The following is a 56,770-nucleotide window of genomic DNA, read 5'->3' on the forward strand; positions in this document are numbered from 1 at the left end:
GTGGCTGCCAGGCTGTTCCAGGACGCCGGTGCGAAGATCATCGCGGTCCAGGATCACACAGGTACGCTGTATGCGCCGAAAGGACTGGATGCGCGTGCCTTGGCCGCGCACGTCGAGCAGCACCGCGGGGTGGCGGGTTTCGCCGAAGCAGCCGGCGCGGATGCCGGTATCGAAACGTTGCGCGAGCGTGAGGCGTTCTGGCAGATCGAGACCGATATCCTGATTCCGGCCGCCCTGGAAGGACAGATCACCGAGAAAAACGCGGGTCAGATCAAGACGCGCATTGTCGTCGAAGGTGCCAATGGCCCGACAACACCGCAAGCGGACGACATCCTTCGCGAGAATGGGGTACTCGTCGTGCCGGACGTGGTCGCCAACGCAGGCGGGGTAACTGTCAGCTACTTCGAATGGGTGCAGGATTTTTCGAGCTTCTTCTGGGACGAGGACGAAATCAATCAACGGCTGGACCGTATCATGCGGGAGGCCTTCTCCTCGGTCTGGCATGTAGCGCAGGACAAATCGGTGACAATCCGCACCGCGGCGTACATTGTTGCCTGTACGCGCATCCTGCAAGCACGCGAAATGCGGGGTCTTTATCCGTAATTTTCCGAAAGACCCCGGTGTCCGAACCATTGCGATACGTTATTTGGTGTTGCATCGGTGCTGCAGCCGCGTGTAGTTATCTCTGATATCGAAAGCCCGCGTGATGTGTTGAAACACATTGCACGGGCTTTTTCGCGGCATATTCTATGCGACGAGAATATGTGAACTCGTTGCGGGCACGGCACGTGTTGTTATATAAATGCAGTGCATTCGTCAGCTAGCAGCAAGGCGGAGCAAATATGAACAGGTGTTTGACGTTGCGGCGCATGTGTCTGTGCATCGCCCGCGCGCGCCGCACATCTGTCAACTGACAGCAGAATCGACACACCGCAAGGAGATCAGGGCAATGAAAATCACGAAAATCGCGCTCGCATTGTGCGTTTTGGGCGCCATTACCGGAAGCGCGAATGCGCAATCCAGTGCCACGCTGGATAAGATCAAGAAAGACGGGATCATTACGGTTGGGCACCGCGAGTCGTCGATTCCTTTCTCCTACTACGATGACAAGCAACAGGTTGTCGGCTACGCACAGGACTTCTCCAACGCGATTGTCGCGGAGGTGAAGAAGGAATTGAAGTTGCCGAACCTGCAGGTCAAGCTGATCCCGATCACGTCGCAAAATCGCATCTCGCTGCTGCAGAACGGCACGATCGATTTCGAGTGCGGTTCGACCACGAACAATCTGGAGCGGCAGAAGCAGGTCGCATTCTCGGATACATTCTTCGTGATTGGCACGCGTCTGCTGACGGCCAAGGATTCCGGCATCAAGGACTTTGATGACTTGAAGGGCAAGAACGTGGTCACCACGGCCGGTACGACGTCGGAAGCATTGCTGCGCAAGATGAACGCGGACCAGAACATGGGTATGCGCATTATCAGCGCTAAGGATCACGGTGACTCGTTCCTGACGCTGGAAACGGGCCGGGCCGTCGCGTTCATGATGGATGACGCGTTGTTGGCCGGTGAACGCGCGAAGGCGAAGAAGCCGGACAACTGGGTAATCGTCGGCAAGCCGCAATCGAACGAAGCGTATGGCTGCATGATTCGCAAGGACGATCCGGGTTTCAAGGCGCTGGCCGACAAGGTGATTTCGAAGGCTGAGACCGATGGCGACGCTCTGAAGTGGTATCACACCTGGTTCGAGCAACCGATTCCGCCAAAGGGCCTGAACCTGAACTTCATGTTGAGCGATGACATGAAAGCGTTGTTCAAGGCACCCAACGACAAAGCCTTCCAGTAAATTGTTTTTTTGCTGGCGTTGCACGCAGTTTACACTCGTGTAAAGTTCCGCTTGCGGTGACGGTTGGCAATTCGGAAAATTCGCACCTATTGCGACCATGGTTTAACAGGCTGGATCATGGACAATGGAAGGGCCCGCGCGCTGCGGGCCTTTTGTTATATAGAGCGCGTGTTTTGTCGTGCAAGTTGCGTACGGTTTGCGTAGGCAACCGGTTTTTTTCTTGTTCTGGAGTTCACCATGGCTTATCACTGGAACTGGGGCGTCCTGGCGAGCCCGGTTTCTACCGGCGAGCCCACCACCTATTTTGGGTGGATGCTGTCGGGATTGGCGGTTACCGTGGAGCTGTCGCTATCGGCGTGGGTGCTGGCGCTGATTTGCGGATCGTTCTTTGGCGTCATGCGCACAGTGCAGGGGCGATGGTTACCTGCAATCGGTACGGTTTACGTGGCGATTTTTCGTAACATCCCGCTGATCGTTCAATTCTTCATCTGGTATCTGGTGATTCCCGAGCTGTTGCCAAAGGCATGGGGCGATTGGTTCAAGCAACTGGACCCCACTATTCAGTTCTTCTCGTCCAGCATCATCTGTCTTGGCTTGTTTACCGGCGCGCGTGTTTGCGAGCAGGTCCGCTCCGGCGTGCAGGCCTTGCCGCGTGGTCAGCGCAATGCCGCGTATGCACTGGGTCTGACCCAGCCACAGGCGTATCGTCATGTGCTGCTGCCGGTGGCGTTCCGCTTGATCGTGCCGCCGCTGACGTCCGAATTCTTGAACATCTTCAAGAACTCGGCCGTCGCGTCCACGATCGGACTGCTTGAGCTGTCGGCGCAGGCGCGGCAGCTCGTGGATTACACGGCGCAACCGTATGAGTCGTTCATCGTCGTGACCGCCACGTATTTCCTTATCAATATGATCGTGATGGCCTTCATGCGCTGGGTCGAGAAACGGACGCGCCTGCCTGGCTACCTGGGAGGCAAGTAATGCATCACGAATTCGATTGGTCTTCCATTCCCGCGTCGCTCAACACGCTGTGGCATGGTGCGGTCGTGACGTTCGAGATCACGGTCTGCGCGATCGTCGTCGGCATCCTGTGGGGCACGGTGCTTGCGTTGATGCGCCTGTCGCCGGTAAAGCCCCTGGCCTGGTTCGCATCAATCTATGTCACGCTGTTCCGTTCCATCCCGTTGCTGATGGTGCTGTTGTGGTTCTTCCTGCTGGTGCCGCAACTGCTGCAGTCGGTGTTTGGTCTGTCGCCCTCGGTTGATATCCGTTTTGTGTCGGCGATGACGGCGTTCTCGCTGTTCGAGGCCGCTTATTATTCGGAAATTATCCGGGCGGGCGTGCAGAGCGTGGCGCGCGGTCAGGTGCAAGCTTCGTCGGCGCTCGGCCTGACCTATACGCAATCAATGCGGTATGTCGTGTTGCCGCAGGCGTTCCGGGCGATGGTGCCGTTGTTGCTGACGCAGGGGATCGTATTGTTCCAGGATACATCGCTTGTGTACGTGATCGGTCTGGCCGATTTCTTCCGTACCTCCACGAATATTGGTGACCGCGACGGTACGATGGTCGAAATGGTATTGTTTGCGGGCGCTTGCTACTTCGTGGTTTCAGTAATCGCGTCGACGCTCGTCAAACGGATGCAAAAAGGGGTAAGCAGATGATCGTAATGAAGGACGTGTCGAAGTGGTATGGCCAGTTTCAAGTGCTGACCGACTGTTCGACGGAAGTGAAGAAGGGCGAGGTTGTCGTTGTCTGCGGGCCGTCCGGCTCCGGTAAGTCAACGTTGATCAAGACCGTCAATGGTCTGGAGCCGATCCAGCAGGGCGAGATTCTGATCGACGGAGCATCGGTGACCGACAAAAAGACGAACCTGTCGAAGCTGCGTGCCCGTGTCGGCATGGTGTTCCAGCATTTCGAACTGTTCCCTCATCTGTCGATCACGCAGAACCTGACGCTGGCGCAGGTGAAAGTACTCGGTCGGGGCCGTGACGAAGCCACGCAGAAAGCGTTGAAGCTGCTCGATCGCGTGGGCCTGCGTACACATGCGGACAAGTTTCCGGGCCAGATGTCGGGCGGTCAACAGCAGCGCGTGGCGATCGCCCGAGCGCTATGCATGGACCCGATCGCGATGCTGTTCGATGAACCGACTTCAGCGCTCGATCCTGAAATGATCAATGAAGTGCTCGATGTGATGGTGGAGTTGGCGCAGGAAGGGATGACGATGATGTGCGTAACCCATGAAATGGGATTCGCTCGCAAGGTCGCCCATCGCGTGATCTTCATGGATCAGGGCTTGATTGTCGAGGACGACCGTAAGGAAGCGTTCTTCGATAGTCCGAAGTCGGATCGCGCAAAGGATTTCCTCGCGAAAATCCTCCACTAAGCATTAAGCAACCATACTGCGCGGCGTAAGGGCCGCGGGAGAGGAAGGGCCAGGTGCCCGCCCGTCCCGCGGCCCTTTATCATCAGGGGTCAAGCCGCGCAGCGCATTGATGGCGGAAGGCTGCGTCAGACGAGATCGCTGGGCGAATCGACGGGGCCACGGCTGCGTTAATAGCAGAAGCGCGAACACTGAGACGCGCCCACGAGCGCACCACCGACGACCGCGCCGGTCAGGAATGTCTGGAAATTCGTGGCACAGCCTTGTGTGCCCAGCGCAGCAACGGTGCCGATGATCAATACAATTTTACGCATGATGTTTCCTGCATCGTTGATTGCCCACGGCCGCGCGTGGCTACCGGGGCGTTACAGCAGCAGCGATACGATTCCACCAACGGTGATGGCCGCGCCTACCCATTTGCCCGCCGAGTACCAGGAATCAGTGTTCTCCTTGGCCTCTTCCGGGCTTTGCAGGCCCAAGGTGCCATAGGCGAGCGATTTCAATGCAGACCCATCCTTCGCGTCTGCCGCGGCATTCTCTGCTTTTTTCTCTTCGCTTGCGGCTGCGTCGTTTGCCGACTTCACGCCTACCGTTGACCCGGAGGCTTTGTCCACGGACTTTGCGGCATGCGCTTGTTCCGTTTCGTGGGCAGCTTTCGCGGCGGATGATAGCGACACCTTGCTGCTGGCCGCTGCCGACGTTTTGGAAGGCGTGTCCGAGGACCCGGCCGCTTTTGCGTCCGGGTCCTTGCGCTTGCTGCTGGCCACGCTGGCCGTACTGGCTGCGGGGGCGTTCGTCACATCCATAACTGCATCCTGTGCGATCACAATGAGCGGCATCGTCGGCATGCCTTGTAAGCCATAACGGCTTGCCATAGTCGGATCTTGAGGGAAAAGTGCGGTGATGGCGAAAAAAGGGGGGCGCACGATGGCATGGTGGCCCCGGTGTGGCGCCAGCGAGACAACCGGCACGGACTGCCGCATCGTGTTGCAAATAACCGCCACTGAACCATCGGTCATGCGTCAAGTCGGCGACGGAGATGGCCGCGCCTCGCCGCTAAGCGGTCGCGCGCATTGTCCATGCCAATTGGCGGGCGTGGATACGTTCAGCTTCCGGCGACGGCGCGATCATCCTGATCGTCGAGCGACAAGGCCGCGCGGAACGGCAGCATGGCGGGAAAGGTCATCGCCGCGCGGGGCAATGTCGCGGCTTCGGAGGGGTGGCGTTCACGCGGCCGTGCCGCAACTTCCAGCACCGCGGGGGGGACGGCAAGGCGGCGTGAGGTGATCCGCTCGCCGTCGCGGAACAGGAACAGATCGCCCGGCGAAAACGCGGTCCACACTTCGTTGTCGGTCAATGGCAATGTACCGATGACGGTTACACGGTCTTCCGGTGTAGTGTATTGCGCGAAATCGATCGACATGTCCTCGTCCACCAGATGGGCGGTCGAGAAGGGCCATTGGCGCGTGAGGTATTGCAGGTGCGTCGAGCAGTGCGCGAACATGGCCTGGCCGTTCGACATCAGGAAGTTGAATGAGCCATGCTGGCTGATACCCGCCGTGATCTCGGCAACCGCATCGAACACCTCATCCAACGGCGGCTGGTCGCCGGGAAAGCGCCGCCGCAATCCTTCGAGCATTTCGCAAAAGGCCAGCTCGCTGTCCGTGCCACCAACCGGTTGGTAAAATCCTGTCAACGAAGGCGCGTAGTCTTTCAGGTCACCGTTGTGCGCGAAGATCCAGTGGCGTCCCCACAATTCGCGCATGAAAGGGTGGCAGTTTTCAAGCATCGGCGCGCCCTGGGTGGCTTTACGGATATGCGCGATCGTGTTCTTCGACTTGATCGGATAGCGTTTTACCAATTCCGCGACAGGTGACTGACACGACGACTGGTGGTCGATGAACAGCCGACACGCTTTTTCCTCGAAGAAGGCAATGCCCCAGCCGTCCGCATGGTGGTCCGTGATACCGCCGCGCGCGGCAAATCCGGTGAACGAGAAGCGCACATCCGTGGGCGTCGCGCAATTCAGACCCAAGAGCTCACACATAAGGCTGGCGGCTCCTTCAGCCGCGGACAATCAAGTAAAAGCGGTCCATGGCGCATGGACCCAATCGGACGCCGTTGCGCTTGCCTGGGCTGACCGACGCGGTGAGACGTCGGTACAATAGGCGCGCTTTGTCTTGCCTCGGCGCCCGAACAAACGACGAGCCAAGCATAGCATTGCGACGATTGTCTTAAAAGTTCATAGAAAAGTAGTTGCGAGCAATCGCGGCAAAATGCGGCGGGGCGGCAACAGCGTCCCGGGACGAATCTTATCGCGCGATTGATCGCGCGGGTGGCGCCGGACGTTTGTCGTGCCCGGAACATCCGCATTTCGCCCGCGCCCGCCCGCCGTTCGCGATAAACGTATCATCCAGCAAACAAGCCGATTTTTCCGACCGACGCCGCCATGACTTCTGCCGCTCCCACCATGCCTTCCGCTTCCTCGTCGACCGCTGCCCCGGTGTTGACTTCCCTGACGATCGCCCGACCCGACGACTGGCACTTGCATGTCCGGGACGGCGTCATGCTGGCCGAGGTTCTGCCGCATACGGCACGCCAATTCGGTCGCGCGATCATCATGCCGAACCTGAAGCCTCCGGTCACCACCACGGCGCTGGCCCAGGCTTACCATGACCGGATCGTCGCCGCGCTGCCGACCGGCGCATCGTTCAAACCGCTGATGACGTTGTATTTGACCGACAACACGCCACCGAACGAAATTCGCCGCGCGCGCGATAGCGGCATCGTCCATGCGCTGAAGCTCTATCCGGCCGGTGCGACAACGAATTCGGACGCTGGCGTGACGGATCTGGCGAAATGCGCAAAGACATTGGATGCGATGCAGGAAGCCGGCTTGCCGCTGCTGGTGCATGGGGAGGTCACGCATGCGGATGTCGACTTGTTCGACCGCGAGCGGGTGTTCATCGATGAGGTGATGATCCCACTACGCAAGCGGCATCCTGCATTGAAGGTGGTGTTCGAGCATATCACTACCCAGGAAGCGGCGGAGTACGTGCGGGACGCCGACGCGTTGCCCGGCACGCTGGGCGCGACGATCACGCCACAGCACCTGTTGTTTAACCGTAACGCGATCTTCACCGGTGGCGTGCGGCCCCATTATTACTGCCTGCCGGTGTTGAAGCGCGAAACGCACCGTGTTGCGCTGGTCGCCGCCGCCACGTCCGGTAATCCGCGTTTCTTCCTTGGTACGGACAGTGCGCCGCACCAGCAGGACACAAAGGAAAATGCGTGTGGTTGCGCCGGATGTTTTACCGCCCCACACGCGATGGAACTGTATGCGGAAGCGTTCGAGGACGCCGGTGCATTGGACAAACTGGAGGCATTCGCCAGCTTTCACGGGCCTGATTTTTACGAACTGCCGCGCAATACGGATAAGGTGACGTTGCGTCGCGAATCGTGGACCTTGCCTGCCGTTTATGGCAAGGATCAGAGCGCTGTGGTGCCGTTGCGCGCCGGTGAAACGCTACGCTGGAAGCTGTTTTGATCGGAGCGCCTGTGTCGCGCGGCAGGGCGATGACAAAGGGGCGCATGCTACACTTCCGTTCGCAAAGTGTTCCAGGCAGCCGCCGCCTGCGTTGTCTCTCATCGTCACGCGTTGACGGGGAAAGGGGGCAGGGGGAGGAAAGTCCGGACTCCACAGGGCAGGGTGATGGCTAACGGCCATCCGTGGCGACACGCGGAACAGGGCAACAGAGAACAGACCGCCGATGGCCGTTGCATGCTCGCATGCAACGGATCAGGTAAGGGTGAAACGGTGCGGTAAGAGCGCACCGCGGCTGGGGCGACCCAGACGGCACGGTAACCTCCACCCGGAGCAATTCCAAATAGGCAGGCACGGCGCCGGTAACGGCGTCACGACGGGGCCCCCGTCGGTCTGCGGGTAGGGAGCTCGAGCGCATCAGCAATGGTGCGTCTAGATGAATGGCTGTCGCGCGCTTCGCGGCGCGAACAGAATCCGGCTTATCGGGACACTTTGCCCCCATTCCGCGCCCCACGCTTCCTGCCGGAGACGTGGGGCGTTTTTCTTGCCGCGCCGGCCCGCGGTCAGGGCGCGGCTGAATCGACGATGTCGAACGAATGCGTCAACGCCGCCGTGTGCGCCAGCATGACGGACGCCGAGCAATACTTGTCGTGCGACAGATTGATTGCGCGTTCCACTTTCGACGGATCGAGATGTCGTCCGCTGACGGTGAAGTGAAAATGGATTTTCGTGAAGACCTTCGGGTCTTCGCTGGCGCGCTCGGCGTCCAGTTTTACCGTGCAGCCTTGCACATCCTGACGGCTTTTCTTCAGGATCATGACGACATCGTAGGCGGTGCAGCCGCCCGTGCCCACCAGCAGCATCTCCATTGGCCGCGGTGACAGGTTTCGGCCGCCCCCTTCCGGTGCGCCATCCATCGTGACCAGGTGTCCGCTGCCGGTCTCCGCGGCGAACGCCATACCCTCGGGGCCCATCCAACTGATCTTGCATTCCATTATGGCTTCACTCCTCTTAGATGCGCATTCTACCTCCGGAGAAATCATAGCTTGTGTAAGCCCTTGTTTTGTTCTCTGAAACGACAAAAACAAGTGATTGTTATATCAAATAGATGCCAGGTTTAATAAACAGTCGTGCTGCAAATGGATGAAATCGCGATGAATCTTTTCACATCGCTGCACTGCTTGATTTTTCGCCATGCGAAAGTAGTTTTCATATTATGAAAAGATGTTTGTAACGTGATATTTGCGCGTCTATAGTGAATCTAGCGGGCAATTGCCCTGCGATGCGGGCTCCTCGGATGATAATGCGCCGGCGCCGCCGCAATGCTGATTTACGACGTGCTGTCATGGCGCGGCGTCTGCCGTGGGCGTCGGGTTCCCCTGTCTCCTCCATCCGCTGCCGACTTCGTCGCGTGGATGGATTCGCCCGGAGGGCTTTCTTCCGGGCATTTTTTTTATCTAATCGATGCAGGCAAGAGGGATGGGGTATTGCCGCGGTGATCGGTCCGAGGGGCCATGGTGACGTGTTGATCGCACGCTGTCAGGTCGATTGTCGGGTAAAAGCCGTCTCGCTACGCAAGAATTGCGTTATACTCGCAGGCTCTTCCGATAAAAGCTCGTCGGGGAGGACGGCCGCAAGGTCGGGCAGCATATGTGACATGTCGATGCCGACGCGGTATCGGCGCGGGGAAATCGATCAAAGGATTTCCGCCGTGCGGGGCAAGTTGGCGCGGCATGATGCATCGCCGCCCAGGCGCAGGGAAACGACGGCCAGACCTCTGGCCGATAAGAGTTCTACACACCTGGGACGGCGCCGTAAGAGCGCATTTTTTTATTTTGGATCAGTCATGAAGACATTTTCTGCTAAGGCCGAAACGGTCGTGCACGAATGGTACGTGATTGACGCGACGGATAAGGTTCTCGGCCGTGTCGCCAGCGAAGTGGCACGCCGCTTGCGCGGGAAGCACAAGCCTGAATTTACTCCTCACGTCGATACCGGCGATTTCATCATTATCGTCAACGCCAGCAAGTTGAAGGTAACCGGCAAGAAGACGACGGACAAGAAGTACTTCCGTCATACCGGCTACCCGGGCGGCATCTATGAAACGACGTTCGGCAAGATGCAGGACCGTTTCCCGGGCCGCGCGCTGGAGAAGGCCGTGAAGGGCATGCTCCCGAAGGGTCCCCTCGGTTACGCGATGATCAAGAAGCTCAAGGTCTACGCCGAGGGTACGCATCCGCATTCGGCGCAACAGCCGAAGGCGCTCGAGATCTAAGGAGCCTATACCGTGATCGGAAATTGGAATAACGGCACTGGTCGCCGCAAGAGCGCGGTTGCCCGTGTCTTCATCAAGTCGGGTTCGGGCAAGATCGTTGTCAACGACAAGCCCATCGAGCGGTACTTCTCGCGTGAGACGTCGCTGATGGTCGTGCGTCAACCGCTGGAACTGACGAACAACCTGTCGACGTTCGACATCAAGGTCAACGTCCATGGCGGTGGTGAAACGGGTCAAGCGGGCGCCGTGCGCCACGGCATCACCCGTGCGCTGATCGACTACGATGCGACGCAAAAGCCGGCTTTGTCGGCTGCGGGCTTCGTGACGCGTGATGCGCGTGAAGTCGAGCGGAAGAAAGTTGGTCTGCGCAAGGCACGTCGCGCGAAGCAGTTCTCGAAGCGTTAATTTGCATCGAGCGCGCGGGGAGGGCGGGAACGGTCTGCCGGATTTGCCCTCCACGCTAAGGAAAACGCCGTTGGATGCCTTTGGCACTTCCAGCGGCGTTTTTGTTTTTGACGTCCCGCTGTTGCTTTCCTGATGCCGCAAGTCCCTGTCGCTGGCAGGTGTACCCGCGCAATCCGCCGCGATGCGCCACTTCGGACTAAAATCGGGGTTATGCATAGGCCCTGCGCCACAGAACAAGCAGTATCCCCTGGAGAGATCAATGAATGCTGTGACAGACACGCCCGTCGCCACCCCCCCAACGTTCCTGGTGTTCACCGACTCGGCCGCCGGGAAGGTGAAAGAGCTGATCGAAGAGGAAGGCAACCCGGACTTGAAGTTAAGGGTGTTCGTGCAGGGTGGTGGCTGTTCCGGCTTTCAGTACGGATTCACGTTCGACGAGGAAGTGAACGAGGACGATACGGTAATGGACAAGAATGGCGTTCAGTTACTGATCGATTCGATGAGCTACCAGTACCTCGTGGGTGCGGAAATCGACTATAAGGACGACCTGAACGGTGCGCAGTTCGTGATCAAGAATCCGAATGCGACCACGACCTGCGGATGTGGATCGTCGTTCTCGGTATAACGATACAGCGTCGGCGGTAATCGGTAAGGCCCCGGCACCCTGTGCCGGGGCCTTTATTCTTTTGCGTCGTCAAACAAGCATGGGAGGGCACCCCGGTGTCCCTTAGCGCGGATACAGAGCACCCAGGACGCGTAGGCCCCGTGCGCCGGTCACCGCAGGCAGATTGCCCGGCAGGCGCTCGACAAAGCGCATTGCCAGCCAGGCAAACGCCAATGCTTCCACCTGCTGAGCGTCAATACCGAGCGTATCGGTGATCTGCAGCGACGGCGGTGCGCGCCCGTCGGCGTCGAACACGGCACGCAACGCGTTTTCCAGCTCCGCCATCAGTGTGGGATTGCAGGCACCGCCCCCACAGACGTAGACGGCATCGCACGCGGGAGCATATCGGCCGATGTCCCGTGCAATAGCGATAGCGGTGAATTGCGTCAGCGTGGCTTGCACGTCGGCAGCGGCGGGTGGGGCGGCTTGCAGACGCGCATGATTTGCCAACTTGGCATCCAGCCAGCCGATGTTGAACAGATCGCGCCCGGTGCTTTTCGGGGGCGGGTGATCCAGGAACGGTTCCTGGAGCAATACGCTCAGCAGCGCTACGTCCACGCGTCCGGCGCGCGCGAGTTGCCCATCCACGTCATAGGGCGTGCCGATGGTGCGCTCGGCCCAGGCATCCATCAGCGCGTTGCCGGGCCCGCAATCGAAACCACGCGCCGCGTGACGTCCATCGAGAATCGAGACGTTGCTGATTCCGCCGATGTTGCAGATGACACGCGTGCGCCCGTCCACACCAAAGACGTCCGCGTGGAAGGCCGGCACCAACGGCGCGCCCTGCCCGCCGGCGGCAACATCCCGGCTGCGGAAATCCGCCACCACGTCGATGCCGGTTCGCTCGGCCAGCCGTGCTGGATCATTGCTTTGTCGCGTGTACCCCCGTTCCGGCCGATGGCGGATCGTCTGTCCGTGCGCACCGATGGCCGTGACGTCGCGCGCGCTCAGGCCGGTGTCGCGTAGCAAGATGTCGCAACAGGACCCGTACACGTCTGCCAGGACCTGCGTGGCGAATGCCTCCCGCGCGATTTCGTCCTCGCCGGGTGATTGCAGGGCAAAGAACGCTTCGCGCAATGCCGCGTCGAACGGGACATGTGCATGGCTAAGGATGCGCGGACTGGACGGGGCGGACAAGGGCCCGAAGGTGGCGATCACGCCGTCGACACCATCCATGCTCGTGCCGGACATCAGGCCGATGAAGTGGCGGATAAGCGGCGCGGGTGGGCGTGTCGATGATACGGTGTCGGTTACGCTGGGCATGGCAGGGCGGAGGGCGAATCGATGGGGCGGAAACAAGCCGATAGCGCGTGGCATCGGTGGCGGAGGAAACGGCTCGCTACCATGAACGTCGCGTCGTCGAGCGGTATTCTACGCGCCTCGTCTCGCCTCGCCGATTCCTGACGTCCATGCCATCGCCTCGCCCTGCGTACACGTCTCGCTGCACGCTGAAGTGTCCGTCCGGCGTTCTGCACGCCTTTGTGGCGATCGGGCGGGCCGACCTGCTTGGGCGATGACGCTCCCCGCGCCGGCCCACTTGTCCTGCTCCCAATGCGTGAGTGTCCTGAGCAAGGCATGTAACGCGGCTTTCATTTTCAAGTCACTTTGCCATTCGACATCGTCCGATCCGACGACACGTTCCGCGTTCGGTGATGTGTGACCGATCGAGAGACGATTGCGGCTCATATGGGCGAAGAATCGCGGCGGGTTCGGTACAATACGCGTCATCTCGCATCGATCGACGGGCATCGCGTCCAGGGTCTGAAGGTGTCACCGCCCGTCGGGCTGCACCTGCATCGACCGACCACCAGGCCGCGATCACGTCGATATGCCGTTTTTCGCGCGACTGTTGCGCTTTTTCGATACTGCCTGGCTTCGCATGAATTCTGACGCTCATTCCACCGACACGCTGTCCCCTCCCGCGCTTCCTGACGCGTTGCCTCTCACCGATACCGTGCGCGACGCGCTGGCCGAGATCAAGCGCGGCTCGGACGAGTTGCTGGTCGAGGCCGAATTCGCGCAGAAACTTGCGCGCGCGGAAAAAAGCGGCACGCCGCTGCGCATCAAGCTCGGTCTTGATCCTACCGCACCGGACATCCATCTGGGCCATACGGTCGTGCTCAACAAGATGCGCAAGCTGCAGGACCTTGGCCACACGGTGATTTTCCTGATCGGCGGCTTCACGTCGCTGATCGGTGATCCGTCCGGCCGCAACAGCACACGCCCGCCGCTGACCCAGGAACAGATAGACTCGAATGCGCTCACGTATTTCGAGCAAGCTGCGATGGTCCTGGATCGCGAGAAAACCGAAATGCGCAACAACACCGAGTGGTTGCAACCGCTCGGTGCGGCCGGCATGATCAAGCTGGCGTCGCAATCGACGGTTGCGCGGATGCTGGAGCGCGAGGATTTCACGAAGCGCTTTCAAGGTGGCGTGGCCATTTCGATTCACGAATTCCTGTATCCGCTGTTGCAGGGCTATGATTCGGTCGCACTGAAGGCGGACCTTGAACTGGGCGGCACTGATCAGAAGTTCAACCTCCTGATGGGCCGCGAGCTGCAAAAGGCCTATGGGCAGGAACCGCAGTGCGTCTTGACGATGCCGTTGCTGGAAGGACTCGATGGCGTCGAGAAGATGTCGAAGTCCAAGCACAACTACATCGGCATTGGCGAAAAGCCGAACGACATGTTCGGCAAGCTGATGAGCATCTCGGACACGCTGATGTGGCGCTACTTCGAACTGCTGTCGTTCGAGTCGCTCGGGCGCATTGCCGCGTTCAAGGCGGAAACCGAGGCAGGGCGTAATCCACGTGATTTCAAGGTCCAGCTTGCGCAGGAGATCGTTACGCGTTTCCACAGCAAGCAGGCTGCGGAAGGCGCGTTGGAGGATTTCAATCACCGTGCCCGCGGCGGTGTGCCCGATGATATTCCGGACGTCGCCCTGGGTGGCGCACCGCTCGGTATCGCGGCACTGCTGAAGCAGGCGGGACTGGTGCCGTCGACGACCGAGGCGAACCGGAATATAGAGCAGGGCGGTGTCAAGGTGGATGGCGCCACCATCAGCGACCGCGCCCTGAAGCTTGATGCGGGCACCTACGTCGTGCAGGTCGGTAAGCGTCGTTTCGCACGTGTGACGTTGTCGGCCTGACGCGCGATGACGCTGCCGTCCGCCGATACCTTGATACCTGACCCGACCTCGTCCGCTTCGTCATCGACGATCCTGCTGCTGATACGGCACGGCGAAACGGCCTGGAATAAGGCCGGACGAATTCAGGGGCATACCGATATCCCCCTATCCGATGTCGGCCTGGCCCAGGCGCGCATGCTGGTGCGGCGTTGGTTGCCGCCCGCGACGAAAGCCGGCCCTGTCCGGCAGGACGATATGCTTGCCGCCGGCGCATTGGGGCGGGGCTCTGGCGACGTGGTGCTCGCGGGTGATCCCGCGTCGTCGGTGCCGCGCGACGCATCGCCCTGGGTCCGGCCGTTGACGGCCGTGGTCAGCAGTGATCTGTCACGCGCGGCACAGACGGCGGCGCCGCTGCTGCAGGCTTTGGCACCGGATACGCCTCTCAAGGCCATCACGCATATGGCAGGATTGCGTGAACGCGCATTCGGTGTATTCGAACAGCAGGACAAGCAGACGATCGAACGGCGTTGGCCCGTCGCTTATGGGCGCTGGATCACACATGATCCGGACTTCGCACCGGAAGGCGGTGAATCGCTGCGGGCGCTTTATCAGCGTGTGATCGGGACATTGGGCGAGCAGGCACGTCGCCATATCGGCGGAACGGTTGCTTGTGTCGCGCATGGCGGGGTCCTGGATTGCGCTTTCCGTTTCGCGCATGGCGTCCCGCTGGATGTGCCGCGCGCCTGCGTGTTACGCAATGCCAGTATCAATGTGTTGCGGTGGTATTCGGGGACTACGCCTGAACAGGACCGAGCCGAGGTGCTTGCATGGTGCGATGTCGCCCATCTCGCCGATATGGCTGCGGATGAGGCCCGTGACGATCGGGTGTGACCTACCCGCCATCACCTGTGGCAACGCGTGCCCGGGCGCGTTTCGACACACCATTGGTCAGCGCCCAACGCATGACCTTCGCCACGCCATGCACACTCGGACGCAAGACCATTCTACGTAGTGCGTCGCCCCGCTGAAGTCCGAACATTTCCTTCGCCCAAGGCGGCAAGAGATCCGGTCCCGCGTGCAGCAGCAAGCGGGCCGCGGGCCACGTCGCAAGGTTAGGTGCCGGCGCGTGCATCAGCACGTCCAGTACCTCGCGTGTACGTTCATCACACCGCAGCAAGGGTCGCATCCGGGTGATATAGCCATCGACCTCGGCGCGATTGCGCGGCACGCCGCGACCGCCCAGCATTTCGGTAACCAGCGCGGTTTCGGCGTAGTAACGATCCTGCTCCTCGCCGGTCAATGACGGGTTTACATAGACGGTGTATGCGTGCAGGAAGCAAGACATCTCGGCAACGTGTACCCACGTCAGCAGGTCCGGGTCGTCTGCGGCATAGGGGCGGCCATCCGGTGCGATGCCGGTGACGCGACGATGAATCGCCTTCACGCGCTCGATCATCGCCAGCGCATCGGCACGGCCGCCGAACGTGGTGGCCGCAATGAATGTCGCGGTACGTCCCAGGCGACCGTGTATGTCTTCGCGAAACGTCGAGTGATCCCAGACGCCCGCCAATGCCAGCGGGTGCAACATCTGCAGCAGCAAAGCCGCCACGCCGCCCACCAGCATCGATGTGAAATCGGCATGGACCTGCCAGCAGACCGTATCCGGACCATAGAGGCCTGGATCACCAGGCGGTTGCGTATAGTCGATCCGCAGGCGAGCGTCGGTGGTGACCTGATTGACCCCTTGCACGATACGCTGTCTAAGGAACTCGCTCGCCGACATCAGTCCTCCGTTGCCGGCGGCGTGGACGGTTCCAGCGGCAGCGTGCCCGAACTATCTGGCATGCCCACGCCGAAGTGCCGATAGGCGAGCAATGTCGCCATGCGGCCGCGCGGTGTGCGTTGTACATAGCCCTGCTGAATCAGGTAGGGCTCGATGACGTCTTCGATCGTGTCGCGCTCTTCGCCGATTGCCGCCGCGAGATTGTCCAGTCCTACCGGACCGCCATCGAATTTCAGCAGGATGGCTTCCAACAACTTGCGGTCCATCAGATCGAAGCCGACCGGGTCGACATCAAGCATCGCCAGGGCTGCGTCCGCGATTTCCGGCGTGATGCGCCCGTCGGCCTTGACTTCGGCATAATCGCGCACGCGTCGCAGGAGCCGATTGGCGATACGTGGCGTGCCCCGCGAGCGCCGTGCGATTTCGAATGCGCCTTCCGCGCCGATGCCGGCGCCGACCAGGCCCGCCGAACGTTGCACGATGCGCGCCAGTTCCTCGGCGGTATAGAACTCCAGGCGGGCGACAATGCCGAAGCGGTCCCGCAGCGGGTTGGTCAACATGCCGGCGCGCGTTGTCGCGCCCACCAGCGTGAACGGTTGCAGGTCGAGCTTGACGCTGCGGGCGCCGGGACCTTCGCCGATCATGATATCGATCTGGTAATCCTCGAGCGCCGGATAGAGGATTTCCTCGACGACGGGAGACAATCGATGGATTTCATCGATGAACAGTACGTCGTTGGGTTCGAGGTTCGTCAGCAGCGCCGCCAGGTCACCAGCACGCTCAAGCACGGGGCCGGAAGTTTGTCGAAGGTTGACGCCCATCTCCCGCGCGATGATATGCGCGAGCGTGGTCTTACCCAGTCCGGGTGGCCCGAACAGCAGCACATGGTCCAGCGCCTCGCCGCGGTTGCGCGCGGCCTGGACGAAAATTTCCAGCTGGCCGCGCACCTTTTGCTGCCCGACATAGTCGTCGAGCTGTTTTGGCCGCAGCGCGCGTTCATACGCCTCTTCGCGCGCCGATACCGGCGCGGCGGAGATCAGTCGGTCACCCGAGAGTTTGTCAGTTTCGATCATTCAGGCATTGTACCGCCCATCGATCATGCCTTCGACAAAGTCTTCAGCGCCTGACGGATGCCGTTCGAGACATCCGTATCCGGGGGCAATGCGCGAATGGCCGCGGCGGATTCCTTTTCCGAATAGCCGAGTGCGAGGAGGGCCTGCAGGACATCGCTGCCAGTATCACCAGCGGCAGGCACCGTGCTCGCACCCTGGCCCAAGGCGCCGAGATCGGCTCCCAGCTTGCCTTTCAGCTCAAGCAATAATCGCTCGGCGGTTTTTTTGCCAATCCCCGGGATTTTCGTGAGGCGCGCGACTTCCTGCGCCGTCACCGCCTGAGCCAGCTCGTTTACGCTCATGCCTGACAACACGGCCAACGCCATGCGGGCGCCGATGCCGCTGATCTTCAACAACTCGCGGAATGCGCCACGTTCCTGCGCGGTCGCAAAACCAAACAACAGGTGTGCATCCTCGCGCACGATCTGCTGTACCAGCAGTACCACCGGTTCGCCCAGATGCGGCAAGTGATAGAACGTGCTCATCGGTACCGATACCTCGTAACCGACGCCCGCACAGTCGACCAGAATGGAAGGCGGATTCTTTTCCAGCAGCGTGCCAGCAATACGACCGATCATGATCAGCGGGAATGAGAGGAAAGGGAGGCAAGCGCCGGACAGCGCGTTACCCGAAAAGACGCGGAAAGACTGTTTGACGGCGGCATGGCCCGTTGAAGCGATGTTGCTACCGGGCGAGGCGCCATGTGCCATCGCGGCACGAATGCAGACCGTCCTGCCGCGATGCGTCGACACCTCACGATTCGACCAATCTGCCACGCCGTACGCGCATGCCGCGTCCCGCCAATTGCGGTGCCAATGTGCGCAATTGCCCCAGCACATCACCGGCATGCGCATGACAGATCGCCACGCCCAAGGCGTCGGCCGCATCGGTTCCCGGCAGACCGGAGAGACTCAACAGCCGTGCGACCATTTCCTGCACCTGGTCCTTTTTCGCGCGGCCACTGCCCACCACCGCCTGCTTTAACTGCAAGGCGGTGTATTCCGCCACCGGTAGATTTGCGGTAACGAGGCCGCATATGGCGGCGCCGCGGGCCTGGCCAAGCAGCAACGTCGATTGCGGATTCACATTGACGAAGACTTTCTCGATGGCGGCGCAGTCCGGCTTGAACTGCACCGCCAGTTCGCGCACGCCTTCGAAGATGATCTTCAGGCGCGAGGGGAGATCGCCTTCGCCGCTGCGTATCACGCCGCTGCTGATATAACTGAGCACATGCGCACGCTGTTCGATCACACCGAAGCCGGTCACCCGCAAGCCCGGGTCGATACCGAGAATGCGAGTAGGTACCGCGGCTTGCGCGGTACCGGGGGTGACCAGCGGCGCGGGGGCCATCAATGACGGAAGTGGCGAATGCCGGTCATCACCATCGCGATGTTCTGCTCGTCCGCGGCGTCGATGACTTCGCTGTCGCGCATCGAGCCACCTGGATGAATGACACACGTCGCACCGGCCTTGACGACCACGTCCAGACCATCGCGGAACGGGAAGAACGCATCCGACGCCACGGCGGAACCTTGCAGCGTCAATCCCGCGTTCTGCGCCTTGATCTCGGCGATGCGTGCCGAATCGATCCGGCTCATCTGGCCGGCGCCAACGCCCAGGGTCTGGCCGTTCGCGCAGAACACGATGGCATTCGACTTGACGAATTTTGCCACGCGCCACGCGAACAGCATGTCGTCCATTTCCTTCGGCGTCGGTTGGCGGCGGGTGACCACGCGCAGTTCTTGCGGCAACACGTTGCGGCTGTCCGCCGATTGCACGAGCAAACCGCCACCTACGCGTTTCAGATCCTGTACGTTATGCGCAGCGACGTTCCTTGCCGGCAAGGCGATTTCCAGCACGCGCACGTTTTGTTTCGCGGCCAGCAACGCCTTGGCGGCGGTACTGAACGCAGGCGCGATCAGCACTTCGACAAACTGCTTGCTGACGGCCGCGGCAGCCGCTTCGTCCACTTCCTCGTTGAAGGCGATGATGCCGCCGAATGCTGACGTTGGGTCCGTCGAGAGTGCTTTCTGGTATGCCGCTTCCGGGGATGCCGCGACGGCCACGCCACAGGGATTGGCGTGCTTGACGATCACGCAGGCCGGAACATCGAAGCTCTTCACGCATTCCCATGCCGCGTCGGCATCGGCGATATTGTTGAACGACAATTCCTTGCCCTGCAGCTGCTTGTACGCCGCCAGCGCGCCGGCCGGCGTGACGAGGTCGCGGTAGAACGCGGCACCCTGGTGCGGATTTTCGCCGTAGCGCAGGTCCTGCACTTTCTCGAAAGACAGGTTCAACGTTGCGGGGTAATCATTGCGGTTGCCGTGCTGGCGGTCGTCCTTCAGGCTCGTCAGATAATTCGTGATCGCGCCGTCATACTGCGCCGTGTGCGCGAAGACCTTGGTAGCCAGGCGGAAGTTTGTCGGATAGCCCACGGTGTTCCGGTTGACGCGCATCTCGTCGAGCACCACGGCGTAATCGGCCGGATCGACGATCACGGTTACATCCCGGTGATTCTTTGCCGCCGAACGCAGCATCGTCGGCCCGCCGATGTCGATATTCTCGATGGCCTCTTCCAGTGTTGCATCCGACTTCGCGATGGTCTCGCGGAACGGGTACAGGTTCACCACGAGCAGGTCGATCGTCGGGATCGCGTGTTGCTCCAGCGCGGCTACGTGGTCGGGCAGGTCGCGGCGCGCGAGAATGCCGCCGTGGATCTTCGGGTGCAGCGTTTTCACGCGGCCGTCGAGCATTTCCGGAAAGCCGGTGTAGTCGGCGACCTCGGTACAGGCGATGCCTTCGGCGGCGAGCAGTTTGGCGGTGCCGCCGGTCGACAGGATCGTCACGCCCAGATCGGCGAGTGAACGGGCAAAGTCGACGACGCCCGACTTGTCGGATACGGAAATGAGCGCTTGCTTGATCATGTCAAAAGAACGGCAAAGGAAAACGAAAGCGGTGGAAAGGATGTCACTGCATGAGGCGGTGGCTGCGTGGCGCGGGGTGTTGCACCACATCGCTCGCACCGCATTTTTCACGACGATCCGGGTGCTCACGGCGTGCGGGGAAGCGGTGCGGTGCGACGTGGCCGATACGCCGCTTATCGATGGCGTACCGGCCCCGCGCCTGGAATCACTTGATTAAACCGTGATCCTTCAATTTCTTGCGTAACGTATTGCGATTGATGCCCAGGTATTCCGCGGCCAGCGACTGGTTGCCACTGGCACGTTCCAGCACCACCTCAAGCATCGGTTTTTCGACGCAGGAAAGGATCATGTCGTAGATCTCGTTCGGGTTCGATCCGTCGAGGTCCCGGAAGTACTCGTCCAGGCTCTCGCGAACGCACCGCTCGATATTATGTCGGCTCATGCGGCAAGGGGTTGCGAATTGTCCGTATGGCCCGTCTCGTCGTAGACGAGGCGGTCCGACAACAACTTCTGTTCTTCGAAAAACGCGTTGACCGCAGCCAATTGTTCGCGCGTGGTATCCAGCGTGTTCATGTGGTGGCGGAACCCGTTCGCGCCTTTCAGCGCCTTCGTGTACCAGCCGATATGCTTGCGCGCGGTGCGCACGCCGGTGAATTCTCCATAGAACGCATAATGATCTTCCAGATGCCGGTTCATCACGGCCTGGATATCGTCGACACGTGGCGGTGGCAAGATTTCGCCGGTTTCCAGATAGTGCGCGATCTCACGGAAAATCCACGGCCGACCTTGCGCCGCGCGACCGATCATCACCGCATCGGCGCCCGTCAGACGCAGCACGTCAGCGGCCTTCCGGGGCGAATCGATGTCGCCATTGGCCACCACCGGAATGTTGATCGCCGCCTTGACCGCGGCAATCGTCTCGTATTCGGCATCACCGCGATACAAATCCGCGCGGGTACGGCCATGGATCGTCAGCATCGCGATGCCTGCCGATTCTGCAATCCGCGCGATACGCAAGGCATTCCGGTTCTCGGGATTCCAGCCGGTGCGAATCTTCAGTGTCACCGGCACGGCATCCGGGCCGATGCCCACGGCCCCGACCACTGCCTCGACGATCCGGGCAACCAGCGCCTCGTTCTGCAATAATGCCGAACCGGCCGCCACGTTGCATACCTTCTTTGCCGGGCAGCCCATATTGATATCGATGATCTGCGCGCCGTTCGCGACATTGTGCCGCGCGGCGTCGGCCAGCATCTGCGGGTCCGCGCCCGCGATCTGCACCGATATGGGCTCGACCTCGCCGTGATGATTCGCCCGCCGCAACGTCTTCTCGCTTTTCCACAACAGCGCGTTGGAGGCGACCATCTCCGATACCGCATAGCCGGCGCCCAGGTGTTTGCACAACTGGCGGAACGGACGGTCCGTCACGCCCGCCATGGGTGCGACAAACAATGCGTTACGCAGCGTGTGCGATCCGAGTCGAGGTCCGGTAGGAAACATGCGAGCGGGCCGATGGACGGCGAAACAGGGCAAATAGGGAGTCAAAAAACTGGGCGGAACGAGGCAAACAGGCGACACATGCCGTGTCCGCGCGCCGGGTCCGCCTGCGCACCGCATCGGCATGCCGATTCAATGACAGCGATGCAACCGCGTCCGTCCCGGTCACGTCGCTGCCGAAAGCACAAACGCGTATTGTATCGCAAGCGCCGTAGGCAACGGTAAGAAGCTGTGCACAAACGACGCGCTCGTGCTGCAGTGCAGCGTTCCAGGCGTGGCCTGATCAATCTGGCTCATGCACGCCGCACGCCGCAGTCAAGTGCGTTGGCCGAACATCATTTGCCGAGCAAGCCATCCTTTCACGCCAGGCAGGCAATCGAGCGCGGCAAGGGCCACGCCCCGCAGATGGGCGAGCGGCGGAAAGGGATGGGTAAATCCCCGCGCCAAGGCATCGGTCAGCCCGATCGTCAAGCGCCGATCCCACGAACGGCTGGTCGCGAACGCTTTCAGAGCCGCCGGTGTCGTGCCATGTCGGCCGATGGCGAGGGCCAGCGCTTCGGCGTCGCGGACCCCCAGGTTCAAGCCTTGGCCGGCCACCGGGTGAAGCGTTTGCGCGGCATTGCCGATTGTGGCGATGCGACCTTCCGGGAGCGCGCCACTGGCACGCAGGTGCAGGTCGAACGTGGCGCGTCCGCTGATGCGCGTGAAACGCCCGAGGCGGTCGCCGAAGGCTTGGTGCAGATCGGTGAGGAAGGCATCGTCGTCGAGTGCGATACGTGCCGCTGCGCGCTCCGGTGATTGACACCAGACCAATGCGTAATCGGCGGGTGCCGCGGCACCATCGCCCGGCATGCCGGGCGTGGCGCTTGCAGCAGGTGGACACTGCACGCCCGATTCGGCCAGCGGGAGTAACGCCAGAGGGCCCTCGTCCGTGAATCGTTCCCAGGCAACGCGAGGGAGCGGGGCATCGGTCCGCACCGCGCCGACGATGGCTGTCTGCGTGTAATTGCGCACCCGATCCTGTGCCGTGTTCGCTCGATTTGCGCCCGGACGTGTTCCTTCCGCATGAATCACCAGGCGCGCGCGTAACCGTGAAGGTAGGGCCACCCCGGCGCGCGCGGTGTCTATCGGCGTGCTCGCGGGCGAGGGCGCGCGCATCGGTTTGGCATTCTCCCTCGGTCCGGGGGCGGTGCTTGCCAGCGTGAGCAGGACGCCATCGGCATCCTCGGCGATCGCCGTTGCCGTGCATTGTTCGAGCAACGTCAATGCCGTTCTCGTCGTGCGGCCCGGCCGTTCGGCGAGCCGCAGAACGCCCGCGCGCAGCGCGCCGGCAATCGCGCCGTAGCGTACGACATAGCCGAGCGCCGGCAGGTGGTGCGTCTCGTGTCGAATCAGCGCACGGCCCAGATAGCCGCGCTGCGAGACGTGGATAGTCTCAATCGGCGTCGCCTGTTCGGGCCAGCCGATGGGCGCGAGCAACGTACGGCTGCCATGTGACAACGCCAGCACGCGCGGGTCGCTATCCGCGGCGGCACGGGTTCGGGCATCGATCAAGGTAATGGACAGACCAGCGGTGGCGCTGTGGCGCGCCAGTGCACCGGCCAAGGCCAGTCCGACCGGACCGGCACCGATGATGGCGATGTCGACCGACACGCCGTCGGCATCGGGCGCGGCGGCGGCAGGGCCAGGGGCGGCGTCGGGGGGCAACGAATTCATGCTGCTGGATAGGTGGGGTTCCGGACAACGCGCGCCGATCAAGCGGCGCGCATCAACGCCTCGATCTCGTCGGCGGCCACGGGCACGTCCCGGGTGAGCAGTGCGCAGCCGGCGTCGGTCACCACGACATTGTCCTCGATGCGGATGCCAATGTCCCAGTATTCAGAGGGCACGTCATCGGCACGCCGTACATACAATCCGGGTTCGATCGTCGATACCATGCCTGGCGTCAGCAAGGTGGACCGCGGTGCCTGCGCCACGTTGTCCGCGTCCGGGCCGGGACGCCCGTTGGCATCGACCGTGGCGGCAGTCGGCGCTTCAACATAGTCGCCGCAATCATGGACGTCCAGGCCAAGCCAGTGCCCGGTGCTATGCATGTAAAAGCGCGAATAGGCTCGGTCCGCAATCACATCCTCGACGCTACCGTGGTCGTTTGCCCGAAGCAGGCCTGTATCCAGCATCCCTTGCACCAGCACGCGCAGGGCCGCCTGGTGTGCGTCATCGAACCGGGCGCCGGGCCGGGTGGCCGTGACGGCCGCGTCATTCGCCGCGAGCACGATGTCGTACAGCGTGCGTTGCGGCCCGGTGAAGCGGCCATTGGCGGGAAACGTCCGCGTGATGTCCGACGCATACCCATCCAGTTCGCACGCCGCGTCGATCAGCACCAGATCGCCGTCTCGCAACACGTAGTCCCCGGCCGGGTAATGCAGTGTGCACGCGTTGGCGCCCCCGGCGACGATCGACGTATAGGCCGGGGCCTGGGCACCGCTGCGCCGGAAGTGATACAACAGCTCCGCCTCGAGCGCGTATTCCGGCATGCCGACTCGCGCGGTCTGCATCGCACGGATATGCGCCTGTGCCGAAATGCGACCCGCCGTTCGCATCCGGTCGATCTCGTGCGGGTCCTTGATCTGGCGCATTGGCTCGACGATGCGTGCCAGATCGAGAATGCTGCCGGGCGTGACGACGCGTCGGCGGCCTCGCGCTTCCCGAAGCCAGCGCGCGATGTCGGCTTCCAGCGCACCGTGGGTAAGCAACGGATAGGCCAGTACCGCGGCCCCTGTCAGGCAATCCGGCAGTTGCCCATCACGCGCGCTGTTGGGCAGCGCGAGATCAAATCCGAAGGCTTCCTGCGCGGCTAGCGGGCCATAATGAAATCCTTCCCAGGTTTCCCGCAATGGATCTTTTTCCCGGCAGAACAACGTCGACACCGGCTGGCTGGCGGTGCCACGGCCGCGGCTGTCGATGACGAGCAGCGCGTCCGGTTCGGCAAAACCGGTCAGGTAAAAGAAGCTGCTGTCCTGGCGATAGGGAAATTCACTGTCGCGGCTGCGCACGGGAACCGGCGCCGAGGCGATGATGGCAATGCCGCCGCCGGCCGCCCGCAGCGCGTCGGCAATCTTCGCGCGGCGCGCGGCAAACACGTCGGGCGCGAATGCGCGCTGCGGGGCCAGTATCCACTCGCCGTCCGCATGCGCGGTACGGGTGGAGAGAGCGGCGGAGGGGGAGAGTGGATTCGTCATCCCGCGATTCTAGCGCCAATGACGCGACGCGTCCCATGCCATCCGTCCGATGAGTGATCACCCTGCAGCACACGCGTCGCGTGTCAGCGACTGTCGCCCGCGGCCGACAGTCGCGCATCCAGTTCGGCCAGTTGCGCGGGGGTGCCGACATTGCACCAGTGCCCGTCGAAGCGCTCGCCCGTGACCTGGCCGGCTGCAATGGCCGCATGCATCATCGGACCAAGCGCGGCGGCCGGAATCGGCCGTTGTGCCGCCAGCGCCGTAAACATCCGGGTATCGTAGACGCCGATATTGCCGAATGTCAGTCGCACGCCGTCCGTGGCGCTCAGTCGACCATCGACGCGCAGGCCGAAGTCGCCCGCCGGATGAAAATCCGGATTGGGTACCATGACGAGGTGCATGCCCGGCGCGTCGTGCGGGACGATGGTATCGGTGCTTGTTGGTAAGTCCGCGCTAACTGTGCGCGGTTCGATCCGTACCGTATGCAGGCGGGCAAAATCGAAGTCAGAGTAGACGTCACCGCTGACCGCGACGAAGCGTTTACCTTCGGATGCGGGTGTCGCACCCAGCAACAACGGTAACGCGTTGGCGATACCCCCGGCGGTTTCCAGCGCATGATCGGATTCCGCCGAGTAATGCAGCGCGACGCCGAAGCGCGACCCGTCGCCCAATGCCGTTTCGATCATCCCGCCAAGCCAGGCATGATTGATCACGATCCGATGAAACCCGGCGCGCGCCAGCGCCTCGATCTGCCAGACGATCAACGGCTTGCCGCCTGCCGACAGCAATGGCTTAGGCATTCGGTCCGACAGCGGGCGCATTCGTTCACCGCGCCCTGCGGCAAAGATCATTGCGGTATTCATCGCCCCGACCGCCGGGGCTCCCATGGTCGGCATCAGAAGGTATAGCCCACTTGCTGGTTCCGATTCTCGTATTTGTCGAGCAGTCGCGCCAGCGGTCGTAATTCGCGGTAACGGTGCGCCACGCGGCTGGCGTACGCGAAGAAACGCGGCGTGTCGGCTAGGTAGCGCGGCTTGCCATCGCGATACTGCAGTCGTGCGAACAGGCCGAGAATCTTGAGGTGTCGTTGCAGTCCAATCCATTCGACATCGCGATAGAACAAGGCGAAATCGCTGTTGACCGGCAAGCCGGCAGCCTTGGCCTCGCCCCAGTACCAGGCAACGCAATCGATTTCGAATGCTTCGTCCCAGCTTAGGAATGCATCCCGCAGGAGGGCCGCCACGTCATAGCCGATCGGACCATGCACCGCATCCTGAAAATCGATCACGGCCGGTGCCGGGTCGCTCAGCATCAGGTTGCGCGGCATGAAATCGCGATGCACGAAGACTTGCGGCTGCTGCCGTGCAGCCTCCACGAGCAAGCGGCAGGTGTCGGCGTACATTGCCTTGTCGGTGTCGTCGAACGGGCGGCCCAGATGGCGGTCCGCATACCATTCGGGAAACAGATCCAGTTCGCGGCGCAACAGTGCTTCATCGTAAGGAGGCAGTATGTCCGGACGGGACGCCTTCTGCCAGCGGATCAGCGTGCGTAGCGCATCGCGCATCAACGGCTTGGCGCGGTCTTCATTCGTGCCGTCGAGGACATCGATATAAGCGGTGCTGCCCAAATCGGATAACAGCATGAAGCCAGCATCGACGTCGGCCGCATAGATTGCAGGCACATGAATGCCGGCCGCCTTCAACAGTTGCTGAACATCGCGGAACTCCCGGGATTTCTCTGGCGGCGGCGCGTCCATCACGATGGCGGTGTCGCCACGGGCGGTCCGAATGCGGAAGTAGCGTCTAAATCCGGCGTCGGACGAGGCAAGTTGTAATGTGCGGAAATCAAGCGGCAGCAATGAAGCCAGGTCATCGGCTTGCGGTGCCAATGCATCGGTTGGCGCGCCGGCTGACAGTCCCGAGAGCCACGCGATCAATCGCTGATGACGGGCATCGGCTGATTCGGCGGGCGTCGGCGGTCCGGCCGCGGCTACGGAGATACAAAGGGTAGGATCGGACGTCGCGGCGGACGGCGTGCCGGGAGGCCTGTTATTTACGGCACGGGAAGAGGGTAGCGGCATAATCCCAATCAATTTGGCGATGGGATTCCCATGCGCCCGGTCAGTTTGCAGACTTTGGCATATATAATACCCGACGAATTCTGAGACCCCGTGCAAGGTAAGACCATGCACGGGGACCGCCCGATGTTGCTGCTGTCGCGCGCGCGGAGACGTGGTTACGCGGATGCGCGAACGCGCGAATGCATGATTGCACCGGCGCCTGGCAGGTTAAAGGGATACGCCTGAGTTCTCGCGCGGATGGTTTCGGGGGAGACCCCTGTTCGAGCGCTGTGTAGCGCCGCTGTCCGTTGTAAGCCGCGCCTTGTTGGCGCGATCCGATCCAGTCAGCCCTTGCTTATAGCTCGCTTTTAGCCCGATTCATGCCGCCTAGACCGCCAAACCGTTTGCTTTCCCCTCGTTCTCGCGCCCAGGCGCCGCAGCGCGTTACCCGGATCGCCGCCGCCTTGCTGACGGCCGGCCTGACCGCGCCGTTGCCCGGCTTCGCGCAATTGACGGGCGATGCCGCGCAACCGATCCCGTTGGACCGGGACTGGGGCTTCTCGCTCGCGCCGCAGATCATCGAGCGCCAGGTGCCGCAGGGCGTCACCCCCGGTACCTTTTCCTCGGGGGACAATGCCAGCGCGGACGGCAGCCAGACGACGCTGACGGGTAACGCCGAATTACGGCGTTACGGATCGATCATTCGCGCTGACAAACTCCATTACGACGTCGACACCGATACCGCCGACGCGTATGGCAGCGTCCGGATCAACGATCACGGCAATCTGTTCGTCGGCCCGCGGGCGCAGATGCAGTTGGAGGCGCGGGTGGGCTACATGCTGAGCCCGACTTATCACTTCAATGCCACGGGTGGAGGGGGGCGTGCGGATCGTGTCGACATGATCGACGATGAGCGTACGCGCTTCACCCACGCGACTTATACCGCATGCAATTGTGAGCGGCCGGCGTGGTACATCAAGTCCAGCCGCTTCGATGTCGACCAGGGTGAGAATGTCGGATACGCGCAAAACGGTATGGTCTTCTTCCAGGGCGTGCCGATTTTCTACAGCCCCTGGTTGACGTTCCCCCTGTCGAACGAACGCAAATCGGGCCTGCTGCCGCCGACGTTCTCGCTGAACTCGACGAGTGGTTTCGATACGACGATTCCGTATTATTTCAATCTCGCACCGAATCGTGACCTGACGTTACGGCCACGGATCATGCAGCAACGCGGCGCGTTCCTCGGCGCTGACTTCCGTTACCTGGGCACGGCCTATCGGGGCACGCTGACCGCCGAGTACATGCCGTGGGACCAGAAGGCGAAGCTGAGCAACCGCTACTCGCTTTACTGGCAGCATAACCAGGACCTCGGCAACGGTTTCGGCGCCTATGTGAATTACAACCGGGTATCGGACAAGACCTATACGTCCGATCTCGCGAGCAGTGAGAACATTGTCTACAACGGTGCGCAGTTGCTGTTCCAGCAGGAAGCCGGGGTGACCTACAACCACGGCCCCTGGTCCGTGCTGACCCGCGTCCAGCGTTGGCAGGTCCTGCAAAACGATGTCGTGCCGCCGTATTCGCGTGAACCGGAAGTGCAGGTTAATTACGCCAAGTACGACGTGGGCGGTTTCGACTACGGGGCCATGGCGGATTTCACGCGGTTTCAATCGTCTAACTCGACGATGCCGGAAGGCAACCGCGCGGTACTCGATCCTTACATCAGCTATCCGATTATCCGGTCGGGGTGGTTCTTCATTCCGAAGGCGCAGTACCATCTGGCGTCGTATGACATGACGCGGATTCCGTCGCAGATCAACAGCATGGAGCCGAGTACGATCGCGCGTACCTCCAACGTGGCGATTCCCACGCTGAGCGTGGACTCGGGATTGAAGTACGAAAGGTCGATCTCGCTTTTCGGTACAGACTACATCCAGACCCTGGAGCCGCGCCTCTACTACACGTACACCCCGTATCGCGATCAATCGCAGATTCCGGTATTCGATACGGCACCGTCGGACTTCGGCCTGGCCGAAATCTTCACGACGAACACGTTTGTCGGTGAGGACCGGATCGCGGATGGCAGCCGGATGACCGCGGCGTTGTCTACGCGTTTCATCAATGCCGGCAGTGGTGACGAGCGGGCGCGGTTCCTGGTGGCGCAGCAGTACTATTTCCGCAGCCAGGTGACGACGATGCCGAACCAGTCGGTCAGCAATGCCGCCCGTTCGGATCTGATACTCGGCGCGTCGTTCAAGCTGTCGAGTACATTTGCCACGCAGAATGCGTTGCAATACAACACTGGCAATGGCAAGGTGGACCGCTTGAACACCGGTTTTGCCTGGTCGCCGCAGGACCGTAAGGTGATCAACCTGGCGTATCGCTATACGCGGCCGGACCCGACCGACACTGCCAGTACTTATCTGACCACCGGGGTCAAGCAGATCATCGCCTCGGCACAATGGCCGATCACACGCAATGTGTATGCGGTGGGGCGCATCAACTATGCATTCGATTCAAAACGCTTGGTGGACGGCTTGCTCGGCATGCAGTACGACGCGCCGTGTTGGGTGCTCGGCGTGGCGTTCCAGAAGTACGCAAGCGGGATCAACAGCAGTGGCGAGCCAGCGTCGGGTACGCGCTTCCTGGTCCAGTTGACCTTGAAAGGCCTTGCAAACGTTGATAACGGGCTGGTGACCGCGTTCCGTAATAGCGTGCCGGGCTATGTCTCGCCGCCGCCGCCGGAGCCCCCCGTGTCGCGATTCTCCGACTACGACTGACAAGCGTGATACTCTCGCGATTTGATTTTTTCGCCGAATGCGGTAACCCCAAGGAGTCGACGTTCGTGATGGTGAAGACTATACGGCTAGCGTGGCTGGCCAGTGCAACGATGATGGCTGGCGTGCTCGGCGTGACCATGCCGGTTCACGCGCAGGCGTTGAAGGGCGCGACGTCGCAGACCGTACGTCCCACGGGGCCCGGTGTCGAGGTGGATCGCATTGTAGCGATCGTGAACAACGGTGTGATCACGGAGCGGCAACTCGACCGGCGTATGCAGATGGTGAAGAACCGCATGCAAAGCCAGGCGGGTGTGCAAGTGCCGCCGGACAATGATTTGCGTCAGCAAGTGTTACAGCAGATGATCATGTCCGAGATCCAGATGCAGCAGGCGGAGCAGGATGGCATCCAGATCACCGACGCCCAGGTGGACCAGACGCTGGAGCGCCTTGCGCAGGCCAATGGTCTGCCGCTGCCGGAATTCCGGGCGCGGGTGGAAGCGCAGGGTGTGCCTTGGGATACGTTCCGTAGCGATGCCCGCGACGAAATGACGTTGAACGAGCTGCGTCGCCGCGAGGTGGACAGCAAGATTACCGTGTCCGATGGTGAAGTGGCGAACTACATCGCGAGCCAGCGCGGTGTAACGACGACACCGCCTGACTTGCACCTCGCGCACTTGTTGGTGCCGGTGCCGGCGAACGCAACGGATGCGCTGGTACAGGCGGCGCAGCAGAAGGCGGCCGGTTTGATCAAGGACGCGCGTAGCGGTGACAATTTCGCGCGCCTGGCGCGGTCGAATTCCGCGGCAAACGATGCGAAGCAGGGCGGCGACCTGGGTTTCAAGCCGCAAGCCGATCTGCCCCCGGCCTATGTCGAGGCGGTATCCCGTCTGGCGCCGGGTCAGGTTGCCCCGGAGCCGATTCGCACGGCGGATGGCTTTGAAGTGGTGCGACTGGAGGCGCGGCGTCCGGCAGCCCATGCGCAGGACAAGATTACGCAGACGCACGTGGCGCATATCCTGATCCGCGTGGAGGATGGCGGGAACGAAGGGGCGGCATTGCAGAAGCTGCAAAGCGTGCGGCAAGCGATCGAATCCGGCAAGGGTAGCTTCGCCGACTTTGCCAAGACCACGTCGCAGGATGGTTCCGCCGGCAACGGCGGCGATCTGGGCTGGGTGAATCCGGGTCAGACGGTGCCGGAGTTCGAGCGCGTGATGAACACGTTGCAGCCTGGGCAGATCAGTAATCCGGTGCGTTCGCGCTACGGCTATCACTTGATCGAGGTACTGGGTCGCCGCGAGATCTCGGCATCGCCGGCGGAACAGGAAGATGCGGCGCGTCAAGCGGTGGGCTCGCGGAAATCCGAGCAGGCGTATGGTGACTGGCTGCGGCAGTTGTATGATTCGGCGTACGTGAAGGTCATGCTGAACGGGCAGGACAACTGATCCGAGCGTTGCGCACCACCGGGTTGCACATGGCGGGGCGGCGCAGGCGCGACATTTGAGCAGGGTCTGGGAACCAGGGGGCGATATCGGCATGAAGCCGGGGATCGCCCCCTGGTTCTTTTGGTTTTTTCAGAGAAGCACAGGTACCGAGAGGATGGAGCGCAGCGATGGACGCGATAGGCGCTGACGAACCAGCAGGGCGTGGCCAACCGCTGACGCTGGCAATTACGACGGGCGAACCGGCGGGCATCGGCCCCGAACTGACGCTGGCGGCGCTTGCATATGGTGAGCGGACGCGCCGTTGGGGGGACACCCGTTTCGTCGTCCTTGGCGATGCCGCCATGTTACGCGACCGTGCCCGTGCGGCGGGGCTGGATGTGGCAAGAGGGTACGGCCGTGACGCCGATGGCGGGACGGCGGGTGCGGAGGTGGAGGTGGACAGAGCGGATGCCGGGCTCGGGCGGTCGGCGATGGGCGCGCGTGGCGCGACGGCCGCGCCCGAAAGGTGTTGCTTTACCGTCGACGGCCCTTCCGTGGATGCGCCCGTGACGCCCGGTGTGCTTGATCCGCGCAATGGCCCTTATGTATTGCGCTTGCTGGATCTGGCGATCGATGGTGCCTTGTCGGGAGCCTATGATGGCATCGTCACCGCACCGTTGCAGAAGAGCACGATCAACGATGCCGGCGTACCGTTTACCGGTCATACCGAATACCTGGCGGAGCGCACCGGCACCGAACGTGTGGTCATGATGCTGGCGGGGCCCGTGTCGTCGTCGATGCATGCGGCGGTATTGTCCACGGCCACCGTTTCCCCGGCAACGGCGCGGCTTGCCGCCTCGTATATGTTCCGCGTTGCGTTAGCGACTACCCACTTGCCGTTGTCGCAGGTGCCGCAGGCGCTCGACATGGAGATGCTGGTGCGCACGCTCGAGATCATCGATGCGGATCTTCGCCGCGACTTCGCGATCCCGCATCCCCGTATCCTGGTGACGGGATTGAATCCGCACGCGGGAGAAAGCGGCTATCTGGGACGTGAAGAGATCGACGTGATCGCTCCCGCGTTGGCACGCGCACGGCAGTCAGGTATCGATGCCCGCGGGCCTTATCCCGCGGATACGTTATTCCAGCCGCGCCATCTCGCGGACGCCGATTGCGTGCTGGCGATGTATCACGATCAAGGGTTGCCGGTGTTGAAGTACGCGACATTCGGTGAGGGTATCAATGTCACGTTAGGATTGCCGATCGTGCGCGTCTCGGTGGACCATGGTACCGCGCTTGATCTGGCCGGCAGCGGGCGCGGCGACCCGGGCAGCATGCTGGCGGCCATCGACACCGCAGTGCAGATGGCGCGCAACCGGCATGTACACGCCGGCAAGGAAAAAAGCGTGCCGCGTGGCATGTCTTTCGACGATGTCTCCGGAGAGCACCGGCCCGACGTTTCAAAGTAGAGTTAATCATGAGTGGATCACATCGTGGCCCGGTGCAAGGGCACTTCGCGCGTAAGCGCTTCGGGCAGAACTTTCTCGTTGACCAGGGTGTCATCGACGGCATCGTCCGGTGCATCGCGCCACGCGCGGGCGAAACGATCGTTGAGATCGGGCCGGGTCTTGGCGCATTGACCACGCCGTTGCTGGAAACGCTGGAGGCCGGCAAACGTAACGGTGACGGTGCCCTGACCTATGAGCCGTTGCATGTGGTGGAGTTGGATCGCGATCTGATCAAGCGGCTGCATGCGACATTCGGCCAGCGCTTGATCGTGCATGAGGGCGATGCCCTGAATGTCGATTTCACTGCGGTTACCGGCACCGGCGGTGAGGGTGACGATACGTCGTCCTCACCGTTGCTGCGCGTGGTGGGTAACCTGCCCTACAACATCTCCAGCCCCTTGCTCTTTCATCTGATGCGTGTGGCGCACCGGGTCATCGACCAGCACTTCATGCTGCAGGACGAGGTGGTGGAACGGATGATCGCGGAGCCGGGTAGCAAGGCGTATAGCCGACTGAGCGTGATGCTGCAGTATCGCTATTCGATGGAAAAGCTGATGGACGTGCCCCCGGGGTCTTTCGATCCACCGCCGAAAGTCAATTCCGCGATCGTCCGGATGTTGCCGCATCCGGTGGAAGACCTGCCCGACGTCGATCAAGGTGTGTTCGCGGCGGTGGTCACGGCGGCATTTTCGCAGCGGAGAAAGATGCTGCGTAATACGCTGGGCCCTTATCGCGAAGAGATCGATTTCGATGCGCTGGGTTTCGATCTGTCACGTCGCGCCGAGGACGTGCCGGTGCACGAATACGTTACGGTGGCGCAGCATGTGCAGGCATCACGCGCAACCACGGGCGCTGCGTAAACAGCCAGGCTATCGCGCATTGCCTCAGTTGCAATGCCGATGTCGCGCACTGCGCCTGCCGCTTCGACGCAAGCGCGGCGCAGTGCACGTGATCATGCGCGTTCAGTCCTTCGCGCCTTGCGCGCCAACTTTCTTCTGGATCAACTCGATCTTATAGCCGTCCGGATCTTCGACAAAGGCGATGACGGTGGTGCCATGCTTCATCGGACCCGCTTCGCGGACGACCTTGCCACCGCGTGCGCGAACATCGTCGCATGCCTGGGCGGCGTTATCCACTTCCAGCGCGATGTGCCCATAGGCGGTGCCGAGTTCGTATTTTTCGGTGCCCCAGTTATAGGTCAGCTCAATAGCCGATTCCTCGGATTCGTCACGATAGCCGACAAAGGCGAGTGTGAACTTGCCTTCCGGATACTCATGCTGGCGCAGCAGTTTCATGCCAAGCACTTTCGTATAGAAGTCGATGGACCTGGGCAGGTCGCCGACGCGCAGCATTGTGTGCAGGATTCTCATGGTGTTTTCGGGGACCGGTAAGTGAGGTACAAGCACACGATTTTACCAATGCGGGCGACATCGTGCTTTGGGCTGGCGGGCAACGCCTCGCCACGCTGGTGACGTTATCGATTACATACGCTCGTTCTTTCGCAGATCACAGACATGCCCGGACCGCTCAAGGTTGTATTGTCGCTAAGGACCTATCTTGCTACGTGCCAATATGACCTGCGTCACCTCTCGATCGTGTCGGGCGGCGATACGAACGTCATCGGCTCGGATGTGAGTGGCCAGCGTGTGTCGGCTGAAGTTGGCGGTAATTTGAACGTTTATAGACGCTGGTCGCCGCAGCAAAGTGCGGCGAAACGGCGGCGTATGCACCCCAATACCCCAGAACAATGCGTCAGTCATGAGACCATCTACGCGGCGATCTACGCGCATCCGCGAGGCGGCCTCAATCCGGCGGTTCACTCTTCGCTTTTCTCAAGGTCCGGATACGACGTTGTCAGCTTGAAATGTTTCATGACTTCGCGGACGTCGGCGTTTCCGTTTAGATCGCGTTGGTCGTCTGCAGTCCGTAAAACGGTCACGGATCGGGTTGTGACGACCGGCTTATAAAAACGGGCCGGCAGGTCATCCATTGAAACCCTGGTGTCTTCTCTTAATGGCCTATCCTTCTGCCGTATTGACGTCCCAATAGGAAAACTGAATGTGCGCTTTACCGTAACTTGTCGCCCCGGTTTCAATCTGATCGCCGGAGGCGACCGCGGTGCCTCGTTTCGCTTTGCATCGCCGCGATCTTTGGGAAATACCACTGTCAGTGGCAGTATCGAACTGGCTTTTTGAACGGTTGATTCCAACGCTTTCCTTGCGCCTTGCAACATGTCCCGACAGGTTTTCCGACGCGCCAACATGTCGCCGTCCGTCCCCGGGGCGTCAGCGAGCGGTGCTTTCAATCCCGGCTTGCTGTCAGTCTGATGAGCCTCGTAGCGCGCTACACGCGCCGTTTTGTATTGTTCTATTTTTTCTGAACATAGCGCTGTCACGTCGTTCATCTCCTGCGAGATGGTTTCCAACGATGTATGCAGGCAGAAGAGCATGATCGGATAACTGGCATATCTCGAACTCGTGGACGCGGGTGCCGCATTCCCTGCTTCATCGACGCCCGTCCTGATACGCGCCCGGAGGTCGACATCCGGACTGGGGCGCGGAATCACATGAGAATCGGCGCCAATCATCATATCGATCAGCGCGTCGACGGTGGGCTCGGGGAGTCCGATAGTGCGTAAATCAGCGTCGTCGTCCGCTGCGTGATCCGGTGCCAGACCAACCACCGCGTCATCGGCGCCGCCGATCGCATATTTTCTATCGTTCAACGCACCAGGCGTATCGTCGAAATCGAACAATGACAAGGCGGTCGAGACCTCATTGCTCACACGATTCTGATCAGCGCTTTCCAAGGCCGCCATATCGAACAAAGCGTCGACCGATTGGACATTTTTCTTGCTGGATTTAATGTCTCTTACCGTGTCACACAAACGAGAAGGAGCTATGTATCCCATCAGTGCAGGTCAGCTATGCAGCATTCTTCCATAAGAAAACGAGCGTCCATTCTTTTAGATGCTTTTTCGATAAAGGTCAATTTTGAAAAGGTCATTTTCAACAGGGGAAAAGCGATAAGTATTGCTTTGACGACAGGAAAAGACCATGCCCTGAACGGCTATCTCAAGACTCTAAACGCTTAGTGACGAATCGGCTAGGTACCGCTGAGGTTCGAGCGTCGAGATAATAAGGCGTTATAAATGCATAAATACGAAAAAGGGAACCGGTAGATGTTCGCAACAACCACACTCAACTCGGCCAAAAACGTCGAGGTGCCAAGAAGCACGAGTGCATTGTGTCCTGACCATCGACATAACGCTGCTGCCATAGAAGGAGCATCGGTGGGTTTTCGAGCCGTAAATATCGACTTTGGTGGTCGCTGCGACATGTCTACGCCGAACCGGCTATCTGCCATACCTACCCATGTTGAAGACACTGCCGCGGCGCTCAGCGCAGTGGCACGGCACCATGTTTTAGAAGCAGTCAAAGAAGCCTTAAAGCACGGAAAAAGCACCGGTAACAAGGTTCTCGATGGCATGCTAAACGCTCGCGCTGTGGCACCACCCACTCAGATTAATATCGTTTTCCAAGCGAGCAAAGACGCACAACTCCGTGACATCGCAGTGAAAGAAGCGGTGAAAAGGCCCGGCTCTCTATTGCTTTTATCCCACGAGGAGACGCCACATTCAGTGCGCTATGGTTTTGAATGGCGATGGCGGGAACACGCACCCTCTATCGATAAGAGGTCGGCGGTAACGCCGACGGGAAGCATGTATGCCGTGCCGCTCAACGCATGGGCCGAAGCATCACACATCACAGGCCGCCATGTGCGTGTGTTTGTGGTTGCACATGGTGCGCAGAGATCAGAGAAAGACGGATTCATCCGACGCGAGATAAAAGGCTACAACGCGCATGAAATGGCGGCATACTTGGATCGAGAGATTTTTTCACTATTTCGCTTTGACGACGACATCTTCGCGGTCAACTTTATCAGTTGCGCACTGTTAGGCTATGCCGAGCGCCCTGGCGAACCGGAGAGCTATGTAGGGCAATTTTGCCGCGCGCTCCACTCGCGCATACGTACGGCCAGGACTACGTTAGACATCAGCGCGTCTCCCTACAAGCTGACTTACAGGCCTTCGTCTTTCACGAAGTTCAGACAGGTGTCGTCGTTTGATCCGACCGATTTGGCCGCACCGGAGGCACTCCATGGGCTAAAGCTCCCTAATAAAATGCGATGGCAGTGGACGTCAAACACACGGGCCCCTGCGATCGAATGGGATTGGGCAGTCGTCGACGCGAGGGCTCCTGTATTACCCGTGGACGCCACGCATACAATCGACCCGACAGTTTCAACCGTACAAAACGCGACAGTACCGGTCATACCATTACCCCGCACAGATCCACAAAGTCCGCTCCGATCGATGCATTTGGACTACGACGAACGGCATCGGCTGAATCGGGATCACTACCGCTTCGCGGCCTTGAGGCGTCAGTTTTTTGAACCGCTCGCTCACGGTATCGATGACTCGAACGCAACGCTCCTTATCAAATTTTCCCAAGCGATGCGCTCACCACACATTGCCGGTACCGCGTTGTTCGCGCTTTATGAGTTGGCAGTAGAGTCCGACGCGGGTACCGCGGCGGACCTGCTAGCTAGCATAGTCGCCTCCGCCATCGGACCAACGATTTTCCCAGAGGCAAGTCACACCGACCGGACGCATTATTTGGCCAGCACTGGGCGTCTCGCACGCCATGAATCACGCTGGGTGAGCGGGACTCACTTGAACGGCGCGTATCGTATCCGCTATGTTGCGACGGAAGATCAGCTCATTAATGACGTTGTGTCACTCGCTCGACTAGCTGCCTTGTCTGCCGCCAGCGATTGTACCGTGGTCGGCTTTGAACAATTCGCAGAGCCGCACGAGATAAAGCTTTGGCCTGGTAACGGGGTTGAAGGAATTGCAAGGAACAGGCATATGACGCATTGAATCCTGCAAATTCTGATGAGGTTTGAATGGGGTCGAAGAAGGCTGCGCCGCAGGAAGATTTCTTCCGGCACCCGCTACGCGAACAGATCAACTTGAATCGTCCGCTGATGAAGCTCATTGAGCTGATTGATTGGGAGCGACTGCACGGCGTGATGGGCGCGAGCTTCGTATCTCAGCGCAGCAGGCCAGCAAGTTCCCCACGTTTGATCGCGGGCTTGCTGTATTTGCAGCATGCGTTTGACTTGTTTGATGAGGACGTGGTGTGGCAATGGGTCGAGAATCCGTACTGGGTGCGCCGGGAGACCGGCAAGGTGTAGGTGGTGAGAGTCCACTACGATGAAGGTATAGCGAACCACATCGCCCCCGAGCCGTGCGCGGGCATTCGCGAGGATGTCAGCGAAGCGTCGGTAGGGGAATGTGTAGGCCAGCCAGGGAGCCACGAAATGTTTTATATCCCGGATGCTGACGCGCTCCAGTACGTGGAAAGCAACAGGGGGCGGTGCGACAGCGCGAGTGCCGACCGATCCGGCGTGGTCGTAGAACCTGGCATGCACACAAGCGCCTTGCGCGGGAACCGGGATATCTCACGTTTGACCTGGATCAGTATCATTGACCAGGCCCGCATCGGGAAGGTGAGGAGCCGAGGCCGATGATGTACGGACGTGAGAAGTCAGACCCCGCCATAGTCGCGACGAAGCCTGCGAACAACGCCGGGAAACTTGCTGCGGAGTGGGTGGAGCCAAGGGCGGTGACCGAAGGAAACGCGAGTCAAACTCACACACGCCGGGCGCAGAACCGGGGAAGTCCACCAGCACGTCATACCCGAGCCGAAGCTCAGTTCTTGTGGGAGATCTTCCCAAGGCACTCCCGTTTGCAGCACATACAAGATGCCATGGAAAGCCGCCCGATCTGAAATCTTTCGGCGGCCGACCTTTGTTCGTAAGTCGCATCACCGTCGGAATCAAAGGCTCAAGCGCCGCCCATACTTCATCGCTTACTTTTCGTCTCGTTGTGAACGACAAGATATGACCCATCAACTCACGCTGATATTAGACTCGCCTGATTAAGGTTAGCCACTCTTATTTATTTTTTATCTTTCTTTTGGAGGAAATTTAGCGCGCGCAAGGATGTCCTTGTAGAACGCATCAATTTTTTTATCCATAACTTTAGTTCTAGCAGATTTATTTCTATAGATTTTCACTATAGCGATTATTTCTTTATTTTGTTTAGATGTAAATTTTACTTCAAGTGGAAGAATAATTTTCTCTTTTCCAAAAGATTTACTAATTTTATTTAAATTATCGTAAGTTAGCCACGTGAGTCCTTCGTTTTCTTTTATTAAGGCTCGAAATTTTTCGATTCCTTGTTCCAGACCGTATCTTTCAGAAACATCATCTTGACTCATTTCAGGATTTTCCAAGCCCGTTGCCGCTGATGTAGTTTTATTTTTGAGTTCATTTATGAACCTGTCAATATCTTCTAACTGAGACAGAGTACCTGCTAAGTCCCACTCACCTCTTATGGTTTTGTCCACATTACTCGGATCGTTTTCTGTCACAGAATTTTCAGAAATAAGTTCCTGCTTTATTTCTTTCAAATTTTTTAGTGCTTTTTCAGCATTCAGTGCATACAGCGTTGATACGTGATAATGCCTTGTTGTCTCTCGATCTTTCTGTTGCTTTCGCTTGATTGCTCGAGAAAAAAAGAGTATCCCATAGGTGTCGTTATTGGTATTCCGAAGAACGCATCTCGCCCTACCCTCGGCAAGAACAGTGTACGGGTTGGTTCTTCCCTGCAAGCTAACATATCCCTTTTGTCTGGATTGCGCCGCGTCTTTAACGGCGGTTACTACCTGCTTGAAGGCTTTGGCATAATAGCGAATGCGGGTATCAAACGTGATATCCGGTTTGGACACATCCGGCATAAATTCCTCCATGTCGGTGAGGTGCCCACTTGCGCCTTCGTTACCAAAAGCAGCGTGTAAGGTGCCATATGCTCTCCAACGACCGTTCTGGTCCAATTCTTTTTCTTCAGCAATTACTGAATAGAAAGAATAATTTGTTATAGGACGATCTAGAAGCGGAGTGACAAATCCGGGCCTCGCTTTTATTTCAAAAAGGACAAGAAATTTCTCATAAACTTCATGCGTTTCTGCTATTCCTTCATTTCTTTCCAATTCTTCCACTATTATTTTGTTAAGTTTTCGCTTATCTTCAAAAGTCATTTTAGTGAGCAATTTCTTCGATTTTTTAATGTCTTTCTCTTTAAGAAGCTCCTCGACATTATTAGATGTGCTTGAAGGGTTTTTGGAATATTTTTCAAGGCTCTTTAGAGCTTGGCTTAATTTTTCAGACATTGCATTTTCGGAAAGCGCGTCTGCGGATATATTGTCTATATCAGAGAACTCTTCGCTATTTCCAATATTTAAGTTTAGATCCAAAGGTGCATTATTAAGCGACGGTCCGCTAAATTTGTTCGATGATGCGTACACAAAATTCTCCTATTCAGGTCAAGCGTTTTGTCATGCCCCTGAAATAAATCATCCGCGAAAAGTAATCTGTCTCTGAAATATTTAATAAATTAAATATAGGCTTATCGAAATAAAAAATCGATAGACCCAATGGCAGAGGGAATAATCATAAAATCGAAATATGTACATCAAAATATCGACAGAGCATCGATATCAAAAATATTAAGCTATTGATTTTTATAGATTAAAAAAGTACAGAATGATAACTAATCGACGTCATTCGTAAAATAACGTCACATGGTCACATTTTGTGTGCGCGAAAATGTAGACCATGGAACGTACGTGGTCGTACCCTAAACAATTCTCGGAGCCGCGTGGGGCGAAGCGTTTGGGATGCGACCCATGCGGAGACGTGCAGCGCGAGCCACAACCCGCGGAGTGGAAATAGGAAGACGGCGGTGTATTGGGAAATAATTGCATTGATCAACCGGCAACACGGTCGAAGACATTAAGCGGCGGGAGACGATTCTGCGACCGATGTACGCTGCTTATACGCCCATACGATTGTGCCAATACCAATTAAAATCATCGGAAAGGATAACCACTGCTCCATCGACAAACCGAGCGCCAACAAACCAAGAAAGTCATCCGGTTACCGCGTCATTTTAACGAGGAGTCGCGCAATACCGCAGCCAACGATAAACAAACCGGTCACTGCGCCCATCGGCCGCGGCTTGCGCGAGAACAGCCACATCACAATGAACAGCACAAACCCTTCCAACGCCATTTCATACAGCTCGGATGGATGACGCGGCAGCAAGCCGTGGATCGAGTAGACCGACGTCAATCCTTTCGCGATGGCTTCGGCGGGATACGCAATCCGTTTTAGGTGTTTTGACGCGTCCGTTCAGAAGAACCGGTACGCCGCAACGCGGTCAAGGCACTGAACAGGCGTCTACGTCCGCGTCACCGCCACGGACCGCTAACCCAAGACTTCAGCGATCTTTGGCGCTAATTCGTGAGCAAGCAGCGGACATCAGCGCGGGGCAGGAGCCACACGGGTCCCGAACCACAAAGTCGTGCGAGCGGCAGTGTCGCTCCTGAACCCTCAAGGCCGAGCCGCGCCGTACCGCCGGCGGCAGCGCACCGTTTTCCTGTCCCCAATTCCGCCTTGCGCGTCAACGAGATCATTACGCAACTCCGGGATGCCAACGTCGACCTGGCCGATGTGCATACCATGTTGTCCAATACGATGAACGGGTATACCGCCCGTTATGACAGGACGGCGGAAAGTGTTCTTGATCGGCATTTCCCAAATTTCGTGATGCTTGGTGTCAGTGATCACGAACCCCTTGCGATTGCACTCCGTGAGGCCCTTGCACAATTTGCGCCTTCCTCCTCACGCGCGGAGCCGCCGTCCGGTGCAATACGTGACATACCGCGGCGTGCCCCTATGTTCTCTCGCGGAACAGGTATGAGTGTGCGCAACACCGCAGGCGGTGCCTCGTCTGGCGATGCACCGCCTGCGGCACGCGCCACAATCCCTCGTGACGCACCACGCGCGCGCGGCGTTGCGCAACAGGGCGCATTGCCGCGAGATACAGGAAGACGTAGAGAAGAGGTACGGCCTAGGCTCGTGATTCCGAGGCGAGGCAATGCGGAAAGCAACGTTCAATTTGCTTGGAGAATTCGTACCCAAAATCCTGCCGCCTCAACGGAGGATATCTTGTCGGCCGTAGTTCCGGAGAGAGGCAATCGCCAAGCGTTAGAGGCAGCGCTGCAACAATATATCCAGAACTACAACAATATCTGCGCGGCATTCGACGAGTTGCGTGTGATCTCGAAAGCCGATGCCGAAGCCATGGGGTTCAAGGATGCAGAGGACTGCGAGGGGGAATCTGATCGGGACCAGGCAACGGCCTGCCTTTTCGGAGAGGAGCTGTCCTTGAGTAATCCGAATCAGCAGATGATCGGGTTGGCACAAGTTGCCTCTAGCACGCCCCAAGCCTATCAGGCCGATGTCAACAAGGACCTCGTGTTCATGGACATGAAAAACCTTGCGGAATATCTTGTCAGCAAGCCAAAGCATCCAATGAACAATATGCCGCTTACTGTTGATAATATCCGCAATTTTGCTTTCAAGATCGGCTGACATTTGCGGTGTCTGGCTGACATTGTCGGCCAGACTTGCCATCGCCGGATTGTCGCGGACGCATGACGATATCCGGTAATGCATTTACGCACTATTTTCTTGGATAACGTGATCGGGAGACCCAACGTAAATTTCTGGGGCAATCCATCACCAATGCGGCAACCAGTCCGCATTGGGTCCCCTCAAGCGAGCGCGCCGTTCACTGTAATCTGGCATCTCCTGCGACACAATCGCCCAGAAGCGGTCGCTGTGGTTCATTTCTCGCAGATGTGCCAGTTCATGGACGACGACATAATCCAGCAGCGTCATGGGCGCATGCGCCAGCCGCCAGTGCAGTCGAATCTGTCCGGTGCTGGAGCAACTGCCCCAGCGTGTGCGTGCCGATGACAGGCCCAGGCCTACGTAGCGCACGCCCATCCGCGCCGCGTAATGATCAAGGCGCTCCGCGAACACGCGCCGCGCTTCGCCTTGCAGCCAACGGAGCAACGCCAGTCGCACCATCTCCGCATCTGACGGGTCGCGGACCATCAGCGTCAACGTCCGCGATACCGGTTGGGCAATGACTTGTGTCGTCCGCCGTCCGGTCGCCAACGCGACGATCCGTAAATGATATGGCTCCCCGAAAACCGGGAATAGCATGCCGTCCTGCCATTGAATCGGACCGGCCGGCTCGGCGGCAAACTTGGCCAGCCAGTTGTCGAGCTTGCCGATGATCCAGCTTTGCTTCGAGACAATCGCTTCATCCAGCGTGGCCAACGAAAGCCGCAACGGTGCCGTGATTGTCAGCCCCTCCCGATCGATTACAAAGCCGACGGTGCGGCGCGACGAACGCTTCAGGGTGTAATCGATGCATCGATCTCCGAGCATGATCTGGCGTTTCTGCACCAGGCGCGTCTGAGGCGGACGGGTCGTCCCGGCTTTTGGCGGAGTACCATGAGCTGTGCCCCCGGAAGCCGGGTCCGGATGGCGCCGGAACAGATCAAGAAGTCGCATCGACGGGTGGGTTGCCGGCAGACGGGGAAACGCGCGATGCCGCGTCCTGCTGCGCTGCCGGTGATACGGTTGCCGTCGACGCGGCAGGCGCGGCGGTGGCACTCGCCGTATCGATCGCAGCCGAGGCACCCGTGACTTTCTCCGACGCATATGCGGACGCATCGATTCGGCGCATCTCCGCTTCGATCCATCCAGCCACTTCGTTATTGACGTCGTCGGTCGTGCGACCGGCGGTGCGAATCACCGGCCCGATGGAGATCGTCACCAGGCCCGGATGCTTAACCAGGGTGTTACGTGGCCAGACGCGTCCGGCGTTATGGGCGATCGGTACGACATCGGCGTTCGTCGCCAGTGCAAACCGCGCACCGCCCGACTTGTAGACGCCCGTCACGCCGGTAGGGGTGCGCGTGCCTTCCGGGAACATCACGACCGACGACCCATCGGCGATCCGTTCCTTCCCCTGGCGGATCACTGACGCAAATGCCCGGGGCCCCTGCTTGCGGTCGATATGGATCATCTTCAGCAGACCCAGCGTCCAGCCAAAGAACGGAATATAAAGCAGGGACCGCTTGAAGACGTAGCACTGCGGACCGCGCAACAACGCTGGGATGGCGATGGTCTCCCAGGCCGACTGATGTTTGACGAGTACGACCACGGGCCGGTCCGGCAGGTTTTCCTCGCCGATCACGCGATATCGGATGCCGCAAAGGGCGCGCGCGCCATTGATCGAAAGTCGACACCAGACGCGGACCATCGACCAACGCTGGTGCGCATTCAGCAGCACGAAGACCAGTAGACAAGTGATCGCGTAAACCGGCGTCAGCAAAGACATATACAACAGGAACAACACGGAACGCAGCAGGCGCATGACCCCAGTCCTTAATCCACGTGATGCGCCAGGAAATCCAGCGCGAATTGCCGCAGGTCGTCGTGAATACGCGTCCCGGGCGGCAGCGCGTGGTCGGCGCCTTGCGTCTCGGCATCGGCCAGTGTCTTGGCGCCCTTGCCGGTCTTGACGAGGTGCGGGACAAAACCCGCCGCCGCACCGCTTTGCAGGTCGCGCAACGCATCACCGACCATCGGCACCTTGGAGGCATCGGCCACGTCGTAGCGCTCCACGATTTCGTGCATCATGCCGGGCAGTGGCTTGCGGCACAGGCAGGCGTCGCGGTTGGTATGGGGGCAGAAGAACACCGCTTCGATCCGTGCACCGGCCGCGGCAGCGGCACGATGCATCTTCTCGTGAATGTCGTTCAGCATGGCGGTATCGAACAGGCCGCGACCAATGCCGGACTGGTTCGTCGCCACGACAACCCGGTAACCGGCGCGATTCAGCCGCGCAATGGCTTCCAGGCTGCCGGGAATCGGTTGCCATTCATCGGGTGACTTGATGAACGCGGCCGAGTCGTGATTGATCACGCCATCTCGGTCGAGCACGACCAGCTTGCGGCCGTGTGCCGTGCCGCGCTGTCCGTCTTGATTGCCGTATACACCCATCGTTTTCTCCGCCGCCATCCGGAACCCGGCCGGGTGCCGTCAGCTCGCCAGTTTCGAGATATCCGCGACCGCGTTCATCGCGGCATGCAGCTCGCGCAGCAACGCCAGTCGATTGGCCCGCAGGGCCGGGTCCTCGGCGTTGACCATCACGTCGTTGAAGAAGGCGTCGACGCTTCCACGCAGACCGGCGAGCACCGTCAGCGCCTGTGCATACTCGCCTGCGGCGCGGTGCGCGCGTGCCGCAGGCGCCACGCGTTCCAGGTCTCCGTACAACGCTGTCTCCGCGGCTTCCTGCAACAGCGCCGGTTGCACACCGGACTCGACGGCCATGCCCGATGCCACCACGCCATCTTCGGATTTCTTCAGGATATTGCCAATCCGCTTGTTCGCCGCGGCGAGCGCGTCGGACTCAGGCAGTGACGCAAAGGCACGAACGGCATCAAGGCGCGCGATGACGTCATCGAAGCGCGTGGGCGCATCAGACAGCACGGCTTCGATTTCGTTCGATGCATAGCCACGGTCACGCAGCAACGGGCGCAGTCGATCGAGGAAGAAACCGTACAGCGCATCCACCGGGTCCGTCACGGTCGCCATCGTTGCAAACGGCGCATAGGCGGCGTGCAGCAATGCGCGCAGGTCGAGCGGCAACTGTTTTTCGATCAGAATCCGCAGCACGCCCAGCGCTTGCCGCCGCAGCGCGAACGGATCTTTCTCACCGGTAGGAGCAAGGCCGATACCCCAAATACCCACCAGCGTTTCCAACTTGTCCGCCAACGCCACCACGGTGCCGGTCGCCGTCGTCGGTAACGTATCACCGGAGAAACGCGGTTGGTAATGTTCCGAACATGCGAGTGCGACTTCCGCCGCCTCGCCGTCGTGGCGGGCGTAGTACGTGCCCATCGTGCCTTGCAGCTCGGGGAATTCGCCGACCATGTCCGTGATCAGGTCCGCCTTCGCCAATCGTGCGGCGCGTGCCGCCAGTGTCACGTCCGCACCCATGCGCGGCGCAATGACTTCGGCAATCGCGACCATCCGTTCGGTGCGTGCCAACTGCGAGCCCAGCTTGTTGTGATAGACGACATTGCCGAGTTGCGCAACGCGATCGGCCAGCGGTTTCTTCTTATCCTGCTGAAAAAAGAAGCGAGCATCTGCCAGGCGCGGTCGGATCACGCGGGCATTGCCTTCGATGATGTCGTGTGGTGTGTCGGTATCGATGTTCGACACGACGAGGAAGCGCGAACGCAGCTTGCCGGCGGCGTCCGTCAGCGCGAAATACTTCTGGTTCGTCTGCATCGTCAGGATCAGACATTCCTGCGGTACTTCCAGGAACGCGTCATCGAAATGGCAGGCGTAGACGCGTGGCCATTCGACCAATGCCGAGACTTCATCGAGCAGGCTGTCAGGCATGATCACCTGATCGTCGCCGGCGATGTCACGCAGTTGGCGGACGATTGATTCGCGCCGCGCGGCCTGGCTTGCCACCACCCGGCCTTGTTGTCCCAGGACATCGGTGTACGTATCTGCATCGGGCAGTGCGATCTCGCCATCCGACAGAAAACGATGGCCAAGCGTCGTGCGCCCCGCGGGCAGGCCGAAGGCCGAGACCGGGACGATCGCATCGCCGTGTAGTGCCGTCAAGCGATGCACCGGACGCACGAAATTCACCACTTCCACCTTGCCCGGCGTATATCGCTGGTAGGTCATCATCTTCGGTACCGGCAGTTTCGCGAGCGTCTCCGTCAACGCTGATTGCAGCGCGTCGGCCAACAACGCACCGGGGGCCGTGTAGTTCAGAAACAGCGCCTCGGTCTTGCCATCCGGCGCGCGCTCCAGTGCGTCGACGCCGATGTCGGGAAATCCCAGCGCCGCGAGCTTCTTTGCCAATGGTGGCGTGGGCTGGCCGTTTGCATCGAGCGCCACTTGTACCGGCAGCACTTTCTGGCGCACGCGTTGCTCCGCTGCCTGTGATCGCACACCGGGAAGCAGTACGGCAAGGCGGCGCGGCGTGGCAAACGTGGTGAAGACCGGCGCGTTGCCTGTCGTGACGGTATCGATCAGATTGTCATTCGCCAGGCGCGTGGCGATACCGCTGGCAAAGGCGTCGCCAAGGCGGGCCAGCGCCTTCGGCGGCAGTTCCTCGGTCAGGAGTTCAACGAGTAGCGTGGCTGTGTGCGTCATGGTCATTCAAGATTCGATCCGGGACCGGAGCAAGCCCGTCCATTAATCCGTGTTGCAGCGGTTTTTGCTGCAGGCGTTCACCCGCTCCTGTGCCCGTGTGTCCTAGCGCGGTGCGTGCGACATGGCATGGGGCAGGGTCAGGCTGCCTTAGTGGTTGCGGCGGGCGGGGTCATCAAGGCCCGTGTTTCCGGCGGCGCCATCGGGAAGCCGAGTTTCTCGCGGGAGGCGTAATACGCTTGCGCCACGGTTCGCGCCAGCGTCCGGATTCGGCCGATATACGCGGCACGCTCGGTCACCGAGATCGCGCCGCGGGCATCGAGCAGGTTGAACGTGTGTGCCGCCTTCAACACCATTTCGTAGGCCGGCAGCGCCAGCGGCACTTCCATCAGCCGCTTTGCCTCGGATTCGTAGTGCGTGAAGAAATCGAACAACATCGGCGCGTTGGCATGCTCGAAGTTGTAGGTCGATTGCTCTACTTCGTTTTGGTGAAAGACGTCCCCGTATTTCAGCACGCGACGCTCGCCGTTTTCTTCCCATTCGGTCCAGACCAGGTCGTAGATGTTCTCGACCTTCTGCAGGTACATCGCCAGGCGTTCGATACCGTAGGTGATCTCGCCCAGCACCGGCATGCAGTCGATGCCACCCACCTGTTGGAAGTACGTGAACTGGGTGACTTCCATCCCGTTCAGCCAGACTTCCCAGCCAAGTCCCCAGGCGCCGAGCGTCGGGTTTTCCCAATCGTCCTCCACCAGGCGCACGTCGTTCTGCTGCAGATCCAGGCCCAGCGCCTTCAACGATCCAAAGTACAGCTCCAGGATATTGTCCGGGGCCGGTTTCATGACCGTCTGGAATTGGTAATAGTGCTGCAGGCGGTTCGGATTTTCGCCGTAACGTCCATCCTTCGGCCGACGCGATGGCTGCACATAGGCGGCGCGCCAGTGTTCGGGGCCGATTGCGCGCAGGAACGTGGCGGTGTGCGAGGTGCCCGCGCCCACTTCCATATCGTAGGGCTGAAGGACCGCACAACCTTGCTTGTCCCAATACGACTGCAAGGTCAGGATGATTTGCTGGAAAGTGAGCATGGAAAAACGAAAAGCGTCAAAAGCGGTCGAGAGCGGCGGGACGCGGCTCGGAAACCCTCGATTCTAGCCTCTTTCATCGGGTCCCGGCCTGGGATTTCCTGCCAATGACGCCAGGGAGCCTAGTCCCGGCGCTTTCGCCCGCCGGCAAAGGCACCAAGCAGGATGACCAGCGCGGCGACCAGCACCGGTACGTTGCCAAATCGGATATACGGCGTGGTGCCTTGCATCCCTTGCACGGTGGCGTCCAAGGCGCCCACCGTTTCCGCGGGCAGGCGCGCTTGCACGTCACCGTTGGCATCGATCGCGGCGGTCGTGCCGGTATTGGTCGCGCGGATCACAGGGCGTTGCATTTCCAGAGCCCGCATCCGCGAGATTTGCAGATGCTGGTCCAGCGCGATCGAGTCGCCGAACCACGCCAGGTTCGTCGAGTTCACCAGCACGCCTGCCGGCATTGCCTGTCCGCGCAGATTGGCGGCAATTTCCTCACCGAACAAGTCTTCGTAGCAGATATTGACTGCAAAGCGCTCGCCCTTGACGATGAACGGCGGTTGCACGGGCGCGCCGCGGGCAAAATCACCAAGCGGAATCTGCATCAACTGCACGAACCACCGGAAGCCCCAGGGCACGAATTCGCCGAACGGCACCAGGTGGTGTTTATCGTAGCGATACAACAACGACTGCCCCGGACTCAGACCGAATGTCGAGTTCGTATAGGACAGATGCCCGTCGCGGTCCGTCACGCCCGCCGCGCCGAGGAGGAGCGACGAGCCCGTGCGATCGACAAATGCCCGAGTCGCCTGGGCAAAACGTTCCGGGGTATCGTTAATCACGATCGGCAAGGCCGTTTCCGGCGTCACGATCAAGTCCGCGGCTTTCGCGGTGATCAATTGCTGGTACAGGGCCAGCGAATGGTCGAGGCCGGCTTGGGAGAACTTGATGCTTTGCCCAATGTCGCCTTGCAACAGCCGAACGGTCAGGGGGGCGGTATCGGGATGGGTAAAGTGCAGCCAGCGTCCCCCCAGGCCAAGCGCGACGAGCACGAGCGCCGTGCTGCCGCACACCACACCGGTGAGATTGGCATGCCGGCGAACACCAAAAACACATTGGGTGAGCAGTGCCGCGCAGGTGGCGGTAATGAATCCAACGCCATACACGCCCACGAGCGCGGCAAACCCTTCGAACGGGCCATCCACCTGGGCATAGCCGATCGACAACCAGGGAAAACCGGTGAACACCGTGCCGCGCAACCATTCGCCCAACGCCCACGTCGCCCCGAACAGCACCGCCGACAACAGCAGTCGCCCGATGCGGCGCGCGCGCACCGGGCGGCTCGGTGTGCGATCCAGGCGCAGGGGGCGCCAGGGCAAACCTCGGATGGGTGCATTGAACGCGGAAAGGTCCGCTGCCGACACATCGGATGACGTCGCGTGAGCGGCGGCGCTGTTGGTCACCGCATCGGAGCTGGTGATCCGCAGCGGGCCGACCGAGGCAGGATCGTTCGACAGGGGGGTGGCGACAAACCAGGCGCCGCAGGCCAACGCCGGGTAGAGGGCCAGGTAGGCGGCAAACAGGACGACAGCGGCGCCGGCCATCACGGCCGGCATGCCACCGTAGTGGTGCATGCTGATATAGAGCCAGTATAGGCCGCTGACAAAATTGCCGACACCGAACAGGAAACCGGTGATCAACGCACTAAGCCGATTGCGCGACAATGCCAGCAGTCCGAACAGCACGGCCAGCAGAGGCAATTGCAACCATCCGCCTTGCGGTACCGGGGCAAAGGTGAGGGTGGATAACACGCCGAGGCCGAGCGCGCTGGCGGTGCGCCGCCAGCCGATCGTGCCAAGGGCTGCGCCCATGCGTGCCAGCCGTCCACGGCGAGCGGCCGCCGATGTGTCGATACTGGTTGGTCGCTGGGCGCGGTCGGTGGTCTCGTCGCGCATCAGTTGTCGTGCGTCGAGCCGTCACCGTCCTGTAGCGACGGTTCGGGTAGTCGGGTGACCAGCAGTACGTGCAGTTGCCGGGCGTCACCGCGCAGGATCTCGAAAGAGAAGCCATCGATATCGATGGCTTCTCCACGGTGCGGCACGCGACCGAAGCGGTGCGTTACAAGGCCCCCGATCGTGTCTGCTTCGTCGTCGCCATAGGTTGCGCCGAATACCTCGTTGAATTGGGCGACCTCGGTCAAGGCGCGCACACGGTAACGGCCATCCGGCGCGGCGATGATATTGTCCTCTTCCTCGTCGAAATCGAACTCGTCCTCGATATCGCCGACGATCTGCTCCAGCACGTCCTCGATCGTGATCAAGCCGGCGACACCGCCATATTCGTCAACGACGATGGCCAGGTGATTGCGATTGACGCGAAAATCATGCAGCAGCACGTTGAGGCGCTTCGATTCAGGAATGAAGACAGCCGGGCGCAGCATGGACCGGACATCGAACGTCTCGCGATGTTCCGGGGCATCTTCCTTGTAGAACTGCAGCAGGTCCTTCGCCAGCAGCACGCCGATCACGTTGTCGCGGCTGCCTTCATAGACCGGATAGCGCGAATGGGCCTTATCGAGCATGAACGGCAGGAAGGTGTCCGGCGATTCGTCGATATTGATGGCATCCATCTGGGCGCGCGGCACCATTACGTCGCGCGCGCTCATCTCGGCAACCTGGAAAACTCCTTCGATCATCGACAGGGAGTCGGCATCGATCAGGTTGCGCTCGTGCGCATCCTGCAGGATTTCGAGCAACTCGGCCCGCGAATCCGGTTCCGGAGAGATCAGGTCGGTCAACCGTTCGAGCAGGGAACGGGGTCTATCGGTGTTGCGTCTACTAGGATATGGGTCGTTCATGGTGGAGCGTCGCCGTCGGCGGCACGTCTCGGCGCGAGGCCACGCCTGAGCCAGCCGAGACATGCCGAAAAGGCGGCAGGCAGGCAGGCGGACGCAGCAGCAGACGGACGAAGGCGGCCGGGGTGTCTGGACGCAATGGTGACGTTCAAGATTGGAAGCATACACTATCGGCGGGGATCGGCCAGAAAAGCCCGGCTACCATGGGATGGCACGGCCTTTCAGTCAGGCAAGCGGTGGCGTTTTTTGCCGACTCGACTATTTCATCGACGATTTGTCATTGTCCCGTCATCATCATGTTGGATCGACGCAGCGCGCCAGCAGCCGTTCCAGGTGCGGATCTGGAATACCGGCCGCCCGCAAGGCGGCAACGGTTTTCTCGACGTATTCGCGTGTGGTTCCGTAGATGCCGCTGGCCTGCCGCATGACATGGCGTAGCACCGCGTCCGGCAACAAGCCGGCGTACGCCGCGGAATCGCGGCGGATGACAAAGCTGAGCGCACGGACCTGGCGCCCATCGGTCAGCCGGCAGGAAAGCCAGGCAGGGCGGTAGGCGCCGAGTGACATTTCCCGTTGCCATAGCGTTTCCAAGTGCGGCGTGCTTCCGGCGAAGGCAAGCCGGAAAGCCATGCCGGAGCAGGAACCGCCGCGATCGATCGCCAGGACGAGACCGGGTTGTTCCGCGGTGCCGCGATTAAGCCGGGACCACATGAACAAGCCGCGGTGATAGCCATGGACGCGGGCGCGTACCGCTTCCAGGACGGGCAAGCCGGGGTTCCAGATCAGCGAGCCATAGCCGAAGATCCAGATGTCGTCGGCTTCGGCGTGCGACGCAAATGCCTGCCGCCGTGACGCCGCAAGGTCCGCCTCTGATAAATGGACAACCGCGCCGTTCGGAGGAGGGTAAATGCCAGCGAGGCTGTCGCGTTCATCAAGATTCGACATGGGGCGCCTTCAATGCAGCACGCGGGGGGCGGCTGGTTCGGCGCCATCGTCGTCTTCAACATCGTCCGCGTAAGGATCAGGGAAGCCCAGGCTTTCGAGCAACTCGGTCTCGATGGCCTCCATTTCCTCTGCCTCTTCATCGTCTTCGTGGTCGTAGCCCTGCGCATGCAGCACGCCGTGGATGACCAGATGCGCATAGTGCGCCAGCAGCGGTTTGCCCTGCTCGGTCGCTTCACTTTCCACCACGGGGCAGCAAAGGACGATATCGCCGGTCACGGGGTCCTCTTCCGATTCGGCGTAGGCGAATGTCAGCACATTCGTCGCGTAGTCTTTGCCACGGTAGGTGCGGTTCAATACCTTGCCTTCGTCCGAATCGACGAAGCGCAGTGTCAGTGCCGCGTCGTCGAAGATTGCAGCCCGCACCCACTCCGTCAGTACGGGCTTCGTCAGCAGTTTGCGATGCGCGGCAAACGCAGGGGCGGCGAACTGCACCTCAAGCGTCAGTTTTGGCGGCTCGGAGGATTGATCGTCGTCGATATCGTCCGCGCCCGGGGCGGCGTCTTCGATTGTCATGGCGGTAGGTGGGTGTGTTGCGTAGGGTGCGGCTGCCGGATCACATCAATGCGGCGATAGAAACGCGCCGCGGTCACTGCCATCCTTCTGCTTTGCGTGGGCCTCATACGCATCGACGATCCGGCCGACGAGCGGATGCCGCACGACATCGACGCTTGTGAATTGCGTCATCGCGATACCCCGTACATTGGCTAGAATCTCTTTCGCGTCGAGCAGGCCGCTGCGGTGGCCGCGCGGCAAGTCGACCTGGGTCGTATCGCCGGTCACCACTGCTTTCGACCCAAAGCCGATCCGCGTCAGGAACATTTTCATCTGTTCCGGCGTCGTGTTCTGCGCCTCGTCGAGGATGATGAACGCGTGATTGAGTGTCCGGCCTCGCATATAAGCCAGCGGCGCGATCTCGATCATCTGTTTCTCGAACATCTTCGCCGTGCGGTCGAAGCCGAGCAGGTCATACAGCGCGTCGTACAGTGGACGCAGGTAGGGATCGACTTTCTGCGTCAGGTCGCCGGGCAGAAAACCCAGCCGCTCGCCGGCCTCCACCGCCGGCCGCGTCAGCACGATACGCTTGATCTGGTCGCGTTCGAGCGCGTCCACCGCGCACGCCACCGCCAGGTAGGTCTTCCCGGTACCAGCCGGGCCGATGCCAAACGTGATGTCGTGCGACAGGATCGCTTTCAGGTAGGCATGCTGTGTCGGCGTGCGGCCACGCAAATCGGCCTTGCGGGTATGCAAGACGATGGCGTCCGGTCCAAGATGCGTTGGTAGCGCATGCGGATCCGCGTCGAGTGCCGCTGGCGGCGCCACGTCGCGCGCGCTCAATTCGACCATGGGTGGCAGAGCGGGGCCGGTAGGGTGCCGCAGTGGCCCCGTGTGCGTCGCACTTTTCCCCGTCGCGGTGGATGATCGGCTTTTCGTCGCCGAGCCGGACTGTCCCGCGCGGGCGGTGCGCCCCGTATGCAGTCCGATCACGGTGCCGGTATGACGCGCCTCCACCAGTCCGAGTTGCACATCTTCCAGGGACAGCGGCACACGTGCGCGGTTATAGAAGCTTTCCAACGCGGTAACGGCGGCCTTGGCATTCCGGCCTCGCACCGCGATCCGGTGTCCTCGCCGGGCCAGCGTTACGTCCAGCGCCTGCTCGATCTGACGCAGGTTCTCATCCAGCGGGCCGCACAAGTTGGCGAGACGCTGATTGTCGTCACGCGGGGCGGCGAATTCTTCTTGGGCGATTTTCAACGCGAGACAGCCATCCTTTCCAGATAAAGAGGTGCGCGGGCAGCGGCGCGCGGTGTCTAACAGCAGTGACCAGACGGTTCGTCCTGAACAAATGGCCGCATGGCTCAATCGGGCAGGGTTCCGGACGCGGCCGGTCAGTGCTTCCGGCCCCGCAGACCCTGGCTGCGTTTGCATTATTACACCGTGCTGCTTTGTCTGCCCGATTTTGGCCGGTATGGGTCAGGCAACCGCCTGCGTATCGTCGGCGGTGACGATACGGCCCCGCAGCGAGTGGGGAAATGCCTGATCGATATATACATCGATCATTTGGCCGGTCAGGCGTGCGTGCGATCCGGGAGGTGCTGGAAAATTGACCACCCGGTTATTCTCCGTACGACCGTGCAATTCGTTCGGATCTTTCCGCGATGGCCCTTCCACCAGAATGCGCTGTACGCTTCCAAGCATGCCATCGCTTATACGGCGCACGTTGGCCTCAATCGTGGCTTGGAGGTGCATCAACCGCTTCAGCTTGACGTCATGGGGCGTATCGTCGTGCAAATTGGCCGCCGGCGTGCCGGGGCGCGGGCTGTAGATGAACGAATAGCTCGTGTCATAGCCAATATGCTCGACCAGTGCCATCAACTTGTCGAAATCGTCTTCTGTCTCGCCAGGAAAGCCGACGATAAAATCGGTCGACACCGACAGATTCGGGCGAATGGCGCGCAGCTTGCGGATGACCGATTTGTACTCCAGAACCGAATAGCCGCGCTTCATCGCCATCAGAACCCGGTCGGAGCCGTGCTGCACGGGCAGGTGCAGGTGATCGACGAGCTTCGGCACTTTTGCGTAGGCATCGATGAGGCGCTGCGTAAATTCCTTCGGATGCGATGTCGTGTAGCGGATGCGCTCGATGCCAGGGATATCCGCGACCAGTTCGATCAGACCGGCGAAATCGATCTTGTCTTCGTCGGCTGCGTCGGCCAGGTCTTTTGACAGCGGTGCCAGGTAGGCATTGACGTTTTGCCCCAGCAAGGTGACTTCGCGTACGCCCTGGTCCGCCAGTTCGGCGATCTCGGTCAATACGTCGTCCAGCGGCCGGGAGACTTCCTCGCCGCGCGTGTAAGGCACCACGCAATAGCTGCAGTACTTGCTGCACCCTTCCATGATGGAAACGAACGCGCTCGGTCCTTCGACGCGGGCTGGCGGCAAATGGTCGAACTTTTCGATCTCCGGAAACGAGATATCCACCTGCGAGCGGCCCGTGGCACGCCGCGCGTCAATCATTTTTGGCAGTCGGTGCAGCGTTTGCGGCCCAAATACGACGTCGACGTAGGGCGCGCGCGAGACGATCGCCGCGCCTTCCTGGCTGGCCACGCAACCGCCCACGCCGATGATCAGGTCCGGATTGTTCTCCTTCAGCACCTTGACCCGGCCGAGTTCGGAAAACACCTTCTCCTGCGCTTTTTCGCGTACCGAGCAGGTATTGAAAAGAATGACATCCGCATCATCAGGTGTCTGGGTTTGCACCAGACCCTGGGCCGCGCCGAGCACATCAGCCATTTTGTCGGAGTCGTACTCGTTCATCTGGCACCCATACGTCTTGATGAAAATCTTTTTCTGACGTGGTGTACTCGGGCTGGCGGCCGTATTGGCCGGGCTGGCCGGGGAGAGGGACATCGTGTCCGACAAGGTGTGGTTTTCGGTAGTCATCGTGGGGGCGCCGATCGCAGTGGTTGACCTGGGGGCGTTTAGTAGGATGGAAAGCGCGCTACGTGCCGTTCCGGACGGATGCGGAACCCGGATTCCCGGGGCGGTGGTCCGCAAGGCATGCGACGAAAATTGAAACAGAAGATTATAACCGGTCAGGCAGCATGAATCGATAGTCGGTCCTCTCCATGCCGGCGCGACACGTGCATGATGCGAATAGGCATAAGTTATGCTTCTATCGGCCAGTTTCGTTGTCTGCATTGCCCTGTATTGCACGCCATGTCCATGGCGGATGGATGTGGATGACTCATTGAAGCAACGCGTCAATCCAGTGAAACGTCGCGTATGTCGCCGATTGGCTCGTGAGGCGCGAGATACGCCGCTACCCAATCGTGCCAATATGCCGATTCACCATGTACTATCTGGCAGATTTTACAATCATGCTTTTCTAACAATATGCTTACTATTTCTTACGCGTAATTGACGGTAGATAAGTGAAATTCCGACACGGTTATCAACTATTAGAAGGGGTGTACGTCATCAGGTGTAACGCGCATTCGTCCAAAGTTCATTATGATGGCGATGATGGGCCATATGGCAAGCTGATGAAACTCGCCGCGGCGATGGGACCGGCGATTACCTGCAGGTCTATCACGCGACGGTTGGCGCCGTCAGGGGGAATCAGAAGGTTAGGTTAGCCAGGATTCACCCGGGATTTTATCCATACACACCATTCCACTCGCAGGCCATGCGGACGGACTGAGAAAAGACATGCAAGACATGGCTCTCGGAGGCAGCAAAGTGCAAACCGGACATGTTCCAACGCTACCGTGGCGACTCGAGGATATCGACTTTGCGTCGATACAACCCGAGGTGGTCGCCCGTAATGAGGACCTCGTCGCGCTATTGTGCGCGTCATCGTTCATCGAAAGCGGCTCGGACCTTTACAGCAGTAATCTGGCCGAATACTTCGCGGGCGATACCGAAGTCGAGGATTGGCTGAACACGAATTGGGAAGCCGAGGAGCTTCAACACGGCCGTGCGTTGAAAGCGTATATCGCCTACGTCTGGCCGGATTTCGATTGGGATAAGTCATTCAAGAGTTTTTTCGACGAATATTCCAAGACGTGCAGTATCGAGGAGTTCGAAAAAACCCCGGCGCTTGAAATGGCCGCCCGCTGCGTGGTTGAAACAGGCACCGCTACGTTGTACCGTGCCATCAACGAATGCACCGATGAGCCGATCCTTAAGCAATTGACCTCCAATATTCGCGCGGATGAAGTGCGTCATTACAAGCATTTCTTTCAGTATTTCAAGCGCTATAACGCGACTGAGAAGAATAGTCGCTGGAAAGTGCTGGGTGCGGTGGTCCGGCGCGTCATCGAGATCAAGAGCGAGGATTCCGATATCGCCTTGCGGCACGTATTCGCCGAGCGCTATCACACGGAGCCGCGGGACACGCCGCAGTACCGTGCGATGAGCCACCGCGTGAATCGGCTGGTCCGCCGTAACCTATCGGCGGACATGTGCTTGAAAATGCTGATGAAACCGCTCGATCTGCCAAGGAAATTGCAATCGACGATTCAGCCGCCCCTCGCGGGGGTGCTGCA

Annotated in this window: 49 protein-coding genes, 1 other RNA gene and 7 pseudogenes (2 of these 57 cut by a window edge); 23 read left to right on the plus strand and 34 right to left on the minus strand. The window is 60.1% G+C overall.

Features of this window, described 5'->3' with window-relative positions; all coding sequences use genetic code 11:
* The 5 genes from SJQ66_RS18340 to SJQ66_RS18360 all read left to right on the plus strand — a co-directional run.
* Positions 1 to 603 carry the 3' portion of a Glu/Leu/Phe/Val family dehydrogenase gene (locus tag SJQ66_RS18340; protein WP_036008519.1) on the plus strand. The gene continues 705 nt to the left of window position 1, outside the view, so the window shows 603 of its 1,308 coding nt (coding positions 706–1,308); its start codon lies off the left edge, out of view; the stop codon is at positions 601 to 603.
* A 346-nt stretch (positions 604 to 949) separates the two neighbouring features.
* On the plus strand, positions 950 to 1,843 hold the full coding sequence (locus tag SJQ66_RS18345) for a glutamate/aspartate ABC transporter substrate-binding protein (RefSeq protein WP_024902614.1): 894 nt from the start codon (positions 950 to 952) through the stop codon (positions 1,841 to 1,843).
* 237 nt (positions 1,844 to 2,080) lie between these two features.
* A complete protein-coding gene (locus tag SJQ66_RS18350) occupies positions 2,081 to 2,821 on the plus strand; it encodes an amino acid ABC transporter permease (RefSeq protein WP_024902615.1) in 741 nt (246 codons plus the stop codon).
* A complete protein-coding gene (gene gltK, locus SJQ66_RS18355; protein WP_024902616.1) occupies positions 2,821 to 3,501 on the plus strand; it encodes a glutamate/aspartate ABC transporter permease GltK in 681 nt (226 codons plus the stop codon). The genes SJQ66_RS18350 and gltK overlap by 1 nt, the downstream gene beginning before the upstream one ends.
* Positions 3,498 to 4,223: an amino acid ABC transporter ATP-binding protein gene (locus SJQ66_RS18360; RefSeq protein ID WP_024902617.1), complete on the plus strand. Its 726-nt coding sequence runs from the start codon at positions 3,498 to 3,500 to the stop codon at positions 4,221 to 4,223. Before gltK ends, SJQ66_RS18360 begins: the two co-directional genes overlap by 4 nt.
* A 167-nt stretch (positions 4,224 to 4,390) precedes the next feature.
* On the opposite strand, the gene SJQ66_RS18365 is transcribed toward SJQ66_RS18360, so the two are convergent.
* The 3 genes from SJQ66_RS18365 to SJQ66_RS18375 form a co-directional block, all read right to left on the minus strand.
* Complete coding sequence (locus tag SJQ66_RS18365; protein ID WP_157684952.1) at positions 4,391 to 4,534, minus strand: hypothetical protein; 144 nt, start codon at positions 4,532 to 4,534, stop codon at positions 4,391 to 4,393.
* 51 nt (positions 4,535 to 4,585) lie between these two features.
* A complete protein-coding gene (locus SJQ66_RS18370) occupies positions 4,586 to 5,239 on the minus strand; it encodes a hypothetical protein (protein WP_024902618.1) in 654 nt (217 codons plus the stop codon).
* A gap of 86 nt (positions 5,240 to 5,325) precedes the next feature.
* The gene (locus SJQ66_RS18375; RefSeq protein WP_024902619.1) at positions 5,326 to 6,267 is read right to left on the minus strand and encodes a class II glutamine amidotransferase; all 942 of its coding nucleotides are present in this window, start codon (positions 6,265 to 6,267) and stop codon (positions 5,326 to 5,328) included.
* A 423-nt stretch (positions 6,268 to 6,690) separates the two neighbouring features.
* Between SJQ66_RS18375 and pyrC the strand changes: the two genes are divergently transcribed.
* The gene (gene pyrC / locus SJQ66_RS18380) at positions 6,691 to 7,767 is read left to right on the plus strand and encodes a dihydroorotase (protein ID WP_024902620.1); all 1,077 of its coding nucleotides are present in this window, start codon (positions 6,691 to 6,693) and stop codon (positions 7,765 to 7,767) included.
* Between the two features lie 63 nt (positions 7,768 to 7,830).
* Positions 7,831 to 8,262: RNase P RNA component class A (gene rnpB, locus SJQ66_RS18385), an RNA gene on the plus strand.
* A 65-nt stretch (positions 8,263 to 8,327) separates the two neighbouring features.
* On the opposite strand, the gene SJQ66_RS18390 is transcribed toward rnpB, so the two are convergent.
* Positions 8,328 to 8,759, minus strand: coding sequence for an OsmC family protein (locus SJQ66_RS18390; protein ID WP_024902621.1), 432 nt, complete (start codon positions 8,757 to 8,759; stop codon positions 8,328 to 8,330).
* Between the two features lie 851 nt (positions 8,760 to 9,610).
* Here SJQ66_RS18390 and rplM point away from each other — a divergent pair.
* From rplM to erpA, 3 genes are all read left to right on the plus strand, one after another.
* Complete coding sequence (gene rplM, locus SJQ66_RS18395) at positions 9,611 to 10,039, plus strand: 50S ribosomal protein L13 (RefSeq protein WP_024902622.1); 429 nt, start codon at positions 9,611 to 9,613, stop codon at positions 10,037 to 10,039.
* A 12-nt stretch (positions 10,040 to 10,051) separates the two neighbouring features.
* On the plus strand, positions 10,052 to 10,444 hold the full coding sequence (gene rpsI / locus SJQ66_RS18400) for a 30S ribosomal protein S9 (RefSeq protein ID WP_320535138.1): 393 nt from the start codon (positions 10,052 to 10,054) through the stop codon (positions 10,442 to 10,444).
* 259 nt (positions 10,445 to 10,703) lie between these two features.
* The gene (gene erpA / locus SJQ66_RS18405; RefSeq protein ID WP_320535139.1) at positions 10,704 to 11,069 is read left to right on the plus strand and encodes an iron-sulfur cluster insertion protein ErpA; all 366 of its coding nucleotides are present in this window, start codon (positions 10,704 to 10,706) and stop codon (positions 11,067 to 11,069) included.
* A gap of 102 nt (positions 11,070 to 11,171) precedes the next feature.
* Here the strand turns inward: erpA and SJQ66_RS18410 are convergent, their stop codons facing one another.
* Entirely contained in the window at positions 11,172 to 12,371 is a 1,200-nt protein-coding gene (locus SJQ66_RS18410) for an anhydro-N-acetylmuramic acid kinase (protein WP_036008562.1), read from the minus strand.
* 108 nt (positions 12,372 to 12,479) lie between these two features.
* Complete coding sequence (locus SJQ66_RS18415) at positions 12,480 to 12,836, minus strand: hypothetical protein (RefSeq protein ID WP_157685638.1); 357 nt, start codon at positions 12,834 to 12,836, stop codon at positions 12,480 to 12,482.
* A gap of 151 nt (positions 12,837 to 12,987) precedes the next feature.
* Here SJQ66_RS18415 and tyrS point away from each other — a divergent pair, with 151 nt between their 5' ends.
* Together tyrS and SJQ66_RS18425 are read left to right on the plus strand one after the other, a co-directional pair.
* Entirely contained in the window at positions 12,988 to 14,256 is a 1,269-nt protein-coding gene (gene tyrS / locus SJQ66_RS18420; protein WP_046151974.1) for a tyrosine--tRNA ligase, read from the plus strand.
* A 6-nt stretch (positions 14,257 to 14,262) separates the two neighbouring features.
* Positions 14,263 to 15,126 carry a histidine phosphatase family protein gene (locus tag SJQ66_RS18425; protein ID WP_253463136.1) on the plus strand — a complete coding sequence of 288 codons (864 nt, stop codon included), beginning with the start codon at positions 14,263 to 14,265 and terminating at the stop codon, positions 15,124 to 15,126.
* Position 15,127: 1 nt separating this feature from the next.
* Here SJQ66_RS18425 and SJQ66_RS18430 read toward each other — a convergent pair whose 3' ends face one another.
* The 5 genes from SJQ66_RS18430 to purH form a co-directional block, all read right to left on the minus strand.
* Positions 15,128 to 16,018 carry an oxygenase MpaB family protein gene (locus SJQ66_RS18430; protein ID WP_024902629.1) on the minus strand — a complete coding sequence of 297 codons (891 nt, stop codon included), beginning with the start codon at positions 16,016 to 16,018 and terminating at the stop codon, positions 15,128 to 15,130.
* Positions 16,018 to 17,091, minus strand: a complete 1,074-nt coding sequence (gene ruvB / locus SJQ66_RS18435) for a Holliday junction branch migration DNA helicase RuvB (protein WP_024902630.1) — start codon at positions 17,089 to 17,091, stop codon at positions 16,018 to 16,020. The genes SJQ66_RS18430 and ruvB overlap by 1 nt, the downstream gene beginning before the upstream one ends.
* 23 nt (positions 17,092 to 17,114) lie before the next feature.
* A complete protein-coding gene (gene ruvA, locus SJQ66_RS18440; protein ID WP_024902631.1) occupies positions 17,115 to 17,708 on the minus strand; it encodes a Holliday junction branch migration protein RuvA in 594 nt (197 codons plus the stop codon).
* Between the two features lie 175 nt (positions 17,709 to 17,883).
* Positions 17,884 to 18,480 carry a crossover junction endodeoxyribonuclease RuvC gene (gene ruvC, locus SJQ66_RS18445; RefSeq protein ID WP_024902632.1) on the minus strand — a complete coding sequence of 199 codons (597 nt, stop codon included), beginning with the start codon at positions 18,478 to 18,480 and terminating at the stop codon, positions 17,884 to 17,886.
* On the minus strand, positions 18,480 to 20,057 hold the full coding sequence (gene purH / locus SJQ66_RS18450; RefSeq protein WP_024902633.1) for a bifunctional phosphoribosylaminoimidazolecarboxamide formyltransferase/IMP cyclohydrolase: 1,578 nt from the start codon (positions 20,055 to 20,057) through the stop codon (positions 18,480 to 18,482). Before purH ends, ruvC begins: the two co-directional genes overlap by 1 nt.
* Before the next feature lie 40 nt (positions 20,058 to 20,097).
* On the opposite strand from purH, the gene SJQ66_RS18455 reads away from it, so the two are divergent.
* Positions 20,098 to 20,274, plus strand: coding sequence for a hypothetical protein (locus SJQ66_RS18455; RefSeq protein WP_157684953.1), 177 nt, complete (start codon positions 20,098 to 20,100; stop codon positions 20,272 to 20,274).
* On the opposite strand, the gene SJQ66_RS18460 is transcribed toward SJQ66_RS18455, so the two are convergent.
* The 6 genes from SJQ66_RS18460 to SJQ66_RS18485 form a co-directional block, all read right to left on the minus strand.
* Positions 20,263 to 20,499 carry a Fis family transcriptional regulator gene (locus SJQ66_RS18460; protein ID WP_024902635.1) on the minus strand — a complete coding sequence of 79 codons (237 nt, stop codon included), beginning with the start codon at positions 20,497 to 20,499 and terminating at the stop codon, positions 20,263 to 20,265. The two genes, SJQ66_RS18455 and SJQ66_RS18460, sit on opposite strands and share 12 nt — an antisense overlap.
* Entirely contained in the window at positions 20,496 to 21,557 is a 1,062-nt protein-coding gene (gene dusB / locus SJQ66_RS18465; RefSeq protein WP_036008554.1) for a tRNA dihydrouridine synthase DusB, read from the minus strand. The genes SJQ66_RS18460 and dusB overlap by 4 nt, the downstream gene beginning before the upstream one ends.
* A 312-nt stretch (positions 21,558 to 21,869) precedes the next feature.
* On the minus strand, positions 21,870 to 23,270 hold the full coding sequence (locus SJQ66_RS18470; protein WP_320535140.1) for an FAD-dependent monooxygenase: 1,401 nt from the start codon (positions 23,268 to 23,270) through the stop codon (positions 21,870 to 21,872).
* Positions 23,271 to 23,308: 38 nt separating this feature from the next.
* Positions 23,309 to 24,793, minus strand: a complete 1,485-nt coding sequence (locus tag SJQ66_RS18475; RefSeq protein WP_407691548.1) for an aminopeptidase P N-terminal domain-containing protein — start codon at positions 24,791 to 24,793, stop codon at positions 23,309 to 23,311.
* Positions 24,794 to 24,876: 83 nt separating this feature from the next.
* On the minus strand, positions 24,877 to 25,656 hold the full coding sequence (gene murU, locus SJQ66_RS18480) for an N-acetylmuramate alpha-1-phosphate uridylyltransferase MurU (RefSeq protein ID WP_024902638.1): 780 nt from the start codon (positions 25,654 to 25,656) through the stop codon (positions 24,877 to 24,879).
* Positions 25,657 to 25,688: 32 nt separating this feature from the next.
* On the minus strand, positions 25,689 to 26,873 hold the full coding sequence (locus SJQ66_RS18485; protein ID WP_320535141.1) for an aminoglycoside phosphotransferase family protein: 1,185 nt from the start codon (positions 26,871 to 26,873) through the stop codon (positions 25,689 to 25,691).
* 359 nt (positions 26,874 to 27,232) lie between these two features.
* Between SJQ66_RS18485 and SJQ66_RS18490 the strand changes: the two genes are divergently transcribed.
* The 4 genes from SJQ66_RS18490 (at position 27,233) to rsmA (ending at position 33,421) form a co-directional block, all read left to right on the plus strand.
* Positions 27,233 to 29,632: an LPS-assembly protein LptD gene (locus SJQ66_RS18490; protein WP_320535142.1), complete on the plus strand. Its 2,400-nt coding sequence runs from the start codon at positions 27,233 to 27,235 to the stop codon at positions 29,630 to 29,632.
* Positions 29,633 to 29,700: 68 nt separating this feature from the next.
* Complete coding sequence (locus SJQ66_RS18495; RefSeq protein WP_320535143.1) at positions 29,701 to 31,074, plus strand: peptidylprolyl isomerase; 1,374 nt, start codon at positions 29,701 to 29,703, stop codon at positions 31,072 to 31,074.
* 167 nt (positions 31,075 to 31,241) lie between these two features.
* Positions 31,242 to 32,522, plus strand: a complete 1,281-nt coding sequence (gene pdxA / locus SJQ66_RS18500; RefSeq protein WP_320535144.1) for a 4-hydroxythreonine-4-phosphate dehydrogenase PdxA — start codon at positions 31,242 to 31,244, stop codon at positions 32,520 to 32,522.
* Between the two features lie 8 nt (positions 32,523 to 32,530).
* Positions 32,531 to 33,421 carry a 16S rRNA (adenine(1518)-N(6)/adenine(1519)-N(6))-dimethyltransferase RsmA gene (gene rsmA / locus SJQ66_RS18505; protein WP_024902643.1) on the plus strand — a complete coding sequence of 297 codons (891 nt, stop codon included), beginning with the start codon at positions 32,531 to 32,533 and terminating at the stop codon, positions 33,419 to 33,421.
* Positions 33,422 to 33,523: 102 nt separating this feature from the next.
* On the opposite strand, the gene gloA is transcribed toward rsmA, so the two are convergent.
* A complete protein-coding gene (gene gloA / locus SJQ66_RS18510; protein ID WP_024902644.1) occupies positions 33,524 to 33,931 on the minus strand; it encodes a lactoylglutathione lyase in 408 nt (135 codons plus the stop codon).
* 144 nt (positions 33,932 to 34,075) lie between these two features.
* On the opposite strand from gloA, the pseudogene SJQ66_RS29750 reads away from it, so the two are divergent.
* Together SJQ66_RS29750 and SJQ66_RS29905 are read left to right on the plus strand one after the other, a co-directional pair.
* Positions 34,076 to 34,195: pseudogene (locus SJQ66_RS29750) on the plus strand (hypothetical protein); the annotation flags it as partial.
* Positions 34,196 to 34,237: 42 nt separating this feature from the next.
* Positions 34,238 to 34,390, plus strand: a pseudogene (locus SJQ66_RS29905) (IS30 family transposase); the annotation flags it as partial.
* Here SJQ66_RS29905 and SJQ66_RS18520 read toward each other — a convergent pair.
* A complete protein-coding gene (locus tag SJQ66_RS18520; protein WP_244141668.1) occupies positions 34,378 to 35,370 on the minus strand; it encodes a hypothetical protein in 993 nt (330 codons plus the stop codon). The pseudogene SJQ66_RS29905 and the gene SJQ66_RS18520 sit on opposite strands and share 13 nt — an antisense overlap.
* A gap of 372 nt (positions 35,371 to 35,742) precedes the next feature.
* Between SJQ66_RS18520 and SJQ66_RS18525 the strand changes: the two genes are divergently transcribed.
* Together SJQ66_RS18525 and SJQ66_RS18530 are read left to right on the plus strand one after the other, a co-directional pair.
* A complete protein-coding gene (locus SJQ66_RS18525) occupies positions 35,743 to 37,503 on the plus strand; it encodes a hypothetical protein (RefSeq protein ID WP_157685636.1) in 1,761 nt (586 codons plus the stop codon).
* A 26-nt stretch (positions 37,504 to 37,529) separates the two neighbouring features.
* Positions 37,530 to 37,793 (plus strand): annotated as a pseudogene (locus SJQ66_RS18530) (transposase); the annotation flags it as partial.
* A 518-nt stretch (positions 37,794 to 38,311) separates the two neighbouring features.
* Here the strand turns inward: SJQ66_RS18530 and SJQ66_RS18535 are convergent.
* The 3 genes and pseudogenes from SJQ66_RS18535 to SJQ66_RS18545 form a co-directional block, all read right to left on the minus strand.
* A pseudogene (locus SJQ66_RS18535) lies at positions 38,312 to 38,537 on the minus strand (transposase); the annotation flags it as partial.
* Positions 38,538 to 38,593: 56 nt separating this feature from the next.
* Positions 38,594 to 39,994 carry a hypothetical protein gene (locus SJQ66_RS18540; protein WP_320535145.1) on the minus strand — a complete coding sequence of 467 codons (1,401 nt, stop codon included), beginning with the start codon at positions 39,992 to 39,994 and terminating at the stop codon, positions 38,594 to 38,596.
* A gap of 487 nt (positions 39,995 to 40,481) precedes the next feature.
* Positions 40,482 to 40,820: pseudogene (locus SJQ66_RS18545) on the minus strand (prolipoprotein diacylglyceryl transferase); the annotation flags it as partial.
* Between the two features lie 879 nt (positions 40,821 to 41,699).
* Here SJQ66_RS18545 and SJQ66_RS18550 point away from each other — a divergent pair.
* Positions 41,700 to 42,125 carry a hypothetical protein gene (locus SJQ66_RS18550; RefSeq protein ID WP_320535146.1) on the plus strand — a complete coding sequence of 142 codons (426 nt, stop codon included), beginning with the start codon at positions 41,700 to 41,702 and terminating at the stop codon, positions 42,123 to 42,125.
* Positions 42,126 to 42,272: 147 nt separating this feature from the next.
* On the opposite strand, the gene SJQ66_RS18555 is transcribed toward SJQ66_RS18550, so the two are convergent.
* The 12 genes and pseudogenes from SJQ66_RS18555 to miaB all read right to left on the minus strand — a co-directional run bounded on the left by SJQ66_RS18555 (position 42,273) and on the right by miaB (position 55,130).
* Entirely contained in the window at positions 42,273 to 43,118 is an 846-nt protein-coding gene (locus SJQ66_RS18555; RefSeq protein WP_320535147.1) for a M48 family metallopeptidase, read from the minus strand.
* Positions 43,105 to 43,986, minus strand: coding sequence for a lysophospholipid acyltransferase family protein (locus SJQ66_RS18560; protein WP_082102341.1), 882 nt, complete (start codon positions 43,984 to 43,986; stop codon positions 43,105 to 43,107). Before SJQ66_RS18560 ends, SJQ66_RS18555 begins: the two co-directional genes overlap by 14 nt.
* Positions 43,987 to 43,997: 11 nt before the next feature.
* On the minus strand, positions 43,998 to 44,615 hold the full coding sequence (gene gmhB / locus SJQ66_RS18565) for a D-glycero-beta-D-manno-heptose 1,7-bisphosphate 7-phosphatase (protein ID WP_046151965.1): 618 nt from the start codon (positions 44,613 to 44,615) through the stop codon (positions 43,998 to 44,000).
* A gap of 39 nt (positions 44,616 to 44,654) precedes the next feature.
* The gene (glyS, locus tag SJQ66_RS18570) at positions 44,655 to 46,799 is read right to left on the minus strand and encodes a glycine--tRNA ligase subunit beta (protein ID WP_320535148.1); all 2,145 of its coding nucleotides are present in this window, start codon (positions 46,797 to 46,799) and stop codon (positions 44,655 to 44,657) included.
* A 131-nt stretch (positions 46,800 to 46,930) separates the two neighbouring features.
* Entirely contained in the window at positions 46,931 to 47,875 is a 945-nt protein-coding gene (gene glyQ, locus SJQ66_RS18575) for a glycine--tRNA ligase subunit alpha (protein WP_320535149.1), read from the minus strand.
* Positions 47,876 to 47,994: 119 nt separating this feature from the next.
* The gene (lnt, locus tag SJQ66_RS18580; RefSeq protein WP_320535150.1) at positions 47,995 to 49,818 is read right to left on the minus strand and encodes an apolipoprotein N-acyltransferase; all 1,824 of its coding nucleotides are present in this window, start codon (positions 49,816 to 49,818) and stop codon (positions 47,995 to 47,997) included.
* Positions 49,818 to 50,720: a CorC family transporter gene (locus SJQ66_RS18585; RefSeq protein ID WP_024902656.1), complete on the minus strand. Its 903-nt coding sequence runs from the start codon at positions 50,718 to 50,720 to the stop codon at positions 49,818 to 49,820. The genes lnt and SJQ66_RS18585 overlap by 1 nt, the downstream gene beginning before the upstream one ends.
* A gap of 291 nt (positions 50,721 to 51,011) precedes the next feature.
* A complete protein-coding gene (locus tag SJQ66_RS18590; protein ID WP_046151849.1) occupies positions 51,012 to 51,662 on the minus strand; it encodes a gamma-glutamylcyclotransferase in 651 nt (216 codons plus the stop codon).
* A 9-nt stretch (positions 51,663 to 51,671) separates the two neighbouring features.
* Positions 51,672 to 52,235, minus strand: coding sequence for an rRNA maturation RNase YbeY (gene ybeY / locus SJQ66_RS18595; RefSeq protein WP_024902658.1), 564 nt, complete (start codon positions 52,233 to 52,235; stop codon positions 51,672 to 51,674).
* 45 nt (positions 52,236 to 52,280) lie between these two features.
* Positions 52,281 to 52,970 (minus strand): annotated as a pseudogene (locus SJQ66_RS29755) (PhoH family protein); the annotation flags it as partial.
* A gap of 240 nt (positions 52,971 to 53,210) precedes the next feature.
* Positions 53,211 to 53,474: pseudogene (locus tag SJQ66_RS29760) on the minus strand (PhoH family protein); the annotation flags it as partial.
* A gap of 219 nt (positions 53,475 to 53,693) precedes the next feature.
* Positions 53,694 to 55,130, minus strand: coding sequence for a tRNA (N6-isopentenyl adenosine(37)-C2)-methylthiotransferase MiaB (miaB, locus tag SJQ66_RS18605; RefSeq protein ID WP_253466382.1), 1,437 nt, complete (start codon positions 55,128 to 55,130; stop codon positions 53,694 to 53,696).
* A gap of 810 nt (positions 55,131 to 55,940) precedes the next feature.
* Here miaB and SJQ66_RS18610 point away from each other — a divergent pair.
* Positions 55,941 to 56,770: the 5' portion of a ferritin-like domain-containing protein gene (locus tag SJQ66_RS18610; RefSeq protein ID WP_036008633.1), read on the plus strand. The gene runs 19 nt beyond the window's last position; only the first 830 of its 849 coding nucleotides appear in the window; the start codon lies at positions 55,941 to 55,943; its stop codon lies beyond the right edge, outside the window.

Origin of the sequence: Robbsia andropogonis (assembly GCF_034047095.1) — a bacterium.
GTDB lineage: Bacteria > Pseudomonadota > Gammaproteobacteria > Burkholderiales > Burkholderiaceae > Robbsia > Robbsia andropogonis.

Excerpts from the sequence above, each read along its gene's own strand:
- SJQ66_RS18345 (WP_024902614.1), top strand. The coding sequence starts at position 950 with ATGAAAATCACGAAAATCGCGCTCGCATTGTGCGTTTTGGGCGCCATT.
- SJQ66_RS18350 (WP_024902615.1), top strand. The coding sequence starts at position 2,081 with ATGGCTTATCACTGGAACTGGGGCGTCCTGGCGAGCCCGGTTTCTACC.
- gltK (WP_024902616.1), top strand. The coding sequence starts at position 2,821 with ATGCATCACGAATTCGATTGGTCTTCCATTCCCGCGTCGCTCAACACG.
- SJQ66_RS18360 (WP_024902617.1), top strand. The coding sequence starts at position 3,498 with ATGATCGTAATGAAGGACGTGTCGAAGTGGTATGGCCAGTTTCAAGTG.
- SJQ66_RS18365 (WP_157684952.1), bottom strand. The coding sequence starts at position 4,534 with ATGCGTAAAATTGTATTGATCATCGGCACCGTTGCTGCGCTGGGCACA.
- SJQ66_RS18370 (WP_024902618.1), bottom strand. The coding sequence starts at position 5,239 with ATGACCGATGGTTCAGTGGCGGTTATTTGCAACACGATGCGGCAGTCC.
- SJQ66_RS18375 (WP_024902619.1), bottom strand. The coding sequence starts at position 6,267 with ATGTGTGAGCTCTTGGGTCTGAATTGCGCGACGCCCACGGATGTGCGC.
- pyrC (WP_024902620.1), top strand. The coding sequence starts at position 6,691 with ATGCCTTCCGCTTCCTCGTCGACCGCTGCCCCGGTGTTGACTTCCCTG.
- SJQ66_RS18390 (WP_024902621.1), bottom strand. The coding sequence starts at position 8,759 with ATGGAATGCAAGATCAGTTGGATGGGCCCCGAGGGTATGGCGTTCGCC.
- rplM (WP_024902622.1), top strand. The coding sequence starts at position 9,611 with ATGAAGACATTTTCTGCTAAGGCCGAAACGGTCGTGCACGAATGGTAC.
- erpA (WP_320535139.1), top strand. The coding sequence starts at position 10,704 with ATGAATGCTGTGACAGACACGCCCGTCGCCACCCCCCCAACGTTCCTG.
- SJQ66_RS18410 (WP_036008562.1), bottom strand. The coding sequence starts at position 12,371 with ATGCCCAGCGTAACCGACACCGTATCATCGACACGCCCACCCGCGCCG.
- SJQ66_RS18415 (WP_157685638.1), bottom strand. The coding sequence starts at position 12,836 with ATGACGCGTATTGTACCGAACCCGCCGCGATTCTTCGCCCATATGAGC.
- tyrS (WP_046151974.1), top strand. The coding sequence starts at position 12,988 with ATGAATTCTGACGCTCATTCCACCGACACGCTGTCCCCTCCCGCGCTT.
- SJQ66_RS18425 (WP_253463136.1), top strand. The coding sequence starts at position 14,263 with ATGACGCTGCCGTCCGCCGATACCTTGATACCTGACCCGACCTCGTCC.
- SJQ66_RS18430 (WP_024902629.1), bottom strand. The coding sequence starts at position 16,018 with ATGTCGGCGAGCGAGTTCCTTAGACAGCGTATCGTGCAAGGGGTCAAT.
- ruvB (WP_024902630.1), bottom strand. The coding sequence starts at position 17,091 with ATGATCGAAACTGACAAACTCTCGGGTGACCGACTGATCTCCGCCGCG.
- ruvA (WP_024902631.1), bottom strand. The coding sequence starts at position 17,708 with ATGATCGGTCGTATTGCTGGCACGCTGCTGGAAAAGAATCCGCCTTCC.
- ruvC (WP_024902632.1), bottom strand. The coding sequence starts at position 18,480 with ATGGCCCCCGCGCCGCTGGTCACCCCCGGTACCGCGCAAGCCGCGGTA.
- purH (WP_024902633.1), bottom strand. The coding sequence starts at position 20,057 with ATGATCAAGCAAGCGCTCATTTCCGTATCCGACAAGTCGGGCGTCGTC.
- SJQ66_RS18455 (WP_157684953.1), top strand. The coding sequence starts at position 20,098 with ATGTCACTGCATGAGGCGGTGGCTGCGTGGCGCGGGGTGTTGCACCAC.
- SJQ66_RS18460 (WP_024902635.1), bottom strand. The coding sequence starts at position 20,499 with ATGAGCCGACATAATATCGAGCGGTGCGTTCGCGAGAGCCTGGACGAG.
- dusB (WP_036008554.1), bottom strand. The coding sequence starts at position 21,557 with ATGTTTCCTACCGGACCTCGACTCGGATCGCACACGCTGCGTAACGCA.
- SJQ66_RS18470 (WP_320535140.1), bottom strand. The coding sequence starts at position 23,270 with ATGAATTCGTTGCCCCCCGACGCCGCCCCTGGCCCTGCCGCCGCCGCG.
- SJQ66_RS18475 (WP_407691548.1), bottom strand. The coding sequence starts at position 24,793 with ATGACGAATCCACTCTCCCCCTCCGCCGCTCTCTCCACCCGTACCGCG.
- murU (WP_024902638.1), bottom strand. The coding sequence starts at position 25,656 with ATGAATACCGCAATGATCTTTGCCGCAGGGCGCGGTGAACGAATGCGC.
- SJQ66_RS18485 (WP_320535141.1), bottom strand. The coding sequence starts at position 26,873 with ATGCCGCTACCCTCTTCCCGTGCCGTAAATAACAGGCCTCCCGGCACG.
- SJQ66_RS18490 (WP_320535142.1), top strand. The coding sequence starts at position 27,233 with ATGCCGCCTAGACCGCCAAACCGTTTGCTTTCCCCTCGTTCTCGCGCC.
- SJQ66_RS18495 (WP_320535143.1), top strand. The coding sequence starts at position 29,701 with ATGGTGAAGACTATACGGCTAGCGTGGCTGGCCAGTGCAACGATGATG.
- pdxA (WP_320535144.1), top strand. The coding sequence starts at position 31,242 with ATGGACGCGATAGGCGCTGACGAACCAGCAGGGCGTGGCCAACCGCTG.
- rsmA (WP_024902643.1), top strand. The coding sequence starts at position 32,531 with ATGAGTGGATCACATCGTGGCCCGGTGCAAGGGCACTTCGCGCGTAAG.
- gloA (WP_024902644.1), bottom strand. The coding sequence starts at position 33,931 with ATGAGAATCCTGCACACAATGCTGCGCGTCGGCGACCTGCCCAGGTCC.
- SJQ66_RS18525 (WP_157685636.1), top strand. The coding sequence starts at position 35,743 with ATGTTCGCAACAACCACACTCAACTCGGCCAAAAACGTCGAGGTGCCA.
- SJQ66_RS18555 (WP_320535147.1), bottom strand. The coding sequence starts at position 43,118 with ATGCGACTTCTTGATCTGTTCCGGCGCCATCCGGACCCGGCTTCCGGG.
- SJQ66_RS18560 (WP_082102341.1), bottom strand. The coding sequence starts at position 43,986 with ATGCGCCTGCTGCGTTCCGTGTTGTTCCTGTTGTATATGTCTTTGCTG.
- gmhB (WP_046151965.1), bottom strand. The coding sequence starts at position 44,615 with ATGGGTGTATACGGCAATCAAGACGGACAGCGCGGCACGGCACACGGC.
- glyS (WP_320535148.1), bottom strand. The coding sequence starts at position 46,799 with ATGACCATGACGCACACAGCCACGCTACTCGTTGAACTCCTGACCGAG.
- glyQ (WP_320535149.1), bottom strand. The coding sequence starts at position 47,875 with ATGCTCACTTTCCAGCAAATCATCCTGACCTTGCAGTCGTATTGGGAC.
- lnt (WP_320535150.1), bottom strand. The coding sequence starts at position 49,818 with ATGCGCGACGAGACCACCGACCGCGCCCAGCGACCAACCAGTATCGAC.
- SJQ66_RS18585 (WP_024902656.1), bottom strand. The coding sequence starts at position 50,720 with ATGAACGACCCATATCCTAGTAGACGCAACACCGATAGACCCCGTTCC.
- SJQ66_RS18590 (WP_046151849.1), bottom strand. The coding sequence starts at position 51,662 with ATGTCGAATCTTGATGAACGCGACAGCCTCGCTGGCATTTACCCTCCT.
- ybeY (WP_024902658.1), bottom strand. The coding sequence starts at position 52,235 with ATGACAATCGAAGACGCCGCCCCGGGCGCGGACGATATCGACGACGAT.
- miaB (WP_253466382.1), bottom strand. The coding sequence starts at position 55,130 with ATGTCCCTCTCCCCGGCCAGCCCGGCCAATACGGCCGCCAGCCCGAGT.